Origin of the sequence: Endozoicomonas numazuensis, assembly GCF_000722635.1 — a bacterium.
Taxonomy (GTDB): Bacteria; Pseudomonadota; Gammaproteobacteria; order Pseudomonadales; family Endozoicomonadaceae; genus Endozoicomonas_A; species Endozoicomonas_A numazuensis.
In genome coordinates this window covers 719,441-760,679 of record NZ_JOKH01000003.1, presented here as the reverse complement: position 1 = coordinate 760,679, position 41,239 = coordinate 719,441, and the positions used below count along the sequence as shown (strand labels likewise).

The window sequence follows — 41,239 nt, the reverse complement described above, 5'->3', positions numbered from 1 at the left end:
CCTGAATCCGTGACTTCATCAGCAATAAAAAAGCCTTAAAGCCATCCACCGAAAGGGGTGTAGGCTAAAATACGACCTACTCGTTTTTTCACTGAATAGGTGAATTTTTGTGGAACTCCATTTTGAGCAGTCTGATACGGAATTCTATACACCATTTGCTGGCCTTGCCTTTATTGGTCACGCCCTCAATAAAAAAACATCCCTCAAAAAATCACTCCGTAAGATTAAGAAGCGACATGGAATCGCCAATATTGATTTAGTGCGTGCTTATGTTGGCTTGCTGGCCCTCGGCAAAAATGACTTTGACGCCATTGACACCCTTCGCCATGACGATTGGTTCCAGCAATGCATGGGAATAAAACAGATGCCATCTGCCAGTCGATTGCGCCAGCGCTTTAATGAAGATGCTACCCAGCTTATTCCGCTGATTGAGGAAAGTCTTGCTGAGTTGCTTATAGAACTTGATGCTCCGCTTACACCACTTCCAAAAGAACTTGATCGCCAACAGCATATACCATTAGATATGGATGTCACGCCTCAAGACAATAGCAACTCCAAGAAAGAAGGAGTGAGTTGGACATATAAACACTTTTTCGGCTACTCCCCCATTATGGCTTACCTTGGGCAAGAAGGCTGGTGCATGGGGTGTGAGTTGCGACCAGGTTCGCAACACTCGCAAAATGATTTCATCCCATTCCTGGGTGCCGTTTTACAGAGAGTACGTCGTATAACGCAACAGCCGATATTGCTTCGGCTCGATAGTGCTCACGATGCTGAAGATACCCGCATGGCCGTTGCTCAACATGCTAACGTTGACCACATAATTAAATTGAATCCTCGCCAACAGTACACCTCCAAGGCCTGGCTACCTAAGTTTGAAGCAGCGAAGGTAGAGTGGCATGAGCTACGAGCAGGTAAGCACTATGCGACTTTGACTATTAACCATGAAGCTCACTATGGTCATCAGCGACTGATTATCAAAATGGTCAGACGAACGTCAGATGCCGTTGGTCAGATGTTTCTAACTCCAGACTACGAGCTGGAAGGTTGGTGGACAACATTGAATGAAGAAGAATACAGCGATAACGACGTTATTCTGCTGTATGAGAATCACGCCACCAGTGAGCAATTTCACAGTGAATTAAAAACCGATATGGATCTGGAAAGGCTTCCTTCTGGAAAGTTCGATACTAATGATTTAGTAATGTGTCTGGGCGCATTAACTTATAATATGCTGCGTTACATGGGGCAATCTTGTTTGCTGGGGCCGCAGTCACCTGTTCGTCATCAGGCAGCAAGGAGAAGAATAAAAACCGTCATGCAGGAGTTGATTTATCAGGCTGCCCGCTTTTTGGAGGCAGGCCGTCGCAAAATACTACGATTTGGCCGATATAGCCCGGCACTCCAAGTGTTTATGGGGCTTTATCCAGAAAAAATGCTTTGTTAGCCATCAATATTATTCTGTCTTTCTGAAATGAATGCCAGGTCTTGGTAGGTGATGCATCGCCTGAATTTCAAAATAATGACAAAAACAGCTGGGTTCTTTGCTGGATTGTTCTGTTATTTCCTGATCAAAGTAGTAATAAAGTGATTTGCGGTAAGGTTGGAGCTTAAATTACACGATTTTCTCGAGATTAATTAAGAACTCACTGATTCAGGCTTGAGTCAATATCAAAGGTAAATTTTCAGAAAAGTACTTTCTTCCAGTTTGCTCCAAAGCTGCTTTTTGTAAGGAAAAAACAGATTGCTCACTTGACAAACTGCTAATTATTCTTGTTTTTGGCTCAGAGGCAACCGAAAAACCAGCTTCTTTTTGTATAAAGGGTTTTACTGCTGAGGCTTTATGTTTTTCACTTTCATCACCCTCTAGTCTTAGTCCCTGAGAAGTTGACACACTTTTTGGTAGTGGATTCATAATACATATCACCCTTAATAGTTAAGATTCCTGAATTCAGGATTATCAATATTAGAGTAGAAATGAATTATTTTTCTCCGTACAGTACTAACAACTATGTAAGCGCACATAACAAAAAATTCCAGCGGACTGCCTTCGGCGGCGGCTGATTTGGGCGTTAGGCGTCCCCATATTCAAAGAATGTATCATTCATCAAACGTGAGCTTTAAATCGGTATTTTTACTAACAAATGATCCAACTTCTGAATCTTTAATTTGTAGGCTAAAGTCACTTAAAACTCGTCGTATAAATTTACCGATAGGCGTTTTAAGAAAAAAATCATTTGTAGCTCCTTTATCTAATAAATGCTTCTTAGATGCATCTTCGCAAATGTTATTTATTATGATTGTTCTTGGACTTGAAATCTGAAAGCTAGAATATACTAATGCTTTTGAGTATAAAAACTTTATTGCTTCATTAGAATAAAAATCCGTATCTTTATCCAATCTATATACAAGATTAATAACCCACTCATTAGGCTTAAATGTAACATCAAAACAAGTTACCCAACCAACCCACTGGCAATATTCTTCAGATACTCTTAGTTGTAAAGATGGTGGATTTGCTGTACTTGTAATAACTTTGAAATTTAAAAGCTCAAGTGATGTTATTGCCTTTTCGGATAATATATTGCTTTCCAATGATGATATCTGGCGAAGATTGATAGATGTTTCTTTAGCTCCCCCCCCCCCTCATCATAAAGATTTATTTTTTCTGACAACTAAAATTAGTTTTACAAGGCGTGGCTCCTTGCACTTGGAACTCATCTGCACTTAAAACCTCCGAATCGCTTGGGCGCTTCCTATTCAATAAATTAACATCCATAATATAACCCTAATTTATATAATAAGCTCCATAATAGATTGAGATAGAGCAGAAATTACTAACATATTAGAAAGTACGCCTAACAAGTAAATCTAGGTGACGCCTACGGCGCACCTGATTTAGGCGTTATGTTGCTAATTCAACAGTCGAGATAAAGCTACTTGATAGACTTCATTTCTATTTCGTTTTCCAATTGCAATAACAGAAACGGTGATCGTTTTATCTGAAACAGAGTAAACAAGTCTAAAACCAAGTTGTCTTAGTTTGATTTTGTAGAGGTTTGGAGCGCCAGAAACTTTTGCAGAAGGGACATGTGGATCGCTCAACCTGCGTTCAAGAACCTTCTTAAATTGATCTTTCACCGCAGGATTGAGCTTATTCCATTCTTTCAGTGCAGATTTTTTGAACTCAAGCTCATAGATCATCAAGTGAAACCTTTACAGATTCTTCGTCAGCTCTTTCTTTAACGAGATCTAAAAGTTCCATATCTTCGATGAGTTCCATCATTGCTTCATAAGCCTTGGCTGGAACACAGTAGAATGCAGGCTCATTCCTGTTAAGCACGGCAATGGGCAAGCCTTCTCCACTGGCTACAACCTTCATGGGGTTGGCTTTAAGTTCTGAAATACTTGCAGCTATATCTGTCAAAATATGTGAGGCCATAGGTTTTCTCCTTTTCTATATGACCAGATAGTAGACCTATTAAAGAGTCTCGTAAAGAGAAGAAGTTCCAGACATCAAGTGTGTAAGTAGGAAAACGAATTCTGTAATATGGAATAACATCATAAAATTCAGTGCATTAGCATGAGTGGAGCCGCAAGCAACGAGCAACCGCAACATAACAAATGCTTCCAGTTCGTGGCTTCGCCACCCGACGCCGCCTGCGGCGGCGCGGCTGAAACAGGCGTTATGCTCTTTATCTGGTTTAGCTATTTCATTGGGCTGGTCGTAAGTGCCGAAGTATTAATGCCCCTGGAATTATTACAAGAACAAAAGTCCCGCTAATTACGTATTTAGTTATATTATTGTCATCTAAATATGCCCATATTCCCAAGGTTACACCAGTTCCTATGCACCCGACTAAAAGGCCAGTAAATGCTAGATCGTGTTTGCGCCTCTCTGTGCAGCATTCCTGTGCATGAAGTGTTTGACACTGAAATAATATTAAAAGTGAAGCTATTGCTATCTTTATGCGCACCCTCATCATACTTGCTCCGCTTATAAGTGACGTGCAAAAGCATAACAAAGTTTTCCAGCGGACAGCTTCGCTGCCGCTGAAAACAGGGTTATGTTGCTATTGATCGTCGTTTATTCTTAATTATCTTGGTAATGTTTTCGTCATCAAAGCCAAACATGTCATTGAAAATCAAAAGGCAAATCATAGGTATGTGCGGGTGCTTATGCCTAATACGAATATGGCACTCCCAATACAATCTGGCTTTACTCCAACATTCTACAATCACGAGAATAAAGATGATGTGGAAGATTTGTTTTTCTTTAAAATTAACGATAGTTTGTTTTGTGCAGAGTCTGGCGTAGATTTATACTCTTGGGATTTTATTAATCGCTCATACCCTACATCGAAACTGAGTTTTGGTGATGAGCTGATGGTTGCTGGATTTCCAGATACAAATGAAAGATATGATTATGATGGCCAAAAGATAAATGACTTACTATTGGTCAGAACTGCTAACTTGGCAGAGTCTGAGCTTGGAAAAGATATTTATACAATGAGTGGCTTGCCCTCTGAGTATAACTTTAATGGCATGAGTGGAGCCCCAGTTTTCTGCAGAAGAGATGGATGGGTTCTATTCTGTGGTTTAGTTATCCGTGGGAGTGCTCACAGCGGTAAAATGCATTTCATTAGCTCTGAAATTATCATGAGTGCCCTTAATAATGCAGGCGTCAAAAAGGCTTAACAATTGCGTGGTGTCGGCAGCAAGCAGCCTGGGACGCATGCGGCGCCCCACACGCAGGCGTTAGGCTTTTATACGCCGCACAGAGGACAATTTCTAGGATGTTCTAATCGAGCTCTCTCGTAACTAAAAACGCAAAACCAGTGATGGGCACAAGCCTGAACTCCAGGGTATTGAACTTGATTGAAACAAATGGCACAACTTCCTATTAAGAGATAGAAACTTGCGTAGTCTACAAGATATGAAGCGATGTAATTGATCACTCCTGAACCCAAAGTAAGGGCCATAATATAAATCGTACTCGTCCACTTCTTGCTGGCATGAGTCTCTTGAAGATGTAAATTTACGATATAATCTTGCAATGCTGATTCAATAGAAATTTCATGACTATTAAAAAGTTCAAAGTATCCATCCTGTTTATTACAGATATTGAGCTGATGAGCTCTTGAGTGATTCTTATCCATATTGATGGCCAAAAACTTGCCAACACTTTCTCCCGTAAGTGTACTTAAGTGATATTCTGATATATTTTTAGGTTGCGGCAACTCATCTAAATCACTTAATTCCATACAAACATTAGTTAAAACAGTTCTGTTAAAAACACTAACAACTTTTTTTTCTTTTCCTAATTCTTTAGTTTCAGTATGATATACATAAAGTTTCAAACCATGAATCATCTTCCATGCCATACACTGATTCTAAATGCGTAAGATCATACGTTGAATTTTTACGTTTTAATCCTATGCTTAACTTTAAATTTCCACCAATAGAAACAGGGTAAATAATTGAATCACTCAATAACAGAGTACAGTTTAGATCTTCTATATCTTGTAATAAAATTCTATTCAGCAACATACTTTCTAAAATAATGCCGTAGGCAGAGCTGCTTTTAAGGACTTGAGGTCTCAATGATCGAGATTTATAATCTCTAGATTGATTTTCATTTTCTTTCATAAGCATGCATAATTCAGATGCAATTGCTGAAATTGCCGCAAACCCCAAAAAATAAAATTCCTTAGCAGAACCATTATATTGTAGGTTATAGTTCATTTTAAGCTGAATAAAATTAATTACTGGTACGATCGAAATTATGGCAGCATTAATGAAAGCAATTTCATCAATATAACTCTCTTCTGAATAAGCAAGAAGAGTACTTGAGTACAATAAAAGAGAAAAAATAAAAGAACGCATTTCCATTTCTTTTTATTAAAGTAAAAGTGTTCAAATCTTATAGCAAAGCCTAACAAAAAATTCCAGCGGACTGCCTTCGGCAGCCGCTGAATTTGGCGTTAAGTGGCAGGGTGCATAGATTGGTTAGTAATATGAAAGTGCCGTACAAGTAGAAAGAAGAAGGTGTGTACCATCTGGCGATCAAGATCAGGTGTATTATCCTTCTTGCAATGCCAGCGCAAGCAGTATGCTGTTTCTCAATTTTGGGCGGAGCTGGNCATTTACAAGTGCTTTGCTTTTTTTTCTCCTCAGTGACTCTGAATCAGTGCTCAGCAAAAAACAGAAAATAGATTAATCTGCTGGCGGTGAGGTCAGGTGCCAAAAATATCAATGGAGTCTCGCCAGCCCAACCATCGTAGCGGCCAGGGCCACTTAACAAGTGCAGGCAAAAGGGACGCCTCACTGTGTTCGCCGCCCCTGCTGCAAGCGTTAGGTGCTAAGAGTAAATATGCACATTCCATCAAAATTCAAAGAAGTAAACTTGGATAGATTGCATGAATTTATTCAAGAATATCCGCTTGGTACGCTGATAGTATCAACGGAAAATATTTTAGGTGCAGATCATGTCCCGTTTTATCTTCAAAAACGAGAGAATAATCAGGTAGCACTGCAAAGTCACATTGCTAGAGCAAATCCGCTATGGGAAAAGTGTTCTGAGGGGCAGGAAGTCTTGCTTATATTTCATGGACCAAATGCTTATATCAGTCCGAACTTTTATCCATCAAAGAAGGATACAGGGAAAGCGGTTCCTACATGGAATTACTCTGTTGTTCATGTAAGAGGGCGCATATATTTCAAACATGAAAGTGCTTGGATATTGAAGCAGCTTAATGACCTTTCTGATTTCCATGAACGCAACCAAAATATCCCTTGGTCAGTTTCCGATGCACCGGAAGGTTTTACAGAAAAACTGGTCAAAGCTGTTGTTGGTCTTGAGGTTGTCGTAGAAGACATAGTAGGCAACTTTAAGTTAAGCCAAAATAAAACAGCTGCTGACTACTCAGGTGTTGTACGTGGTTTAGCAAACTCAGAGAACAGTGCAGATGTTTCAGTAGCTAAACAAATGCAAAACAACTGACACGCAGCTAACAAAAAAATCCAGGTGACGCCTACGGCGCACCTGATTTAGGCGTTAGGCTCTTAGCGAGTTCATCATTATGAAAGAAATAGAAAAATTTTGTGATGATTTAAATTCCTTTTTGGTGGGAAGATTCAACTATAAAGAGTCTTTAGCTCATGCTGATCTTTCAAATAATATTTCAGCAAAAAGAAAAGCTTATGATTTGTATTTAAGGTATAAGCCAAAACCAATCTACTGGAAAGAAGATACAATAGTAATTGCAAGAATATTCTTTCATAAAACCAAGGTAGGAAGTGGTAAATCATTTCTAAAGTTCTTAGTTGAGCATTCTAACAAATATTGCTATAAGTACATTGCTATTGAAAGTATGAATGAAAACTCAAAACAGTTTTCTGATAAATTTGGTTTCAAAGAATATAAGGAGCCAAAAAATGCGATCATCTCAATCAAAAAATTAAGAAATATACTAGAAAATTATGAATAGAAATTCGTACAAAGTAATCATTGCTGGAATATGGCTACTCATAGTATTTGGTTATCTTCATGGTCTTCAAATTGTTTATGAAGCCGAAAAGAGCTTTCATCTATTCGTTGTTTTGTCTATTTTCATAAATCTTGCTTATGATGGATTGAAAAAAATAATAAGCTATAAACCCATGTACACAGCCGACATTAGAAAATTATTTAAATATTCTGTCTCAATAGTTGTATCCCTTGCTTGTTCATTAAGTTCTTTTGTAGCTGGGGCCTTTTTGAAAATATATTTAGATTTTCCAGAATTCGTTGCTCAAGGAGTTGCATTTACAGGGTTTATAGTTTTTATCATAATCTCAATGATTTTGCTAAATAAAGCAGAAAAACTATTCAAGCTTTCAAACATAGCCTAACAAATGATTCCAGTTCGTTCCGGGGCTGCGCCCCTCCACCCGACGACGACGCCGTCGGAGGCGCGGCTGAACCAGGCGTTATGTGCAAGAGTAAATATCAAGTAATCTATGACATTGAAGCGAGTAAAAATAAGCGAAGATAGCGAAGCTGATCTGTTAATAAAATCGAGGCGTAGGTGTGCCCTATGTTTTGGATTGGAAAATGACTTTCGAGAAAAGAAAGGTCAGATCGCTCATATTGACAAAAATAGAAGTAATTCTGATATAAATAATTTGGTTTTCTTATGCCTTGATCATCACGATAGGTATGATTCATCTACTAGTCAGTCAAAAGGTATTAAAAAGAAAGAGCTTATAAAGTACAGAGATGATTTATATTCTTACATTAAAAAATGGGGGAAGGTAAATTCTTTTAATGATGGCCTTGATTATCTGGACGAGTTGATTGATAAGTTCTCTTTATATGCAATATCTGATGAAAACTCAACACTAGATTTTCCTTTTGTAGCCAAAAATGCAGCATGTAATCACGCAATTTTTATAGCAGATAATATATTTGCAATTGATCGTTGTGGCTCTTCTATTTCAGAAAGCATTAAAAGTAGTTATCAAAATACGGGGATAAGCTTTTTCGTCCCAATTGGCTCTATCAAAAGCACTCTGAAGCAGCGGCTAAAAGTGAAAGATTTCTATATTAATTTTGATATATCTAATGAAGAAATTCATCAAATAGAGTTTGGCTTAAATGACGAAGAGGGTGATGGAAGGTTTTATTTCATTGATCGTGGTGTTAATTTAATACCTGAAAAAAGTGATAGCATAGAGCTTTATATTTCAGACAAAAAAATAGTTGACTATGTATTAGAAACTTTAGGATCGCTACCATTGAATTTCTCTAACCATATAAAACAGCTCAACCAATAATGGTAATGCACATAACAAAAAATTCTAGGGGACAGCGCTGGCGTGCTGCCCCTGAATTTGGCGTTATGCCTTTATCTGGTAACAAGAAACATTTTATGGAAAAAGCTCTTTTAATTATTGATATGCAAAATGAGTTTTGCTTAAAGAATGAAAAAGATATTGGTTATAATTACAGCTCAATTGTAGCGCCAATTAATGCAATAAGTTCTCATTTCAGAGGTAATGAATGGAAAGTTTTTTGGGTAAATTGGGGAGTAGATCCTAGCTTAGAGAGTGTCAGTGAATTTCAGAAAGAAAAATTCAACAATTATGAATATCCTCCTGAAATGAATTGGAAGAGAAAGCTAAATGGATCGAAGAAAGTTTTAGAGAAATCTAGCTGGTCTGCAAGTATTCTTTCATCATTAAAGAAAGATAAATCTGATATCTACGTAAGCAAGCAGACAATTAGTGGTTTCCATACCTCAAATTTAGATAAAAAACTAAAAGAATATAGCCTCAAGGAACTCTATTTTGCAGGAATAAATCTAGATCAGTGCGTACTTGCAACTCTTCTAGATGCTCATTGTTTAGGGTACGATTGCATTTTACTTGAGGATTGTACGTCTACCTCTTCTCCCGATTACTGTAGACAAGCTGTATTGTATAATGTCGATAAACTTTTTGGTAACCGGGGAACAAGATTGACACCTGATAGCCTGTCCTTAAGATAGCGGGCAAAAGATAACCCATGCTGCTTGCAGGTCTTTTTCAAACTGGCAAAAGTATCACGACAATCCCTCCCGTCGTCACTTCGGGTGCCTCCACTGACCTTACGCCTTTTCACATATTCCCGAATTTGCCTTTCGCTCAGGTTGTTGTGTAGCGGCAGTCATGGATACTCCAGAACCAGCAATAGCTCCTCCCTGACGACCATCAATTGGCTAAGCACTTTTCGTAAGGCAGGATAGTCAACTTGCGTTTGTACCCAGTGATCAAAGTCTTGGTAAAGCCTTTGTTTTTCTGCCTTCGTGGGGCTTTTCTGATAGGCCTCTATGTCATCATAAAGTCGCCAGTATTGATCCTGCATCCAGTCTCTGGCAGCCCTTTCCAGATCATTTGCCGGTATCAGCTTGTCCAGAGGTCTGCCTGCGTGGTACCAACACAGAGCGTGCTCAAAGACGGTATCAAACTGGCGGGCTCCGTCACTATGGATAATCATATTTTCGAGGCTATTATTTTTCTTCAGTGCTGCCTTTAAAACGCCTTCGGTGGCCAGTCGTCTTTGCTCAGGGGATGCACATTCCAATTCAGTGAGGAAGGATTCCCACTCTTCTTTTGAAGAAAAGGCCTTCTCACCACAGGCGGAAAAACCAGCGATCCACTTTTCTGACATCTTGACCTGCTTCATGGAGTCAATGGCGACTTCGTTTAGCAGATAGAACGACTGCTGCCCTTGCAGGCAGCTCAGAAAGTTGATTCTGCTTTTGCTACCACTGCTCAGAAAATAACTGAAGTAGGGGTTACCCACAAACAGACAGTAGCCGTTTTTCCCCTGATGCCTGGCTCCCGTATCATCCACCTGAAGGTAGTCTGAACAGGCGTGTCCTGCCTCCAGAATTTCTTCTTTTTCCTGATGGAATGTACCATGCCCCTTCGTCAAAATGTTGTTTAGTGAACCTTCTGATATCGGGCAGCCATGATCATGAAGCCAGTCCAGAAGCAATGGCTGGGTTGTACTGCATGAATGGTAGAAATTCAGTAGATGGCTTTTCAGGTTGTCGCCAAACGCCCTTTAATATGCTCCGGCAAAGCCGCTGTGACAGTACCTTCCGGTGTCTGGTAGTACTCACGCCGGTACAGGGTGGTAATAAACTGCAAGTCGAGTTCAGTATGGTAGAAGTCCGCATAGCCTTTGAAGCGCCAACCTCTTGAGGGTCAGAAACTTTGAGAATCTCAGAGGTGTCAGCAACAAGAGGTGGTGCAGCCGTCTCTCCGGGCTGTTGTGATCTCGGTCGTTTGTTTTTCGGGGGGATGCTGTTGTCCTTGCCGTTGCTACTGGAGTTCTGATCAGTGCCCTCCTCAGAAGCGCTACTATCCTGTTCATCCTTGTCATCAGGTACATTAGGCCTGATTTTGGGTTTGCCTTTATGCTTTTTCAGATGTCGGATTTCTGCACGAAGCTGTTCATTTTCTTCAAGTAGTTGTTCGATCTGTGCCTGTTGTTTTTCAATCTGCACAGATTGTCTCTCAACAGTGTCGAGCAGGTTTTGGACGAATGAACGAAACTGCTCATTCTCCTTATTCGAGATGAAAGAATCTGGCATGTGCATGAAGTTGGAGTATAAGGATGAGCAGGGTCAAATTCATTGACCTGAAAGGGTTGTTTTGCCAGTCAAATATGAGCAGTTACTCAACGAGAACCCGCAGGCTACGACGATTGTGATGGAATACGTTGAGGGTTCCGTCGATGACGAAGCTAACCTTGAAGCAGCCAGGCTGGTAAGGTTGAATAAGTTGAATACTCTGGTTCCCGGGGATGGGCTGATTGCTTCTGGTGGCACTGATTTCTTTCTTGCCGGTTTGAAAAGAACCATTAAGGAAGGCGCTCAGATAGGGGTTCATTCATGGGCCGGGTTTGGAATTGACGATGCCTCTAAATTGCCCAGAACCGATCCGGAGCATCAGGAGCATCTTCAGTATTACAAAGAGATGGGCATACCGGCTGATTTCTATTGGTATACGCTCGAGGCAGCCCCCAGTGATGATATTCATTGGATGACTCAAGAGGAGATAAAACGCTATAAAGTGGCGACTCCGTGACGCATCGGAATACATCAGCGACACAGAGAATACGGTACTCAAGAGGTCGAAATGGGTCTATCCGAAAATTTCAGAATGTTAGCGTTGTACAATCAGCGAATGAATCGACAGTTGATCAGTGTTTGTGAAGAGCTGAGCCATGAGCAACTGCATCAGGAAACGCATTCTTTCTTTCCAAGCATTATGGCTTACTGGAACCATATTCTATTCGGTGATCTGATTATGCTTCAGCGCTTGGTCGCTAATGGTTTGGTGGATGTTGAACTCGCTATATTGATCAAGCTGCCTAAAGCAACGTCTGTAAACGATACATTTGTTACTACTATGGACGAGCTCAGGACTGTTCGAACGATTGTTGATTCGATTTACCTGCAAGTCACCGAGTCTTTATCCTCTGATGATTATTCGAAAATCGTTTCCTATAGGACAACCGAAGGTCAGGAGATCAGGCGAAGTATGGGGGCATTTTGCCAGCATATATTTAATCATCAAACCCATCACAGAGGGCAGCTTACCTGTGTTCTGAGTCAGATGGGGCTGAATTTTGGGTGTACTGATCTGCCTGTGATAGTTCCAGAAGAAATATAAATTTATATGAGTTTCTGGTTGTTGTGATGTTGTGTAGATACAGGCAGCTATCAGGGAACTGAAGGAAGAAGCTGGCCTCTCAGGAAAGAATTGGCAACAGCTGGATGCCATGTGCATGTTGCCCAGAATTTATTACAAAGGCCATGAGCTGTGGACAGAAACACCCTATGTTATTCCGGAATACTCTTTTTCTGTGCGGGTAGAATCTGAACCTGTGCTTTCATATGAGCACAGTGAGTTCAAGTGGTGTTCAGAAACAGAGGCCAGGACTCTGCTTGAATACGACTCTAACAAGATAGCGGCCTGGGAGTTGTTTCAAAGGCTTAGGGTATAAAAGGATTCATTATCATGAAAGCCAATGGATTTCTAAAAAAGCTGTTTCGCTGGGAGAAGGGTCGTCAGAATACCGGGTACGATAAAATGCTTCTGGGTGGTGGTTTGTGGCCCGTTCCCTTTGATCTTTATCTTCTGAGGTTTCTTGAGGGGCATGAGATTCCACCTCACGTGGATCAAGTCAAGAGTGGGGAGCATTACCGGCTGAATATTATTTTAAAATCGCCTGAAACCGGAGGAGAGTTTGTTTGCCGTGACCCTATCTACGAAAGCCGCATGATCAAATATTTCCGGTCAGACCTTTCAGAGCACTCGGTGACTAAAGTATTAAAGGGTCGTCGTTATGTACTGAGTATGGGTTGGGTTAAGAGTGATTCATTCAAGAAAGAGTAGATCTCGCCAGGTACGCCTGTAACTCAGGCGAGGTATTCGACATAGTTCGTTTAAATAATTGATATTCAGTTCGCAATACAGCATCCTTTCTCAAGGTTTTTTGTGAACCGGTATAAAAAAAACAGGTTTGGATACCTGATAAAAATAATTTTATCTGATAAAGGACGATTATACGGATGAAGTTGATCAAGATGGGTGCTTTTCTGGCGCTCTGCTCTGCTGCCTCTTTCTCTCAAGCCGAGCGCGTTGGCACTCAGTATTTCTACGGTTACCAGGATCAATTCCCTAATGGAAAGTGGGGTATTGTTGATGATCTCGATTATCGTCAGCTGAAGGACAATATGCCGGCTCGTGAAGCCAAAGCCTTATATGTCGATGACAATGGACGTATTCAGTTTGATGTTCAATGGACCCGTCAGACTCTGAAGCGTATGTATCCCCAGATGTGGGAAGAAGCCATGCTGCTTGAAGGCAAGGCACGCCGTGAGCGTATTCAGGACATTCGCGATATAGCCTGTGATGCCAAGCTGGAGATCGGCTATGCCAAAACCTATGGCATTAACGGGGATGGTTTTGCCACGGAAATGGATACCGACCTTAATGCTCGCAATATGGAAGGTTGTGCAAAAACCGTAGATGGCGAAGCCGCTGCGGTTCGTTTAAGAACCTTTATTCCAACTGTTCCGGGAGCCAGCTATAAGCTGCATGTTAAATATCAAAAGCGTGGTTACAACTATGCTGCCAAGGGACTCAGTGAGAAAAAGGCGTATAAGGATCTTCTGGTGAAAGTAGGGGCAGATCGTCATTCTTTGAATCTTGAAGAAGAGTTGCCGGTCAAACTGAATCACCTGACTATGGATCTTCTTCCTATTGAGTTAGATGACAGCACACTGTTATTTGATGGGCAGATTCTGGATGAAGACGGAGAAGCCTGGGTCAGATACAACAATCACACCAGTCATACCGAGAGCTTGTATTTCGAATCAGGCTCTGGTGAGCGACTGACAAAAGTCTTTACCATAGCCGGTGAAACATCGACTTATATTAATCTGGGTAAGCTGGATGAGTCGGATGCAGTTTATGCAGTGCGGAATGACCTGGATCAGACACTGATCGACTTTAATGTTGACGCACTCAGACAAGCGAACCGTTTTGACGCCCCCTACACCGTAAAGTTGGAAGAAGGTTTTAAAAAGTCGGTGATTCCATTTGTGGCCGATAAATTCTTTACCCGGGTTGCTTTTAATGACAAATCTTATGCCGACACTTTTGGAGTCCTGATTAGAGGCGTCCATGTCGACAGGGTTGAGGCTAACCCTCTGGAAGAAGGCTGTCGTGCTGTTTTCCCAGCCAATAGCAACAAACTCAGAAAGTGCCTGTTGGGTGACTCCAGCGATCCGGTGGCAGAAGCCTGTGATTTAAGCTCTGGCAAAGTCTTTTGGACTCAGGGTGAAAACACCCGTAATGACTCATACCGTTCTGATATTGCCAGTCTGTTTTACGGTGCTGACCACCGTGAATTCCTGTCACTGGGTCAGGGTGGACGTGTCATGATCAAGCCAGCGTTGGCTGGTAAGGCAGCCAGTTGCCCGATTCAGCATCAAACCCTGTCATTCAAGGAAGTGACCTGGGGGAACCAAACCTACGAAACCTATGCAGAAAAAGGTTTGGTCAAGGTGAAGCTCAAAGGGTGTCAGGATTCTTCCCTGAATGGCAGCAAGCTGCTCTCTAATGATGTCTCAATGAGAAGCTCTCTGCAGACTAACGACGGCTTCAGCTTTTACTTTGGAGAGGATTATGAAGGGTGTCGCATGCACAGTCTGAGCATTATTGACCGGACCCAGAAGATCAAATCTTCACAAGCCGGTTATGTGGCGAACTCTGACGGCATTGACATCAATAGCCTGAGCCTTGGCAGTAATTAAGTATTTTGTTTTCACGTTGCGATCACCGGTTGGTCGCAACGTCTTTCTTCTTTCTGGCCTTGGCATTCATCATGAACCCTGAATCGGTAGACGGGTCAAGCCGCGAATCAGTGGTAAAATGGAATTCAGGTTTTCTGCCTCGGGTGCAGGTATGTCTGAAGAAAATATTATTCTGCCTTACTGGCACTTATGGGCGGATGAAGAGGGTCTTTCCCATACCTCTCAACGCTACTTGAGCCACTTTGATTTAATTCAATACTCCAATCCAACACCTGAGTATCATTGCTGCGATCTTCCTAAACCTCTGAGTACACGGTTTGTAGTCTTACCTCCGGGTTATGAGGCACCCATGCATTCAACGCCCAAACCGCAATGGGTCATCATTTTACAGGGTGGCTGGTATACCCGGACTCTCGATGGCAATGAGGTGTTTTACCGCGCAGGTGATATTCATTTTGGAGGTGATCTGCCTGTTGAAGACAAGTCAGAGAATCAGCAGGGACACAGTTGTCGAAATACCAGTCAGACCGAGCCATTAGCGGCCATGATTATTCAGGTGGACAATGTGCTCCCCAAACCGAAGGATTGAGCGATGAACCGTGTTGCTTCTGGTAATTGAACACCCCGGATACGATGTGAGAGTAGCGTATGAATAAAATCAGTAAATTGTCCGCTCTTCTGCTGATGATGTTTCTGGCAGGTTGTACAGAGCATCAAACAAGAGAGTATTCCGAAAGAGTACAGGCTCCCTCTGTTGAGGACGCTGGTGGTGAAGAGTTGGCTATTGTCTCGGGAGTCATCACTGAAAAGATGCAGAAGGGCAAGGACGGGTCCGTCTGGCAGTTTATAGCCAATGACGGAAAAGAGTACGCTGTCGTTATCAGCATTCCCAATCTGGGGCCGAAGCATAGCGAAAATATAGATGTCATAAAGCCTGGGGCCAAGGTCCGCATCATAGGCGACAGCTTTATGATGGGTGACGAACGCAGACTGATAGCGACAGAAATCGTAGTGATTCATTAAACAGGAGAGCAGGGATGTTCAAGGCCAGCTGTCATTGTGGCGGGATTGTTCTGAATGCTGATGAAGCACCAGAAACAATCACGAGCTGTAACTGTTCCATCTGTCATCGGATAGGTGCTTTGTGGGGTTACTATCTGGATGAGCAGGTTGAGACTCAGCAAACGGTAGCGATTCAGGATTATCGCTGGGGTGACAAGACCATCACTTTTCACACCTGTTCAGGCTGCGGCTGTACCACTCACTACACTGCGGTTCGTGAGGATGGAAAAACGAAAATAGGTCTCAATACCAGAATGGTGTCGAGAGAAGACACAAAAGATATTCGTGTTCGGTATTTTGACGGCGCCGATACCTGGGGTTTTTTAAAGGAAGAATCATAGGGATGAAAGCCGTTTTTATTTTCCTTGTCTCAATGTTTGCCTCTGTCGTCAGTGCCAGTGTCGATCTCGTGAAAGTGGATAAGTCTGAAAGACTGATGTTTTTGCTGGATGATGGAAAAGTAGTAAAAACCTACTCAGTATCTCTTGGTGGCAGCCCTGAAGGGCATAAACAGCAGGAAGGTGATGAGCGAACTCCGGAGGGAGTCTATACGCTGGATTACAAAAAGGAAGATTCATCCTATTACCGTTCTATGCACATCAGCTACCCGAATCAGATAGATATCCAGAACGCTGAAAAGTTTGGAGTCAGTCCAGGTGGTTTTATCATGATCCATGGCCAACGAAACGGGCTGGGAGCACTCGACTTTTTAATGCAGCATTTTGATTGGACCGACGGGTGTATTGCCATAACAAATCAGGAGATGGATGAGTTTATGGACCTGGTTTCGGTGGGAACTAAAATCCAGATAGAGTGGTAGGAGCCTTCTATCTGTTTCTGCTGAGGGTTACTGGTTTTCTGTTAGGTGTTTATGGAAGAATTACTGGTCATAACAGTTATCGGAATTTACGCTCTGATCGTGATTTACTCCAGCCATCTTGAGAGAAACAAGGAGTTTTATTACCTGAAGAACTTCAAGTTTCAGCTGGACAACCCTGAAGTGAGAATCTGTTCAAAGCATCATCGTGGTGACTACTTTATTGCCTATGAAAAAGATGGTGTAACAACATATCAGTTTTTTATGGTAAAACGTGCAAGGCGCGAGCAGCACATCAAACACCTTGAAAATAATCTGGAGTGTACACTTGGAACAAGACCCAGTGAATTACCTGAGAAAAAAGGCTGGTAGTGCATATTAAGACCAGCAATCCTCTATCAAAGGATTACTGGTATTTAATGGAAATAGAGAGACCGATTTAAACCTCAGTTACCCCATTGCCATTGTTGATTGCTGCCACCGTGGTACTGCCACTGGCCAACCTGTGCACCTTTCCAGTCGCCATAGGCATCCACAGCAATAGAGCCATTGTGTCGGCTTCTCAGGGAGTTGCCCACCCAGTCAAAGCGCATATTATTGTTATCCAGACATTCCCAGATAACGATTTCGCCGTTGCTGAATGTTTGGCCACGGTTATCCAGGCATTTGCCCAGTTTGCTTCTTAAAAAGCCATTGGCTGAATCATAAGTCCATTTCTGGGCATCGGAGCCATTACACTCCCAGAGTCTTACATTGGTTCCGTTGTCACGGTTTCCGCCTTCAACGTCCAGGCAAAGGTTGCTGCGTTGATCCCTCAGTTCACGAAAGCCTGCCAGAAGAGGATAGGCTTTCTGACCGGGAATCTGCCAGGCACCTTCCTGACCTTGATCGTGATAGTTCAGCCAGACGTTGAACATGCTGCCTTTGATGGCCTTCAGTTTTTCGTTTTCCTGACTGTTGGTCGGGACTGAGAAACGATAGTTACCCAGCTCACCACAAGCCTGGCTGCCCTGATTCCAGGCACCGGTTCTGAAGCTCAGGGCCCACTCACCGGTATCATTGCTTTGGCAGGCAAAATAATAGTTCGCTGAACAACTCTGGTCGTCCCAACGACCAGACATAGTACTTACAGCACAGTGCTGATTGCCATTATGATTATTCGGTTCATTTTTGGCCCAGCTCCATACGGCAGCGTCCACCCTGTCGCCCGGTGTCATATCATCCAGATTGACAATATTCACACCCTTGGCAAAGGACTCGGCCACTTCATGAGCTTCGATACGGTCTACACCGCCTCCGTTTGTGAAGAGATCAACAATTTTGGCGACGGTGGTGCCGTCTTCCCAGATTCGGGAGACTTTGCCAAGACCGTTGAATGCCATATTCGCCAGCTCTCCATCATTGGCACAACCTTTGTCTTTCCAGAGAATGATCTGCTTGCCCGCTTCCAGAACCTGAGACTTGGTCAGAGTATCTCCAATAGCCTTGCAGCCACCACTCTGGAATATCTTGCCGCCCAGCTTACTGTTGAGCTGTTGTCTGAGAACAGAATGCTTTCCGTTTGTGTGATCTTCGATATAGAGGATAATGACTTCGTTAGGATTACTATCCAGCCATTGACGTGCTTCTTGAAGGCCATCGGTTAAACGTCGGTCTTTAAGGCTGCAGCCAATATCCAGGTCGCCAAGTTCCTTGCCGATGCCGGAGTGACAGAGCAGCAGCTCCGTACCCCACTTCCAGGGAGCTCCATGAGTGTGAGCTGTCCAGTGGGCGTCCAGTTCGATAAACCGGGCCCCCATTCTCAACTGGTCATAGATGGAGAACTTCTGCTGTGGATCGTGATACCGCAAGGCATTGCGATAGACTTCTGAATTGTAAGTGTTATGAGTGCCCAGAATGTTGTTATTGATGATGGGGGAATGATTATCCAGCTGTCGCTGCATAGCCAGCGCCTGGCTGGTCCAGCTTTTTTCAAAGTCGCTGATGGTATCTGCCTGTGCAGAAACAGCGAGCCCCCCGATTACCGCAGACTGCAGCAGTCTGCTCAGGTGTTTTTTTATTGTCATAATAATTATTGTTCTTTTTTACATCATCACTGATGTCAGGTTTTATTTTTATATTCGCTGTTCAATCACTCGCCTAAGGTGCCATTGAATGAGTGGGTGATTATTCAGCTATGTCGCAATAATGCAGAGAGTTGTTCAAAAAGTAAACGGTCGTTTGAAATCATTATGAGTGAATATAAAATCTTATACAGCCATAGCAGTGTATTTACACAATCAGGTCTATACGAGGCGCAACTGAATGCTCTTCCAGATGATATTGAAGAAGTTTGTCGTTTTACACATAACCTTCTGATTCATGCCTATTGGCTGGATAAGTACGGCTGCAATGTTGGTGAATTCACAAAGCTGGAGGAGATGCAGATACGGTGTGCCGAAGACATTTTGGCTTTAGCATCGTCAAAAGCAACGGGTTCACTATCAGATCAACGTGCGCCAGAAGAAAGAGTGGTTAGTATCTGCCGGGATTTCTCATTGATCGTCTGCTCTGTCCTCAGAGCCAAGGGTATTCCTTCCCGACTAAGGTGTGGATTTGCAACTTATCTGACACCTGGTTGCTTTGAAGATCACTGGGTATGTGAATATTGGAGTACGGATGAAAGCCGATGGGTCAAAGTTGATGCACAGCTTGACCCATTTCATTGTGACGTTCTGAAGATTGATTTTGATACTGTCGATGTGCCTGATTCAAGATTCCTCTGCGCAGGAGTTGCCTGGGAACTGTGTCGGTCTGGAAAAGAAAATCCTGAAAAATTTGGAATACATGACTTTAATGGTTTGCCCTTTATTAAAGGTAATCTGATTCGTGATCTTTTTGCATTGTCCAGAATCGAAATGCTGGCCTGGGATACCGGGTGGGGGATTTTAAATGAATACCTTTCTCCTGCAGCCAATGACGATGAATTTGAGTTGCTGGATCAATTAGCGGTTTACAGCAGAGATTCTGACCAGGAGAATGCAGAACACGTTGTCACTCAAAACCAATCTATTGCACTGCCTGAAAACTGGACATGGAATCAATCTCCCACCCTCCGTGAGCTATATAGCCAACAAAGTTAAGGCTAGAGTCGAATTGTTAGTTTCAATAACCCGATTCAATTTACAGATATGAACAAAGCCTGAAAAAGAAATCGTATTTCGTCCTGTGCGTATATTGAGAATAACAGCAGATTTCTAAACTGATGCCTCCCTATTAAAGGCAGTCACTTTTTATTAATAAAACTGCTAACGCACACTGAGGATGTTGTACATGATTAAGAACATGCTGTTATTAGCTTCAACTTCTTTATTGATGGCCTGTGCCTATAATTCTGCTCCTATAGTGGGGCCGCATGATAAAACAGAAGCCGAATATCAGCAGGATGTCGCTGCATGTCATGAATATGCTGCCAAGGTGGATAAAGGTGAAGCCGCTAAAACGGGAGCAATTAATGCTGGTATTTTAGGTGCGGTTACTGGCGCTGCGATTGGCCTGGTTGAAGGCGATGGTATTGACGGGGCTGTGGTCGGCGGAGCGGTTGTTGGTGGTGTAGCAGGAGCCAGTGCTGGTGCTGCTGGTGGCGCCATGAAGTCCACTGAGGATCAGGCCTATGTTTTGCGCCGTTGTCTGGCAGGTAAGGGCTACGATGTGCTTGACCTTCGTCCTTAAACCGCAAGTTTCGGGTCGCGGCTGGTAATGCTCTCATTCATACTTTTTACTATGAAAATGCAGCTCTATCAGTCTCTGTAGCCATTTTCATGCTACGGGGTGAGCTGCATTTCCCGCTCATGGCTGTTTATTTCGAGATAGAAAGCCCTAATAGAAAGCCCTAATGGTGTCAGGAGTGTGTGAGTGAGCAAAGAGTATTCAGAAGAGCACCGGCAGTACCAGCAAGTCAGCAAGGCTATCGCCTATCTTTCCGGGCATTGGAACGAGCAGCCCGGACTGGCTGATGTGGCCAGTCATGTTGGGTTGAGCGAGTTTCACCTGCAGCGTGTTTTTTCTGAATGGGCGGGCATCAGTCCCAAACAATTCTTGCAGTTTCTGACCCGGGAGTATGCCAGGCAACAGCTAAGGAACAACAGTGTTCTGGATACGGCGCTATCCTCGGGCTTGAGTGGTAGCAGCAGGTTACATGATTTGATGCTGAGCTGGGAAAGTATGAGTCCGGGAGCATTCAAAGCTAAGGGAAAAGGCATTGAAATAGCTTACGGGATTCATGAATCTCCATTTGGTTACTGTCTTATTGCTCAGACGGCCAGAGGTATTTGCAAACTGTCGTTCTTCGATCATGAAGAAGATCAGGAAGGGCATGAGCAGGAGCTGCGTAAAGAATGGCCGGATGCACTTATCCACAGGAGTGACTGCAATACAGCCTCTGTAGCCCGACAAATATTTGATAGAGACTTCAATCAACAACCCCTTCATTTGATCCTGAAAGGAACGCCTTTTCAGCTAAAGGTCTGGGAGGCGCTGTTAGCCATACCTCAAGGGCAGCTATATTCCTATCAGCAACTGGCAGAAAAAACTGGGAAGCCTTCAGCCGTAAGAGCAGTCGCTTCGGCTGTTGCCCGAAACAATATTGGCTTTTTAATCCCATGTCACAGAGTGATAAGAGGAACGGGCGAGATCAATCAGTATCGGTGGGGGGCGGAGCGCAAGCAGGTTTTAATTGTTCATGAAGCCGTAGGAATAGAGAGTAATCAGGCTACTCGAAAGTAGCCTGAAAGTACTTAACGATTAAGAAACGTCTCGGCAATACTCTCACCCAGCTCGCTGAGCAGTTGAGCTGATCCTCCCAGTGTCAGTTCAACCTGTTTACTCCAAAGAGAGTAACGGAATAAAGGATAGTCCCGGTCAACACCAATCCCACCATGAAGATGCTGGCTGGCCTGACTGGTTCTGTGAGTCACATCACCGCACCAGATTTTGGCTATTTTTACCGAGTCGTCTGCTGGTTTTTCCTGATCCAACAGTGAAACTGCTTCAGAGGTTGCCAGCCTTAAACACTCAACATCAATATAAGCATCGGCCGCTCGGTGTGCGACGGCCTGAAAAGTGGCAATCTTGACATCGAATTGCTCTCTCTCAGCGGTGTATCCAGCGGTCAGCCTGACCATTTTGTCGGTCATGCCTACACTGAAAGCACACAATGCGGCCTGCGTTCTCTGCAGAGCATAAGTCATGGCGGTTTCTGCATCAGAGCCAATGGCCATGATATCTGCATCATTGACCAGAACATTGGTCAGAGTCATATGACTTTGAGCCTCGCCGCTGGTACTTTGCTGATCTGTCAGTTCTATTCCTTCGTTGTCAGGCGATAGCCACAAGGCGACCAGGCCTTCACTGGATTGTGCACTGACAAGAATCTTTTCAGCTTGAGCACCATAAGGTACACAGTGCTTTAAACCACTGAGCTGCCAGCCGCCAGCTACTCTTTCTGCTGTGGTAGACGGTGTCAGCGGGTCGTCATTCAGTGGTTCTGCGAAAGCCGTGGAAATCAGACAGTCTCCGGTTGCTACACGACCAAGAATTGATTGTTGCTGTTCAGTTCCGAATTTCTGTAAGGGTAAAGCGGCACTGACAAGCACCGGAATCAGTGGGGCAGGAGCCATAGACCGGCCCGCTTCTTCTATCACCAGGCAGAGCGTTTCAAAACCAAAACCCATTCCGCCCTGGACTGGATCGATGGATATGCCCAGAATGCCGGTCTCTCCCAAGTCTGACCAGAGTTTGGTGTCGTAACGGCTGTTATTATCAAACTGTCGTAAGTGTTCGTTATCGGTCTGGTCAGCAAAGATCTGAATGGCCAGCTTCTGAACATCTTGCTGCTCAGCGGATAATTTAAAGTCCATACTGTTTCTCCTTTTGAGCTCGTGGCCGTTATCGAGCCCTGGGCATCCACAAACCGGCAGCCGAAATAATATCCCGCTGAACTTCATTACAACCGCCGCCAAAGGTCAAAATACTGCCGACCCGGTAACGGTGTTCCAGCCTTCCCTGTAACAGGGCTCCCGGACTGTCTCCGCCAATCGTGGCATCCTGCCCAAGAACTTCCATCAGTAGTCGATAGACTTCAACGAAGTATTCGGTGCCATAAACTTTGGCAACGGAAGCCTGTTCCATACCCAGTCGATTCTCTTCAATAGCCCAGGCCTGTTTCCAGTTCATCACCCTCAGTACTTCCAGACCGGTTTTCACTTTAGCCAGATTGGTTTGCACCCAGGGTTTGCTGATGATGGGCTGACCGTCCTTACCTTGGGTTTCAGCGGCCCAGGTGGCGACGTCTTCATACAGGATCTGAATGGGGCCGTGATTCACCAGACTGAGACGTTCACGATTCAGCTGTCCGGTAATCAGTCTCCAGCCTTTATTGACTTCACCTATCTGGTATTTGTCGTCCAGTTGAAGGTCTTCAAAGTAGGTCGCGTTGGTACGAACACCCAGAGTCCAGATAGGCGTGTGGGAAAAGCCGGGGTTATCTTTGGGCACCAGAAACATGGATAGCCCTTTGTGCTTCTTAACAGCATCAGAATCAGTTCGGGCTGCCAGCCAGATGTAATCAGAAAAGTTGGCCAGACTGGTCCATATTTTCTGACCATTGATCAACCATCCGTTGTCGTTTTTTTCGGCTTTGGTTTTCAAGGCTGCCAGATCGGTACCGGCTCCGGGTTCAGAATAACCAATGGCAATGACGACTTCGCCCTGCAGAATACCCTTCACCACGGTTTCCCTGATTTCATCGCTGCCGTACTCTGCGAGAATAGGGCCAATGGCTTCTGTGGTAAGAAACGGGTAGGGGAAGCCTGAACGCATGACTTCTTCGGTGAAGATGTATTGTTCGATAGCGGTGGCTTCACGGCCCCCGTATTCTTTTGGCCATGACAGGGCAATCCAGCCATCCTGGCCCATTTTTCTGAGGCCTTTCCGGTACTCGGGACCGCCGCCTTCATAGTATTCCGGGTCTTTCATTTCCTCGATCATGGCGGAGCTCATGATCGATTTCATATACTCTCTGATCTCTAGCTGCAGAGCCTGCTGCTCAGGAGTCAGGGTAATATCCATAGCACTGCTCTCTTTCTTATTCTTTTTAATGGTCCGAAGCACTCCTTATCGGACAAGCGCTATCAATATCGGGCCTGAAGCGCCCGAGGTCAAGAAGAATTAAGGCAAGTGACTTTGTATGATCTCGAGCTGTTCAATCAGTGAACAGAGTGGTAGGCGATCTCTCCTGTTTCTGGAATAGCAGGACACTACTATGGGTAAGAGTTCCGTTGTGGCTATATGGTTTATCAGGTCCGTTTCTGATTCAAGTTGCGGATACAGGTAGTCGCACAGTTCAAAATCTTGATCGTCTTTTTTGCGCTCTTCCTCCCACTGATCAAAGTGGGTTGTTGTTTCTCCCGTGATGGTCTGCATCGCCAGTAGCCCCCAGGAGTAGACTTCGGTCAACTCATCAAAAGGCTGGGTTTGAACTTCAGGAGCAAAGTATTTCGGCTTTCTATTCCAGGCTTTGCTTTTGTCTCGTTGGATAGCAAATCCACCGTCAATCAGTTTGATAGTGAGCAGGTGGGTCATCATGAGGTTATCCGCTTTTAAATCTCTGAACAGAAAATTCTGCAAGTAGATAAAATGGAGGGCTCTGGCGGCATCCAGTAAAGCCAGAAGGCGCTGGGCAAAGTTCAGGTGCGCTTTGGTGGGAAATGTCGATATAAAGTGTGGGTAGGAATGGGGAAGTAGCTCGATCACGATGTACCGGGTCTCTTTGCAAATGCTACCTACAAGCTGAACAATGTATTTAGATTGGCAGTGGGTCAGAAAAGACAGTTCTTCTCTGAGCTGATCTTCTGAAGTTGTTTTGCGTATATTAAATTTGATGCGGCTTTCGGTTGGGCGTTTGACTACTTCTGCCTTTTTGGCTGCGACTCTATATTTCTTTTCAGGTTCACCTTCACCTTCAGCATGGTTTACGGTGAGTATTGCACTGTAGACAGTTCCATAGTTTCCTGAGCCGATTTTTTTAAGTCTGGTCAGTTCGGCATCGTCCAAAACTAAACGTATGAAAGGAGGTAAAGTCTCGCTGAATGGAATCAATGGCTGAGACGCTTCTTCCTCTTCAGCCGCGTGCTCTTTATTTCCTTTATTTCCTTTATTTCCTTTATTTCCTTTATTATCTGTTAGCGGGTCTGATGGTAACTGGCTCGTAGAGTCAGGGTAGAAAATAGTCATGTAGAACGCTTTGACCTGACTCAGGCCAAAATCTTCTGAACCAGAGATATTCGGGTCGAAAGGGTCTTGAGAATCTTGATTTTTCTCATTAGAGAGAAGATCGAAATGTGAAGGGTAAACAAGGCCGGAAGTGTTGTCTTCAAGTTCATTACTGAAAAAATCCATGCCGGTCAGGTTGGCTTCAGAGGCAATGATACATTGGTCATACCAGTATTGGATCGCGACTTTTATCCATCTTAAGTGCTGAATATATTCTCCAAGCCAGCGGTTATTCTGCCATTGACTGAGGCTATGCTCCTTTTGACCTGAAGGATCAGTAAGAATGCCCGGGACAGAATGAACAAATACTTCATGATCGATGTCTGCTGTGGATTTCCATTCAGAATGACGGCTCACCAGAATTGTAGACATTACAGCGGCAGGGACAGTTATAGAATCAAGACTGGCTGAAAGTTGAGGACAGGCAAAGAGAAGGAAGACCAGTAGAGCTGGATTAAAACTTGAGTAAGATTTACTTTTTATTTTGAAGCCAAGCCTGCCATGAGTCAAACAGTCCATCAAAGCCTTCCCTGATGATTACAAGATTATTCATTATTGGCGCATTGAAGATAGCTCATGAGAGCCTATCTGTAATACACAGGGTGGAGCTGGGAAGGTTCCAACCTGTTTCATTATCCAATGGGTTGAGCGACAAAGACTTCTTGTGGTTTAACCAGTTGATCCTGAGACTCTATAAGCATTAGCTCTGAGCCTTGATGCTGATGGGTTAGTTTGAATGCCGCGTACATGGCACCCGCAACATGTTCCAGGCTGCTCTTTAACTGCTCGGTCATCAGGTACTTGGCAAGGAACAGGGCTGAAGTCGCATCACCACAGCCACTCATGGTGTTTTTAAAATGCAGCAGTGGCGCTTTGACTGTCCAGGCTTCGGTTTCTGTGACCGCCATCATTTCAATGATGTCGTTATCTGAATCCTGATAAATAAGACTGGTGACCAATATCACCCTGGGGCCTTTGCCCAGTAATGAGCGAGCTGCAGAAAGAGCCTGTTCAGGGCTGTGAATAGTTTGTCCGCTTAATATTTCCAGCTCAAAATGATTGGGGGTCAGAATATCCGCTTTCGTCAGGAGTTGATCCCGGAAAAACGCTGGAATCTGATGATTCACATACAGGCCTGTGTCTCTGTCGCCCATCACAGGATCGCAGCAGTAAAGTGCCTGAGGGTTTGCTTTTTTTACTTTATCCACAGCATGCAAAATAACATCAGCAACCGCCGGATCTCCCATGTAGCCTGAAAGCACGGCATTGCATCGAGACATCACATTCAATTGCTCAATACCTTCAATCACGTCCAACAGAGTTTGTGGCTGAAATACCGGGCCTTTCCAGGTGTCATAACCCGTATGGTTGGAAAACATGACGGTGTTGACGGGCCAGACATTGAATCCCATACGCTGAAGGGGAAAGACAGCCGAAGAGTTTCCAGCATGTCCGTAAGCGACATGGGATTGAATGGAGAGTATGTTCATAGGGTGGAGGTATTGCTCAAACCAGATCCGAAAAGTTTAATCGTACTTCTTAATCGTACTTCTTAATCGTACTTCTTAATCGACTTTGAGCGAAGTAATCATTTTACGGAAGGCTTGGAACACCGATACAGCAAAGAGTCATGCCTCATATCGTTGGCACGGAGCCTGTCGAAGTGCATGACCTGCATTCTTCGACAGGCTGGATTACTTGTGTGTATTAACTCCGTTCCCTATAAACTCAGAGCTGGAAGAAAGGTTGCAAAAGCCTGGGCACAAGTCCGTTAAATCTTAAAGGAGCGTCGGTGGCAATCAGGCATATGCAGCCTTCGTGGGTATCGGCAACCGGTTGATGTTGAATATCAGGGTCAAGGTCGGCCACGTCACCTGCACAGAATCGACCCAACTCATCTGAATAAGACCCCCTCAGAACCAGAGTGAGCTCAGAACCAGTATGTCCATGAGAGGGCATGCAGGTACCCGGAGCAATTTTCAGTAGCCTGAGGTTACTCTCTGCCGCAGGCAGAATGAACTGTTTGAGTCCGGGTGCCATGGTTTTCCAATGCAGGTCGTCCAGGTAGTGTCCCAGTAAGTGTCTCAATGGAGAAGGAACGTCTGCGTCGTCAGGTACATGCGGTTCAGGCTTGGCCGGTTCGGCAGCTTGAGTCGTTTCACCCAGCATCGACAATATGTCGTCTTTTGCACCTGCCGACATAGGCGTAGGCTCAAGCTGTTCGAGTAAACTGATGCCAATCTGCTCAGCCTCCTGAACGTGACAGCTGCAGTGGTCACACAGGCTCAAATGTGCGGCCACAACGGTTGCGATGGCGTCAGGCAGGCTGCCTGCGGAGTAGCTCATCAGGGTACTGAGGTCAGGATGATGTGTTGTCATTATACCTCTCCCATCTGATTACGAAGTTTGGTGAATGCCAGTCTCAAGCCTGATTTCACGCTGCCCAGTGGCATGTCCATGTCTTCAGAAATCTCGCGGTGACTTTTTCCTTCGTAATACACCTTGTAAACCAGTTGGGCTTGTTGTTGAGGAAGGCTTTTCAGGGCTGATTTGATCTTGGCAGAGTCAAACTCTTTCATGGCTGGTACAAAGCTGCTCTCGGGATAATTATCCAATGGTGACAAGAGGTTCGATTTTTCTTTTCTCAAACGGTCAATCCACAGGTTTCTGGCAATGCGGAAAATCCAGGTGGAGGCTGCGGATTTATCCGGGTCATAGCTTTTACAGTTCTTCCAGACGGACAACATCGTTTCCTGGACCAGTTCTTCGGCCATTTCTCCATGAGCGCCTTTAGACATCAGGTGACTCTTGAGTCTCGGGGCAAAAAAGTCGTATAGCAGAGCAAAGGTCTGCTTGTCTCGGTACCTGCCCAGATCGGCCAGTGACTGTTTTAACTTGTCGGGCGTTTTTGTGATGCTGTTATTTGGAGCCATTTTGCTTTTACTGGCGAAATGGTCGGAACGTGGCGTTTCAGTATGGCCATTTCTATTGTCATGATCCGTCATTTCTAGCTCATAGCTGTTTATCTGAATTGGACATATCATCAGAGTATCGCGTGTTCAGCCCATTTGTCTCTCTTTACGTGGTTAAGGCGCGATTGGATCACTGGGTTTTAAATCAGGAAATCAAGTCAGTGGCCTTGTATGTGATCCAATTGAGGGAGTAACGCGTAGAGGTTTCTGAAGCTTACGTTTACAGGTCGCTCTATGACAGTTAAAGGACTCAACATTGCTGTAATTGGATCAGGCATAGGCGGGCTATCCAGTGCCTGGTTACTGTCTAAACAGCACAACGTGACTCTATTTGAGAAAGATGATCGTTTTGGCGGCCATAGTAATACAGTGATGGTTAATGACGGCGATCTGACCGTGCCTGTGGATACCGGCTTTATTGTCTTCAATAAAAAGACTTATCCTAACCTGACCGCTTTTTTTGATCATCTGAATGTGCCGGTAATAAACACCGACATGTCCTTTGCGGTCTCTATGAATGAAGGTCGTACCGAGTATTCAGGAACTGACCTGAACGGCCTTTTTGCCCAACGTCTCAACTTGCTGAAGCCTCGATTCCTGAGAATGTTACTGGATATCTTCAGGTTTTATCAGGCCAGTAATGAGCTGATGCAACAGCTCAACCCATCTGTCACTCTTCGGGAATTACTCTCCGGACGAGGCTATAGCCAACAGTTTATTGATGACCATCTGGTGCCTATGGGAGCTGCCATATGGTCAACTCCTTCTGATCGTATGCTGGACTATCCGGCGCTGGCCTTTATGAGGTTCTGCCAGAATCATGGGTTGCTGCAGCTGACAGATCGTCCTCAGTGGCAAACGGTGGAGGGGGGCAGCAAAGAGTACGTCCAACGCATTCTGGCCGATATGGATGGTCTGGCGGTCAAAAACCGGTGTGTCCGAAAAGTGAAGCGATACGCAGATCGGGTCGTTATTACGGATCTTCAGGGGGGCACCCATGAGTTTGATCATGTGGTTATGGCCTGCCATGCCGATACTTCTCTGGCCATGCTGGGTGAGCCGGATGAGCTTGAACAATTGTTACTGGGAGCGTTCAGTTTTCAGCGCAATCGGGCCGTTCTGCACAGCGATGAACGACTTATGCCTTCCAGGAAAAGAGCCTGGGCCAGTTGGAATTATTTTGGCACGCAGTCAGGAGAAAGGCATAAGGCAGGAGAAAGGCATAAGGGGCCTTCTCTCACTTACTGGATGAATCGTCTTCAGCATCTTGAAGGTCAGCCGCTGTTTGTCACCCTTAATCCTTCTATAGAACCTGAAAAGATTCATGGTTGCTATCTCTATGATCATCCGGTGTTCGATCGCAATGCGCTTGAGGCGCAGTCACGATTGTGGGAGCTGCAGGGGCGTAATCGTACCTGGTTCTGTGGCGCCTGGTTTGGCTATGGATTCCATGAAGACGGTTTGCAGTCGGGTCTCGCGGTTGCCGAAGCTCTGGGTGGTAAAAGAAGGCCCTGGTCTGTTGAAAATCAGAATGACCGCCTGGTCTGGCCTGAGCATGGCATCGGAAAAAGACCGGTGACTTCTGGCTTGGAACGTGTTCATGACATTTACTGATCTGAAGCGAAATAATCCTCATCCTGATGATCAGGAGGCCGTTATGAATTCGGCAGTTTACTGGGGGCATTTGATGCATAACCGCATTCGCCCCCGCAAGCACAGGTTTGCATACCGTGTAGCTTCCTGGCTGGTGGATCTGGATGAACTGGATACTCTTCATCAACGTTTCAGGTTTTTTTCTGTTGATCGTTTTAACCTGCTCTCATTTTTCCGGAAAGATTTTGGTGATGGGTCAGGGCGTGATCTTAAAGTTCAGGTAGAAGGGCTGCTTGCCGAGAATGAGGTGCCTGCTCCTGCGCGTATTTTGATGTTTTGTTATCCAAGGGTTTTGGGGTACGCCTTCAATCCTCTCACGGTGTATTACTGCTTTTCATCGGAACAAAAGCTTTTAGCGCTGATCTACGAAGTGACCAATACCTTTGGAGAGCGGCACAGTTATGTGATCCCGGCCGAAAAAGCAAAAGACGGGCAGGTATTTTTTCACCAGGCCGTTGAAAAACAGCTGCACGTGTCACCTTTTTTCAACACTGATTGCCAGTATGGATTCAGGGTTCAATTACCCGGTAAGACAATCAAGTTATCCATCAACCTTAACAATGACGAAGGAAAGCTGTTTGCCGCTGTTTTTAAAGGGACTCGTCAGACATTAAGTGACTTTAATATTCTCAAACAGTTATTGGTTCTGCCTTTGCAGGCGATCAAAGTCATCCTGGCTATTCATTGGGAAGCACTGCGTTTGTTTTTCAAAGGGATCAAGGTTGTTCGCCATGTTCCAAAAGCAAGGTTCTTCAGTTGGAGCCGAGGCTGGTCAGGTCACCCTGATCGTCAGGAACAGAAAAACCAATCCGGTTAGCGCGATTGAGCGAATAAAGAACCATGAGTTAAGAGTAACGGTTACAAGGTATTTTTACGGTAGACAGGAGGCATCAATGCTGGAAAGTTCAGGTAAAAGTCTGACGCAAAACAGTTTTATCGCAGCGCAGAATAAAACCGCTGTGAGTGAAGAGCGTCCGTTGCCCAGATCATTGAAATGGCTGGTGGGTAAACTGGATCAGGCGTCATTCAGCCGTATTGAGCTTCAGTATGATGATTGTCTGGTAAAAACCGGTCAGCATCGGCGGGATGTGCCCATCCCCAGAGTACAGATTAATCATCCCATGAAAGTGTTGAGGTCTTCTAACCGAGGGGTAATGGGTCTGGCCGAATCCTACATGAAAGGTGATTGGGATACTCCGGATCTGCAGGCGGTGCTGGACTGGGGTATGAGCAATGAGCAGGCACTGGATCAGCAGTTTTCTTCTCACTGGTTTTTCAGAAAACTGAATCGTATCAGTCATCTATTAAACAACAATAGTCGTAAAGGGAGCCGGCGTAACATTACCGCTCATTATGATCTGGGTAATGATTTTTACAAGCTCTGGCTTGATCAGACTATGACCTATTCCAGTGCAGTGTTCACAAACGATCGGGAATCACTGGAGCAGGCGCAGGGCAATAAATATCAGTTGGTTTCAGAATGGTTGGGTGTCCAGCCTGAGCATTCAGTCCTGGAGATAGGCTGTGGTTGGGGGGGCTTTGCCAGAACATTAAAGCAACAAGGTGGGCAACACTATTCTGGTGTCACACTCTCTTCAGAGCAGTTGCAGTATGCTCAGAATTCTCTGGAAAACGAACAGGGCTTTGACTTTATCCTCAAGGATTATCGGGATATTCAGGGACAGTATGATCGGGTTGTCTCCATTGAAATGCTGGAGGCTGTAGGTGAAAGCCACTGGCCAACCTATTTTCAGAAAGTGTTTGACGTTCTAAAGCCTGGTGGCACGGCAGTGATTCAGGCGATTACCATTGATGAGGAAAGGTTCAGCCTGTATCGCAAGGAAGCTGACTTTATTCAGAGTTATATCTTTCCGGGTGGGATGCTACCCACCGATCACATCATTCATGAGCAATGTCAGACAGCGGGTCTGAATGTTGAAGATACCTTTTCTTTCGGACGTGATTACGCAAAAACACTTTCTATCTGGGCAGATGTATTCAAACAGCGCTGGTCAGAAATAGTGAAGCTGGGCTTTGACGAACATTTCAAACGTATGTGGTTATTTTACCTGGCTTATTGTGAAGCTGGTTTTAAGCAGGACAGCATTGACGTACGACTTTACAGGATCAGGAAACCGCAATCATGAACTGGGCAGGGAGGCTCTTTGATGATGAGAAAACACTGGCTTTTGGTTTTGTTGTTCACTCTTTCACTGCAGGGATGTGCCGCTATGAAACTGCAAGATAAATACTCAGAAGATCAGCCGCTTTTAACCATTGAGCATTATTTTCAGGGCACTACCTACGCCAGAGGAGAGTTTGTCGATCGTTTCGGAAAGCTTCGCAACCGGTTCGAAGTCATTATGAGGGGTCGGGTAGAAGGCAATGTTTTGATACTCGATGAAGACTTCATCTATGAAGATGGCTCAACCTCGAATCGACTCTGGAAAATAGAAATACTGGCTGATGGTCAGTATGAAGGTGTAGCCGTTGATGTGATTGGCGTTGCCACCGGCAGAAGTGAAGGTAATACCTTTAACTGGACCTATGAAATGGATCTGCCTATTAAAGGAAGAAGCTGGCGCGTGAAGTTTGATGACTGGCTGTTCCTGCAGAAAAATGGACAGATTCTTAATATTGCTGATGTCAGCAAGTGGGGATTTACTTTGGGTACACTTACGTTCTATTTCAGTAAGGATCGTTCGCTGATTAGTGATGAAGCCCTGAAGAAGTTCAGTCTTGATGATGAAGCCGGGTCTGGAATCTCAGGAAATGAACACAATGAAAAACCCTGAGACCCTGAAGGGTAAAGTGATTTGGATTACCGGGGCCAGCCAGGGCATTGGCCGGCAGCTGGCACTGGCTGCGGCAAAGCGAGGAGGTACAGTCGTTGCCACTGCCCGAAGTTACGGCAATCTGGACAGATTACAGCATGAAACGCAGGGCCTGGAAGGCATTGTTATTCCAATGCCTGCCGATGTGACAGATCAGGACGCCATTATCCGTGCAGCCGATGAGATCATGACTCGTTTTGGCAGGGTAGACATTGCCGTATTGAATGCGGGCACTTTTATAAAAACCGATGGTGTAGATTTCAGATCCACCGATATGCGCAAACACCTCGAGCTGAATGTCATGGGGGTGTGCCATTGTCTGGACGCTTTGATCCCGATGATGGTGGGTCAGCAGTCAGGCACCATAGCCATTAATGCGTCATTGGCGGGATATAGAGGTTTGCCAGGGGCTGCGGCCTATGGAGCCAGTAAGGCGGCTCTGATTAATATGGCCGAATCATTATACTCTGACCTTAAACCTCATGGTGTCGAGGTTAAGGTGATTTCCCCCGGTTTTGTTAAAACGCCCCTGACGGATAAAAATACCTTTAAAATGCCTTTTCTTATGGAGGTAGAGTCTGCGGCAGATGCGATCCTGTCTGGATTAGACAGTCAGCATTTTGAAATCCGGTTTCCCAAAACTTTTGGCATGATTATGGGTTTTCTCAGAATTCTGCCGTACAAAGCGTATTTCAGTGTGACCCGTCGTCTGAATCAATGATGGTCTTTTCAGGTTGTGCCAGAATGGACTGATCGGCACTCGATTCGGAGACTCATAATGGGCGATTGTTTTTCCCTGGCAAAAATCCGGACCCTGACTCTCAATGATGGACGACAGCTTGAATACTACAGCAGCAGGTCGCAAGGTCCTGCTGTTTTCTTCCATCATGGTGTTGCCAGTGACTTAAGTACCGTCAAAATATTTGAGTCTGCTGTTCATAATCTGGGAGGCCGAGTCATAGCCTACAGTCGTCCGGGTTATGCAGGCAGTGATCGTCAGTCAGGGCGCTCCATCCAATCTTCTGTGGCCGACATCACAGCCATTCTTGAAGATCTTGATCTGGACTCTTTTCTCTCCGTGGGCTGGTCTGCAGGAGGGCCTCATGCATTGGCAATGGCAGCGGCTTTTCCGGGGCGCTGTCATGGGGTTTCAACAGTAGCCAGTGTAGGGATGCCCGACGAACATTTCCGACATGGTATGAGTGAACTCACCATGATGGTTCTGACCCTTGCTGAGCAGGGAGAATCCGTTCTGGAACAGTGGATAGTAGAAAACAGGGAAATGCTGCTTTGTGAATCCAGTCAGGCATTGATTGCTTCTCTGGAAATGTTGTTGGGTGACTCAGATCGTTCAGCCATGCAGGACGGACTGGCAGACATCATGTTTCACTCATTTCAAAGAGCAATGGCCACGGAAAGTGGATGGGTCGATGATCATCTTGCCCTGGTAAAGAACTGGGGATTTTCTCCTCAATCCATAGGTTGTTCAGTCACTGTCTGGTGTGGGGATGAGGACAAGGTTATGCCACCCTCTCACAGTCGGAATCTGGCAAAAGCGATGACGGCAGCGGAAGTGAGAATGATGAAAGGTGAAGGCCATTATTCCATTCTCTGGAATAACCGTTCTGCCATTGCCTGTGATCTGATGAATAAATTTTAAACCGGAGGCTGAGCCTCCGGTTCTACCGTTTAATAATGAGCGACAACCTGGCTCTGTTGTTTGGCAATGGTGCTCGCTACATGCATGATATTGGCCGGAGCGCGGTTATTCTCCAGCTCTTTAGCCATGTATTTCATGTAAGGGTCCATGTGTCCGAAGATCTTCTTGTAACCTGGGCACAAGTGGTTCTGTAATGTGCCGTCGTCGTTTTGGTGGATACGTTGTTTCGGACAACCGCCGTTACAAGCATGGCGGAATTCACAGCTTTCACATTTTGCACCGACATTGGCCTTGTCCTGGCCAAACTTCTTCTGGAATTTTTGAGTCACGGTCTTATGGATTTTGCCATCCATAACATTACCCAGACGGTATTCAGGGTAAACATAGTGGTCACAGCTGAAGATGTCGCCATTTCGCTCAATGATCATGGCGTCGCCACATTCTTTGCGATAAACACAAACGTTGGGTTCTTCACCGTGCCAGGCAGCCAGGGCATTATCAAACAGTTGAACGAATATTTTGCCTACGTCTTTGCGAACCCATTCGTTGAACACTGCGACCATGAAGTCACCGTATTTGCTGCCATCGACAGAGAAAGGGGTCAGCTGCTTCTCGGTCTTTGACTTGGGGAAGATCAGCTGTGGTTGTGCTTTTTCAACTTCCATCTGTTCAACCACAGGGATGAACTGCATAAATTCTGAACCAATGCTTTTCAGAAAGTTGTAAACCTTAACCGGGTGTTCAACATTGACGTTGTTGATGACTGTTAACGTGTTGAATTTGACCCCATGTTTTTTCATGGTCTCAATGGCACGCATCACTTTCTTGAAAGAGGGCTTGTCGCCTTTCAAGGGGCGGTATATGTCGTGCAGTTCTTCGGGGCCATCTATAGATAGACCGACCAGGAAGTTGTGTTTTTTCAGGAATGTACACCAGTTGTCGTCCAGAAGAACGCCGTTGGTTTGCAGACAGTTAACGATCTCTTTTTTGCCAGCGAACTCATTCTGATATTTAATAGCCCGCTCAAAAAAATCCAGCCCAGCCAGAGTTGGCTCGCCACCCTGCCAGGCAAATTCAACAATAGGTGAATCCTGACCGGCAATGTAATGCTTAACGTAGCTTTTAAGCACTTCGTCACTCATGTGAGTGATTTTTTCCTTACCCCGATCTTCCGCCTTCTTGTTGAAGAAACGCTCTTTCTCCAGATAAAAACAGTAATCGCAATCCAGATTACATTGATAACTGGTCGGTTTGGCCATCAGGTGGAAAGGCTTTTTCATACTACAGCTGCCTTGGGTGAAAGGTTGTTCTTGTTTTGGGTTCTGGACATGTCTTAAGGACTTGTGATCTACAGGCCTATTGTCAGAAGACATAACGCTCATGACCGATGGGCATGAGTCAGGTGTTGTAAGTCAAGCAGCTTAAAGTGTTTGCGGTAAATATCAATAGGGAGGTATTTTTATACCACTCTTTTAGGTGGAAATACTTAATCTAGAGCATGTTTAGTTTCTTTAGATATGCCTGTGCCTGATGAGTGGTTGCAGCTTGATCCTCGGCTGATTGTTTATCCCAGTTCTTATATATCATGCCTATTCTGGGGTTGTTACTGAGCTGTTCTCTGTTCTCTGTGCTCGCCAGTAAAGACTGTTAAACGGACAAGCGTGTTCACCGGTTTTTCGCTTTACATCGTAATGGCAGCTTTTGCAGTAATCGCTCATCTTGTTGATATAGTTGCCACTGGCGGCATAGGGTTTTGAGGCCAGCAATCCACCATCGGAAAACTGGCTCATACCTCGAGTATTGGGAAGCTCTACCCATTCAATAGCATCCACATAGATGCCCAGATACCATTCATCAACCTGATTAGGATCGATTCCAGCCAATAAACAGAAGGTGCCCGTGATCATCAGTCTCTGGATATGATGAGCGTAGGAGTACTCCAGAGATAGACCAATCGTTTCCTGTAAACAGGTCATTTGGGTTTTTCCTGTCCAGAAATAGTCAGGCAGAGCTCGTTCAGCCTTGAGGTGGTTGAGGGATGAATACTCAGGCATATTTACCCAGTAGATGCCCCGGACATACTCACGCCAGCCAAGAATCTGCCGGATAAAGCCTTCCACCTGGGCAATAGAGATCGATTGTGGTTCCGCCTGCCAGGCTTTAATGGCGGCCTGAATAACTTGCAAAGGTGTCAACATTTTACTGTTCAGGGCAAAGGAAGGGCTGGATAGCGTATATCCAGATACTCCCGTACTTTTTTTTCGCTCTGCTGCCAAGCTTTTCGAACCGGGCGCTGAGGTGTTAATCCCATCTTCTTAAGCATCTTGCTCACGGCTGCAGGATGCATGGTGACGTTGAACTCAGTCTTAATCACTGAGGCAATAATATCCCGTGACCAGAGTGTTTTATAAAACCCATAATCCGTGGGATCTTTGGTAAGAATAATCTGGGCCAGTGCGTCTCTCTGCTCAGGTGAGAGTTTGGCATTTTTACTATGGGCTATTGGCCGTGTTTTGAGTGCTTCCATACCTCCTTCACGGTATCTGCCAATCCAGCGATAGATACAGGACTCATCAGTCCCATATTCTTCGGACAAGCTCTTTACGGTAGCGCCATCAAGCCACTTCTGAATCGCTTCAATACGAATGGCTTCTCTTACTTCATGGGAAACTTTGCGACCGTCGACCTTACTCATAAACACCTCAAAAACAGAGAGGTCAGAATAAGGTATCTCGGGCTGCAAAGTGTTGGCTCAGATCAATAAGTACTATCCATATCCGTTTTTAATTTAAGTTTTTAAGCAGGAAAGCCTTTTCAGGTGTGGGTGAGTTTCTAAGACAATATAAACTGATACCAGCTACAATCAGGACAACAGCCGATACTGCTACTATGGAACAACTAAGGGTAGATATAGTAATAATGAAATCTTTGTCAGTTGTATCTGGTATATCAAAGTCAGGGTTGGGAATATTTAGTTGTATAGGGTTTTGAGAGTCTTCCCCGTCGCTTGTAGAGAGCATTATCATGTTGTAATTTCCGTTGTACACCTCAGTAGAGTTCTGCAGGGTACTGCTCTGAAACATAAAGGAGATATTTTCATCATAGAGTGTGTTAAGAATGTCAAATTTATCTTTTATGTCTGACATCTGGCCGTTGGATAAGTATAAGGTTATCGGGGTGTCTTTTTCGTCAAATATGTTGAGTATTAACTCTTCACTTTGTAGCAGTGTTTCAGCGCTGGATATAGTCCAATTGTGTTCAGTGTTATTAAATAATTTTAAATTGCATTTTTTTTCATAAGGAATATCTGAGTATTTAAATTTGTCTGGTGAAGAAGCGTAATCCAAATATTGATAGCAGTATTCGTCATCAACTTTATCAATGATAGAAAAACTGCTGAGTGCTACGCTGGATATTTGTGTTGCAGAAGTTAATGTGAAAGCAACGTAAGGTATTAGAAGAAAATTGTAATTAATGGTATTAAAAGTGTTAGCAGGGTCTGTGGTGTTTTGATTGAAAACATTCCCGCGAATGGTCATGGTTGAATAGTAATCTGAATTTATCCTTAAATTAATTTCATACAATGAATCCGATAGGTTCAATTTTGGGTTAGGCTCTCCCGAAAAACTCTGATCTTGTACTCTTATGGCCATAGGTGCTTTTCTGTATTTTGGATTGAATTGAAGGAATTGGCCATTCCCTTCAATAGTCTGCTGAAGAATCATATAGGTATTTAAATAGTCTTGGTAGTAAAAAGGGTTTACGTAAAACGTGCCAATTATGCGTCGATCTGTCACGTGTTCAAGACATTTAATACCATACTCAACTTGACAATCAGGCACTCTGATTGCCCTTGGGTCAGTCTCAGTCAAGTCTATAAAACCCGCATCAGTATGACATTTATCGCCTTCCTGTTTAAAAAAAACAACAGGAACAAAATCCATGCTGAGCACTGGCCTTTCAGCTAACATCTGATAACCAGTTAAATCATCTGGAAGAGCCACTTCCTGAAAATACTGGATTCCATCAGGAGCGACTTTAGAATAGATAACTCTTGAGCTTCTCATCTTATCAATCTTGTTAAATATTGCACTGTGTCTACTGATTGGGTAGCCCGTATTAATACTCCTTAAACGTAATTTTTTTTCGCAAGGAGGGGGGAGGTGTGAATATATATCAGGTTGTATTTTTAAATCCCATTTAACAAAGTCTTTTTTATATTGTGACTCTACATCACTAGGAAGGGAAAATGCTTGATTGATAGGCAGAAGGAAAGCGCTAAAAAAAAACAATAATGCTTTGACGTTTGTTTTAGACATGGATCTTTTTCTATGAATTAAAATATGGTGTGTGAGTATAGTTCAATATGGAAAATGTGAATGTGATTTAATGTTTTAAGTGCTGGTCTTCGATTAAAAATATTTTTAAATCAATCCGTTATGATTGTTTTTTTAAGCTGTTTTTTAATTGATTGACGATTCACAGATTAGTGCGGTGATGGGGGCATAGTTTCAACTGGCTAAGTTACCTTTAATGGTGGGTTGACCCAATGATCAACAATAACCTCTGTCAATTTCTCCACAGTCAGCTTCCGAGCCTCTGTCAGCCGTCGCCTCCAGCCCAGGTAATGATGAAGGTACTTAGTGGCAACCCCATGAAAGACTCCCGATATCCAGTTCTTGAGGTGACTGTGATAAGCATTCACATGCTGTATATGAAAAATGTCATCCAGCACCCTTTGTCCTTCTGAACTGATTAACTCTTTGAAAGTGAACCCCAGTTTTCTGGCCAGTTTCTCATGAGCAAGATGTGCATCAGCACACACTACAGCTTCTATAGAGATGCGACCGTTGAGATGTTGGCAGAGTTGATCTCCACTGGTTGCTTCCAGTATGCCATCGACTGTTTGAGACTGGCGATCGCGAGCCACCATCACAGGAAATTTGCGACAAGGGGTCTTTTTATCGTTACCACGTTTGCGGGACGCTCTGGGCATACCGGATCGCTGGCCTTTGAATGATTCACGAAACAGAGTTTCATCTAACTCGACAATACCAGAAAGCTCTTCTGCTTGATCTTGCTCGATCACCTGAAGAAAACGATGCCTCCAACGAAAAGACGTCTTTAACGTGATATCGCAATGCCTGGCTGCTGGCCTCAGAGTCATGGAGTGGGTCATACCGTCCAGATAACCAGCCCATTTCTCAGGGTGTCTGAGTCGGGTCAGAGGAGTGCCGCTGAAGGCATTAAAAGTCTTCTCGCAATGCTTACAGCGATAGCGCTGTCGGCCATTGCGAATGCCCCAACGCCTAATCTCAAGACTTTGACAGTGTGGACAATGGGGTTTCTCTGCGAATCGGGCTTCTATGGTTTGTTCAAGCTCACGGGAACTGCCGTACTCGCCGTCCTCAAACAGAAGGCGGTGCAAGGTGTTTTTCTGTTGACGGGTTAATGAAGAAGAGGCATCAAGAAACTGTTTGAAGAGTGGATATTGCATAACCAGCTCCTCTGGAAGTAAAAGACTATGAGATTATAGTTCATGCAACCATTAAAGGTAACTTAGCCGTTTCAACTATTCAGAAAATTGAAAGTTTATTCGGGGTGGCATTGCTTTAACTCATTACACGGTGAACTGAAAATAAGTTGAATACTACTCTGGTTTTGATGGTTATGTTGAAAGGCTTTTTTAGTATTTCTGAAGCAGATAGTGAGCCTGGCTCCTACCTGCTTCAGAGGCTATGAAAACACCTTTATTGAGACGTGATGTTTCAGTATTGGCGTACAATCTGGCTTTGCTGTCTGGCAATACTGCTGGCCACATGCATTACATTAGCGGGAGCTCGATTTCTGGACAGCTCGTTAGCGATGTATTTCATATAAGGGTCTATGTGACCAAAAATCTTCTTGTAACCCGGGCAGAGGTGGTTTTGTAGAGTACCGTCGTCGTTTTGGTGAATACGCTGCTTTGGACAGCCGCCATTGCAGGCTCTGCGGAACTCACAACTTTCGCACTTGGAGCCGACATTGGCCTTGTCCTGATCAAACTTTTTTTTGCAGTTTCTGGGTTACGGTCTTATGGATTTTTCCATCCATGACATTGCCCAGTCGATATTCCGGATACACATAATGGTCACAGCTATAAATGTCGCCATTACGCTCAATGATCATGGTATCGCCGCATTCCTTGCGATAAACACAAACATTGGGTTCTTCTCCGTGCCAGGCCGCCAGGGCATTATCAAATAGCTGAACAATGACTTTACCTACGTCCTTTCTAACCCATTCGTTGAATACCGCCACCATAAAGTCACCGTATTTACTGCCATCCACCGAGAAAGGCGTGAGTTGTTTTTCTGTGGTGGACTTAGGGAAAATCAGCTGTGGCTGGGCGGTTTCCACTTCCATCTGCTCAACCACCGGGATGAACTGCATAAACTCGGAGCTGATGCTTTTCAGGAAGTTGTAAACAGTTAGCGGATGCTCAACGTTAACGTTGTTGATGACGGTGAGTGTATTGAATTTAACGCCATGCTTTTTCATGGTTTCAATACCGCGCATCACCTTTTTGAAAGAAGGCTTGTCTCCTTTCAGAGGGCGGTAATGATCGTGCAGTTCTTCAGGGCCATCAATGGACAGGCCCACCAGGAAGTCGTGCTTTTTTAAGAATGCACACCAGTTGTCGTCCAACAGGACGCCGTTGGTTTGCAGACAGTTCACAATTTCCTTGCCGTGGGCATATTGTTGCTGGTACTTAATAGCTCGCTCAAAAAAGTCCAGTCCAGCCAGGCAAATTCAACAATAGGTGAGTCCTGACCGGCAATGTAATGCTTAACGTAGCTTTTAAGCACTTCGTCACTCATGTGAGTGATTTTTTCCTTACCCCGGCCTTCCGCCTTCTTGTTGAAGAAACGCTCTTTCTCCAGGTAAAAACAGTAATCGCAATCCAGATTACATTGATAACTGGTGGGTTTGGCCATCAGGTGGAAAGGCTTTTTCATACTACAGCTGCCTTGGGTGAAAGGTTGTTCTTGTTTTGGGTTCTGGACATGTCTTAAGGACTTGTGATCTACAGG

At 44.5% G+C, this 41,239-nt stretch carries 49 protein-coding genes; 27 read left to right on the top strand and 22 right to left on the bottom strand.

Features of this window, described 5'->3' with window-relative positions:
• Nucleotides 1–109: 109 nt before the first annotated feature.
• A complete protein-coding gene (locus GZ78_RS16100) occupies nt 110–1,447 on the top strand; it encodes an IS1380 family transposase (RefSeq protein ID WP_034831824.1) in 1,338 nt (445 codons plus the stop codon).
• Between the two features lie 207 nt (nt 1,448–1,654).
• On the opposite strand, the gene GZ78_RS16095 is transcribed toward GZ78_RS16100, so the two are convergent.
• From GZ78_RS16095 to GZ78_RS16080, 4 genes are all read right to left on the bottom strand, one after another.
• Nucleotides 1,655–1,915 (bottom strand): hypothetical protein, encoded by a 261-nt coding sequence (locus GZ78_RS16095; protein ID WP_034837940.1) that lies wholly within the window; start codon nt 1,913–1,915, stop codon nt 1,655–1,657.
• Between the two features lie 185 nt (nt 1,916–2,100).
• Complete coding sequence (locus tag GZ78_RS16090; RefSeq protein WP_034837937.1) at nt 2,101–2,595, bottom strand: hypothetical protein; 495 nt, start codon at nt 2,593–2,595, stop codon at nt 2,101–2,103.
• 318 nt (nt 2,596–2,913) lie between these two features.
• On the bottom strand, nt 2,914–3,204 hold the full coding sequence (locus GZ78_RS16085; protein ID WP_034837935.1) for a type II toxin-antitoxin system RelE family toxin: 291 nt from the start codon (nt 3,202–3,204) through the stop codon (nt 2,914–2,916).
• Nucleotides 3,194–3,442 carry a type II toxin-antitoxin system Phd/YefM family antitoxin gene (locus GZ78_RS16080; protein ID WP_034837933.1) on the bottom strand — a complete coding sequence of 83 codons (249 nt, stop codon included), beginning with the start codon at nt 3,440–3,442 and terminating at the stop codon, nt 3,194–3,196. The genes GZ78_RS16085 and GZ78_RS16080 overlap by 11 nt, the downstream gene beginning before the upstream one ends.
• A 141-nt stretch (nt 3,443–3,583) precedes the next feature.
• Between GZ78_RS16080 and GZ78_RS16075 the strand changes: the two genes are divergently transcribed.
• Nucleotides 3,584–3,784, top strand: coding sequence for a hypothetical protein (locus GZ78_RS16075; RefSeq protein ID WP_034837932.1), 201 nt, complete (start codon nt 3,584–3,586; stop codon nt 3,782–3,784).
• A gap of 395 nt (nt 3,785–4,179) precedes the next feature.
• Nucleotides 4,180–4,698, top strand: coding sequence for a hypothetical protein (locus tag GZ78_RS16070; RefSeq protein ID WP_034837930.1), 519 nt, complete (start codon nt 4,180–4,182; stop codon nt 4,696–4,698).
• A gap of 68 nt (nt 4,699–4,766) precedes the next feature.
• Here GZ78_RS16070 and GZ78_RS16065 read toward each other — a convergent pair whose 3' ends face one another.
• Together GZ78_RS16065 and GZ78_RS16060 are read right to left on the bottom strand one after the other, a co-directional pair.
• Nucleotides 4,767–5,384 carry an RING finger protein gene (locus GZ78_RS16065; protein WP_152558775.1) on the bottom strand — a complete coding sequence of 206 codons (618 nt, stop codon included), beginning with the start codon at nt 5,382–5,384 and terminating at the stop codon, nt 4,767–4,769.
• Nucleotides 5,335–5,886, bottom strand: a complete 552-nt coding sequence (locus tag GZ78_RS16060) for a hypothetical protein (protein WP_152558774.1) — start codon at nt 5,884–5,886, stop codon at nt 5,335–5,337. The genes GZ78_RS16065 and GZ78_RS16060 overlap by 50 nt, the downstream gene beginning before the upstream one ends.
• Before the next feature lie 487 nt (nt 5,887–6,373).
• Between GZ78_RS16060 and GZ78_RS16055 the strand changes: the two genes are divergently transcribed.
• From GZ78_RS16055 to GZ78_RS16035, 5 genes are all read left to right on the top strand, one after another.
• Nucleotides 6,374–7,003 carry an FMN-binding negative transcriptional regulator gene (locus tag GZ78_RS16055; protein WP_034837925.1) on the top strand — a complete coding sequence of 210 codons (630 nt, stop codon included), beginning with the start codon at nt 6,374–6,376 and terminating at the stop codon, nt 7,001–7,003.
• Between the two features lie 79 nt (nt 7,004–7,082).
• Nucleotides 7,083–7,490 carry a hypothetical protein gene (locus GZ78_RS16050; protein ID WP_034837923.1) on the top strand — a complete coding sequence of 136 codons (408 nt, stop codon included), beginning with the start codon at nt 7,083–7,085 and terminating at the stop codon, nt 7,488–7,490.
• The gene (locus tag GZ78_RS16045) at nt 7,483–7,893 is read left to right on the top strand and encodes a hypothetical protein (protein WP_034837920.1); all 411 of its coding nucleotides are present in this window, start codon (nt 7,483–7,485) and stop codon (nt 7,891–7,893) included. Before GZ78_RS16050 ends, GZ78_RS16045 begins: the two co-directional genes overlap by 8 nt.
• Before the next feature lie 108 nt (nt 7,894–8,001).
• Nucleotides 8,002–8,817: a hypothetical protein gene (locus GZ78_RS27605; RefSeq protein ID WP_051786246.1), complete on the top strand. Its 816-nt coding sequence runs from the start codon at nt 8,002–8,004 to the stop codon at nt 8,815–8,817.
• A 5-nt stretch (nt 8,818–8,822) separates the two neighbouring features.
• Nucleotides 8,823–9,530 carry a cysteine hydrolase family protein gene (locus tag GZ78_RS16035; protein ID WP_161787411.1) on the top strand — a complete coding sequence of 236 codons (708 nt, stop codon included), beginning with the start codon at nt 8,823–8,825 and terminating at the stop codon, nt 9,528–9,530.
• 158 nt (nt 9,531–9,688) lie between these two features.
• On the opposite strand, the gene GZ78_RS16030 is transcribed toward GZ78_RS16035, so the two are convergent.
• Both GZ78_RS16030 and GZ78_RS16025 read right to left on the bottom strand, forming a co-directional pair.
• Nucleotides 9,689–10,459, bottom strand: coding sequence for a transposase (locus GZ78_RS16030; RefSeq protein ID WP_152558773.1), 771 nt, complete (start codon nt 10,457–10,459; stop codon nt 9,689–9,691).
• A gap of 40 nt (nt 10,460–10,499) precedes the next feature.
• Nucleotides 10,500–11,036: an FtsB family cell division protein gene (locus tag GZ78_RS16025; protein WP_161787410.1), complete on the bottom strand. Its 537-nt coding sequence runs from the start codon at nt 11,034–11,036 to the stop codon at nt 10,500–10,502.
• Between the two features lie 148 nt (nt 11,037–11,184).
• On the opposite strand from GZ78_RS16025, the gene GZ78_RS16020 reads away from it, so the two are divergent.
• The 10 genes from GZ78_RS16020 (at nt 11,185) to GZ78_RS15975 (ending at nt 17,109) form a co-directional block, all read left to right on the top strand.
• Nucleotides 11,185–11,619, top strand: a complete 435-nt coding sequence (locus GZ78_RS16020; RefSeq protein ID WP_152558771.1) for a COG3904 family protein — start codon at nt 11,185–11,187, stop codon at nt 11,617–11,619.
• Between the two features lie 51 nt (nt 11,620–11,670).
• Entirely contained in the window at nt 11,671–12,207 is a 537-nt protein-coding gene (locus GZ78_RS16015; protein ID WP_034837912.1) for a DinB family protein, read from the top strand.
• Between the two features lie 37 nt (nt 12,208–12,244).
• Complete coding sequence (locus GZ78_RS16010) at nt 12,245–12,541, top strand: NUDIX domain-containing protein (RefSeq protein ID WP_081869890.1); 297 nt, start codon at nt 12,245–12,247, stop codon at nt 12,539–12,541.
• Between the two features lie 14 nt (nt 12,542–12,555).
• Nucleotides 12,556–12,933 carry a 2OG-Fe(II) oxygenase gene (locus GZ78_RS16005; protein ID WP_034837911.1) on the top strand — a complete coding sequence of 126 codons (378 nt, stop codon included), beginning with the start codon at nt 12,556–12,558 and terminating at the stop codon, nt 12,931–12,933.
• Nucleotides 12,934–13,109: 176 nt separating this feature from the next.
• Nucleotides 13,110–14,858 carry a hypothetical protein gene (locus GZ78_RS16000; RefSeq protein ID WP_034837908.1) on the top strand — a complete coding sequence of 583 codons (1,749 nt, stop codon included), beginning with the start codon at nt 13,110–13,112 and terminating at the stop codon, nt 14,856–14,858.
• A gap of 151 nt (nt 14,859–15,009) precedes the next feature.
• Nucleotides 15,010–15,447, top strand: a complete 438-nt coding sequence (locus tag GZ78_RS27600) for a cupin domain-containing protein (protein WP_152558770.1) — start codon at nt 15,010–15,012, stop codon at nt 15,445–15,447.
• A gap of 59 nt (nt 15,448–15,506) precedes the next feature.
• A complete protein-coding gene (locus GZ78_RS15990) occupies nt 15,507–15,881 on the top strand; it encodes a hypothetical protein (protein WP_034837905.1) in 375 nt (124 codons plus the stop codon).
• Nucleotides 15,882–15,895: 14 nt separating this feature from the next.
• A complete protein-coding gene (locus GZ78_RS15985) occupies nt 15,896–16,261 on the top strand; it encodes a GFA family protein (protein ID WP_034837904.1) in 366 nt (121 codons plus the stop codon).
• Nucleotides 16,262–16,263: 2 nt separating this feature from the next.
• Nucleotides 16,264–16,740, top strand: coding sequence for a L,D-transpeptidase family protein (locus GZ78_RS15980; protein WP_034837901.1), 477 nt, complete (start codon nt 16,264–16,266; stop codon nt 16,738–16,740).
• A gap of 51 nt (nt 16,741–16,791) precedes the next feature.
• A complete protein-coding gene (locus GZ78_RS15975; protein ID WP_034837899.1) occupies nt 16,792–17,109 on the top strand; it encodes a hypothetical protein in 318 nt (105 codons plus the stop codon).
• A gap of 74 nt (nt 17,110–17,183) precedes the next feature.
• Here the strand turns inward: GZ78_RS15975 and GZ78_RS15970 are convergent, their stop codons facing one another.
• Nucleotides 17,184–18,803, bottom strand: a complete 1,620-nt coding sequence (locus tag GZ78_RS15970; RefSeq protein WP_161787409.1) for a ricin-type beta-trefoil lectin domain protein — start codon at nt 18,801–18,803, stop codon at nt 17,184–17,186.
• Between the two features lie 165 nt (nt 18,804–18,968).
• Here GZ78_RS15970 and GZ78_RS15965 point away from each other — a divergent pair, with 165 nt between their 5' ends.
• The 3 genes from GZ78_RS15965 to GZ78_RS15955 all read left to right on the top strand — a co-directional run bounded on the left by GZ78_RS15965 (nt 18,969) and on the right by GZ78_RS15955 (nt 21,501).
• The gene (locus tag GZ78_RS15965; RefSeq protein WP_034837896.1) at nt 18,969–19,859 is read left to right on the top strand and encodes a transglutaminase-like domain-containing protein; all 891 of its coding nucleotides are present in this window, start codon (nt 18,969–18,971) and stop codon (nt 19,857–19,859) included.
• Nucleotides 19,860–20,049: 190 nt separating this feature from the next.
• Entirely contained in the window at nt 20,050–20,448 is a 399-nt protein-coding gene (locus GZ78_RS15960) for a glycine zipper family protein (RefSeq protein ID WP_034837893.1), read from the top strand.
• Between the two features lie 183 nt (nt 20,449–20,631).
• Nucleotides 20,632–21,501, top strand: a complete 870-nt coding sequence (locus tag GZ78_RS15955; protein ID WP_034837891.1) for a methylated-DNA--[protein]-cysteine S-methyltransferase — start codon at nt 20,632–20,634, stop codon at nt 21,499–21,501.
• 11 nt (nt 21,502–21,512) lie between these two features.
• On the opposite strand, the gene GZ78_RS15950 is transcribed toward GZ78_RS15955, so the two are convergent.
• The 6 genes from GZ78_RS15950 to GZ78_RS15925 form a co-directional block, all read right to left on the bottom strand.
• A complete protein-coding gene (locus GZ78_RS15950) occupies nt 21,513–22,634 on the bottom strand; it encodes an acyl-CoA dehydrogenase family protein (RefSeq protein WP_034837889.1) in 1,122 nt (373 codons plus the stop codon).
• A gap of 28 nt (nt 22,635–22,662) precedes the next feature.
• A complete protein-coding gene (locus GZ78_RS15945) occupies nt 22,663–23,844 on the bottom strand; it encodes an acyl-CoA dehydrogenase family protein (protein WP_034838500.1) in 1,182 nt (393 codons plus the stop codon).
• 99 nt (nt 23,845–23,943) lie between these two features.
• Nucleotides 23,944–25,419, bottom strand: a complete 1,476-nt coding sequence (locus tag GZ78_RS15940; protein ID WP_161787408.1) for a protein kinase domain-containing protein — start codon at nt 25,417–25,419, stop codon at nt 23,944–23,946.
• Nucleotides 25,420–25,679: 260 nt separating this feature from the next.
• Nucleotides 25,680–26,537, bottom strand: coding sequence for a pyridoxal kinase PdxY (pdxY, locus tag GZ78_RS15935; RefSeq protein WP_034837885.1), 858 nt, complete (start codon nt 26,535–26,537; stop codon nt 25,680–25,682).
• A gap of 238 nt (nt 26,538–26,775) precedes the next feature.
• Nucleotides 26,776–27,426, bottom strand: a complete 651-nt coding sequence (locus tag GZ78_RS15930) for a ChrR family anti-sigma-E factor (protein WP_034837883.1) — start codon at nt 27,424–27,426, stop codon at nt 26,776–26,778.
• Nucleotides 27,426–27,980 carry a sigma-70 family RNA polymerase sigma factor gene (locus GZ78_RS15925; RefSeq protein ID WP_034838497.1) on the bottom strand — a complete coding sequence of 185 codons (555 nt, stop codon included), beginning with the start codon at nt 27,978–27,980 and terminating at the stop codon, nt 27,426–27,428. The genes GZ78_RS15930 and GZ78_RS15925 overlap by 1 nt, the downstream gene beginning before the upstream one ends.
• Before the next feature lie 273 nt (nt 27,981–28,253).
• On the opposite strand from GZ78_RS15925, the gene GZ78_RS15920 reads away from it, so the two are divergent.
• The 6 genes from GZ78_RS15920 (at nt 28,254) to GZ78_RS15895 (ending at nt 34,166) form a co-directional block, all read left to right on the top strand.
• A complete protein-coding gene (locus tag GZ78_RS15920) occupies nt 28,254–29,633 on the top strand; it encodes an NAD(P)/FAD-dependent oxidoreductase (protein ID WP_051786239.1) in 1,380 nt (459 codons plus the stop codon).
• Entirely contained in the window at nt 29,620–30,489 is an 870-nt protein-coding gene (locus tag GZ78_RS15915) for a DUF1365 domain-containing protein (protein ID WP_051786238.1), read from the top strand. The genes GZ78_RS15920 and GZ78_RS15915 overlap by 14 nt, the downstream gene beginning before the upstream one ends.
• 76 nt (nt 30,490–30,565) lie before the next feature.
• Nucleotides 30,566–31,819: an SAM-dependent methyltransferase gene (locus tag GZ78_RS15910; RefSeq protein WP_051786237.1), complete on the top strand. Its 1,254-nt coding sequence runs from the start codon at nt 30,566–30,568 to the stop codon at nt 31,817–31,819.
• A 21-nt stretch (nt 31,820–31,840) separates the two neighbouring features.
• Complete coding sequence (locus GZ78_RS15905) at nt 31,841–32,467, top strand: DUF3833 domain-containing protein (protein WP_081869887.1); 627 nt, start codon at nt 31,841–31,843, stop codon at nt 32,465–32,467.
• The gene (locus GZ78_RS15900) at nt 32,454–33,227 is read left to right on the top strand and encodes an SDR family NAD(P)-dependent oxidoreductase (protein WP_034837880.1); all 774 of its coding nucleotides are present in this window, start codon (nt 32,454–32,456) and stop codon (nt 33,225–33,227) included. Before GZ78_RS15905 ends, GZ78_RS15900 begins: the two co-directional genes overlap by 14 nt.
• A 57-nt stretch (nt 33,228–33,284) precedes the next feature.
• Nucleotides 33,285–34,166, top strand: coding sequence for an alpha/beta fold hydrolase (locus GZ78_RS15895; protein ID WP_034837877.1), 882 nt, complete (start codon nt 33,285–33,287; stop codon nt 34,164–34,166).
• Nucleotides 34,167–34,195: 29 nt separating this feature from the next.
• Here GZ78_RS15895 and GZ78_RS15890 read toward each other — a convergent pair whose 3' ends face one another.
• The 7 genes from GZ78_RS15890 to GZ78_RS29995 form a co-directional block, all read right to left on the bottom strand.
• Nucleotides 34,196–35,446, bottom strand: coding sequence for an anaerobic sulfatase maturase (locus GZ78_RS15890; RefSeq protein ID WP_034838484.1), 1,251 nt, complete (start codon nt 35,444–35,446; stop codon nt 34,196–34,198).
• Between the two features lie 309 nt (nt 35,447–35,755).
• Nucleotides 35,756–36,364 carry a cryptochrome/photolyase family protein gene (locus GZ78_RS15885; RefSeq protein ID WP_051786236.1) on the bottom strand — a complete coding sequence of 203 codons (609 nt, stop codon included), beginning with the start codon at nt 36,362–36,364 and terminating at the stop codon, nt 35,756–35,758.
• An 8-nt stretch (nt 36,365–36,372) separates the two neighbouring features.
• Nucleotides 36,373–36,861, bottom strand: a complete 489-nt coding sequence (locus GZ78_RS15880; RefSeq protein ID WP_152558768.1) for a helix-turn-helix domain-containing protein — start codon at nt 36,859–36,861, stop codon at nt 36,373–36,375.
• 88 nt (nt 36,862–36,949) lie between these two features.
• Nucleotides 36,950–38,485 (bottom strand): hypothetical protein, encoded by a 1,536-nt coding sequence (locus tag GZ78_RS15875; RefSeq protein ID WP_034837873.1) that lies wholly within the window; start codon nt 38,483–38,485, stop codon nt 36,950–36,952.
• A 200-nt stretch (nt 38,486–38,685) separates the two neighbouring features.
• Nucleotides 38,686–39,663 (bottom strand): IS1595 family transposase, encoded by a 978-nt coding sequence (locus tag GZ78_RS15870; RefSeq protein WP_051786235.1) that lies wholly within the window; start codon nt 39,661–39,663, stop codon nt 38,686–38,688.
• Nucleotides 39,664–40,205: 542 nt separating this feature from the next.
• Nucleotides 40,206–40,883: a radical SAM protein gene (locus GZ78_RS30000; protein ID WP_051786234.1), complete on the bottom strand. Its 678-nt coding sequence runs from the start codon at nt 40,881–40,883 to the stop codon at nt 40,206–40,208.
• Nucleotides 40,880–41,239 (bottom strand): hypothetical protein (locus tag GZ78_RS29995; RefSeq protein ID WP_456236232.1); only part of this gene is annotated, 360 nt, incomplete at its 5' end. The genes GZ78_RS29995 and GZ78_RS30000, both read right to left, overlap by 4 nt.

What these genes read in the sequence shown, in the direction of transcription:
- GZ78_RS16095 (WP_034837940.1), bottom strand. Translation starts at nt 1,915, where the DNA reads ATGAATCCACTACCAAAAAGTGTGTCAACTTCTCAGGGACTAAGACTA.
- GZ78_RS16085 (WP_034837935.1), bottom strand. Translation starts at nt 3,204, where the DNA reads ATGATCTATGAGCTTGAGTTCAAAAAATCTGCACTGAAAGAATGGAAT.
- GZ78_RS16080 (WP_034837933.1), bottom strand. Translation starts at nt 3,442, where the DNA reads ATGGCCTCACATATTTTGACAGATATAGCTGCAAGTATTTCAGAACTT.
- GZ78_RS16075 (WP_034837932.1), top strand. Translation starts at nt 3,584, where the DNA reads ATGAGTGGAGCCGCAAGCAACGAGCAACCGCAACATAACAAATGCTTC.
- GZ78_RS16070 (WP_034837930.1), top strand. Translation starts at nt 4,180, where the DNA reads ATGCCTAATACGAATATGGCACTCCCAATACAATCTGGCTTTACTCCA.
- GZ78_RS16065 (WP_152558775.1), bottom strand. Translation starts at nt 5,384, where the DNA reads ATGGCATGGAAGATGATTCATGGTTTGAAACTTTATGTATATCATACT.
- GZ78_RS16060 (WP_152558774.1), bottom strand. Translation starts at nt 5,886, where the DNA reads ATGCGTTCTTTTATTTTTTCTCTTTTATTGTACTCAAGTACTCTTCTT.
- GZ78_RS16055 (WP_034837925.1), top strand. Translation starts at nt 6,374, where the DNA reads ATGCACATTCCATCAAAATTCAAAGAAGTAAACTTGGATAGATTGCAT.
- GZ78_RS16050 (WP_034837923.1), top strand. Translation starts at nt 7,083, where the DNA reads ATGAAAGAAATAGAAAAATTTTGTGATGATTTAAATTCCTTTTTGGTG.
- GZ78_RS16045 (WP_034837920.1), top strand. Translation starts at nt 7,483, where the DNA reads ATGAATAGAAATTCGTACAAAGTAATCATTGCTGGAATATGGCTACTC.
- GZ78_RS27605 (WP_051786246.1), top strand. Translation starts at nt 8,002, where the DNA reads ATGACATTGAAGCGAGTAAAAATAAGCGAAGATAGCGAAGCTGATCTG.
- GZ78_RS16035 (WP_161787411.1), top strand. Translation starts at nt 8,823, where the DNA reads ATGCACATAACAAAAAATTCTAGGGGACAGCGCTGGCGTGCTGCCCCT.
- GZ78_RS16015 (WP_034837912.1), top strand. Translation starts at nt 11,671, where the DNA reads ATGGGTCTATCCGAAAATTTCAGAATGTTAGCGTTGTACAATCAGCGA.
- GZ78_RS16005 (WP_034837911.1), top strand. Translation starts at nt 12,556, where the DNA reads ATGAAAGCCAATGGATTTCTAAAAAAGCTGTTTCGCTGGGAGAAGGGT.
- GZ78_RS16000 (WP_034837908.1), top strand. Translation starts at nt 13,110, where the DNA reads ATGAAGTTGATCAAGATGGGTGCTTTTCTGGCGCTCTGCTCTGCTGCC.
- GZ78_RS27600 (WP_152558770.1), top strand. Translation starts at nt 15,010, where the DNA reads ATGTCTGAAGAAAATATTATTCTGCCTTACTGGCACTTATGGGCGGAT.
- GZ78_RS15990 (WP_034837905.1), top strand. Translation starts at nt 15,507, where the DNA reads ATGAATAAAATCAGTAAATTGTCCGCTCTTCTGCTGATGATGTTTCTG.
- GZ78_RS15985 (WP_034837904.1), top strand. Translation starts at nt 15,896, where the DNA reads ATGTTCAAGGCCAGCTGTCATTGTGGCGGGATTGTTCTGAATGCTGAT.
- GZ78_RS15980 (WP_034837901.1), top strand. Translation starts at nt 16,264, where the DNA reads ATGAAAGCCGTTTTTATTTTCCTTGTCTCAATGTTTGCCTCTGTCGTC.
- GZ78_RS15975 (WP_034837899.1), top strand. Translation starts at nt 16,792, where the DNA reads ATGGAAGAATTACTGGTCATAACAGTTATCGGAATTTACGCTCTGATC.
- GZ78_RS15970 (WP_161787409.1), bottom strand. Translation starts at nt 18,803, where the DNA reads ATGACAATAAAAAAACACCTGAGCAGACTGCTGCAGTCTGCGGTAATC.
- GZ78_RS15965 (WP_034837896.1), top strand. Translation starts at nt 18,969, where the DNA reads ATGAGTGAATATAAAATCTTATACAGCCATAGCAGTGTATTTACACAA.
- GZ78_RS15960 (WP_034837893.1), top strand. Translation starts at nt 20,050, where the DNA reads ATGATTAAGAACATGCTGTTATTAGCTTCAACTTCTTTATTGATGGCC.
- GZ78_RS15950 (WP_034837889.1), bottom strand. Translation starts at nt 22,634, where the DNA reads ATGGACTTTAAATTATCCGCTGAGCAGCAAGATGTTCAGAAGCTGGCC.
- GZ78_RS15945 (WP_034838500.1), bottom strand. Translation starts at nt 23,844, where the DNA reads ATGGATATTACCCTGACTCCTGAGCAGCAGGCTCTGCAGCTAGAGATC.
- GZ78_RS15940 (WP_161787408.1), bottom strand. Translation starts at nt 25,419, where the DNA reads ATGTCTACAATTCTGGTGAGCCGTCATTCTGAATGGAAATCCACAGCA.
- pdxY (WP_034837885.1), bottom strand. Translation starts at nt 26,537, where the DNA reads ATGAACATACTCTCCATTCAATCCCATGTCGCTTACGGACATGCTGGA.
- GZ78_RS15930 (WP_034837883.1), bottom strand. Translation starts at nt 27,426, where the DNA reads ATGACAACACATCATCCTGACCTCAGTACCCTGATGAGCTACTCCGCA.
- GZ78_RS15925 (WP_034838497.1), bottom strand. Translation starts at nt 27,980, where the DNA reads ATGGCTCCAAATAACAGCATCACAAAAACGCCCGACAAGTTAAAACAG.
- GZ78_RS15920 (WP_051786239.1), top strand. Translation starts at nt 28,254, where the DNA reads ATGACAGTTAAAGGACTCAACATTGCTGTAATTGGATCAGGCATAGGC.
- GZ78_RS15915 (WP_051786238.1), top strand. Translation starts at nt 29,620, where the DNA reads ATGACATTTACTGATCTGAAGCGAAATAATCCTCATCCTGATGATCAG.
- GZ78_RS15910 (WP_051786237.1), top strand. Translation starts at nt 30,566, where the DNA reads ATGCTGGAAAGTTCAGGTAAAAGTCTGACGCAAAACAGTTTTATCGCA.
- GZ78_RS15905 (WP_081869887.1), top strand. Translation starts at nt 31,841, where the DNA reads ATGATGAGAAAACACTGGCTTTTGGTTTTGTTGTTCACTCTTTCACTG.
- GZ78_RS15900 (WP_034837880.1), top strand. Translation starts at nt 32,454, where the DNA reads ATGAAAAACCCTGAGACCCTGAAGGGTAAAGTGATTTGGATTACCGGG.
- GZ78_RS15895 (WP_034837877.1), top strand. Translation starts at nt 33,285, where the DNA reads ATGGGCGATTGTTTTTCCCTGGCAAAAATCCGGACCCTGACTCTCAAT.
- GZ78_RS15890 (WP_034838484.1), bottom strand. Translation starts at nt 35,446, where the DNA reads ATGAAAAAGCCTTTCCACCTGATGGCCAAACCGACCAGTTATCAATGT.
- GZ78_RS15885 (WP_051786236.1), bottom strand. Translation starts at nt 36,364, where the DNA reads ATGTTGACACCTTTGCAAGTTATTCAGGCCGCCATTAAAGCCTGGCAG.
- GZ78_RS15880 (WP_152558768.1), bottom strand. Translation starts at nt 36,861, where the DNA reads ATGAGTAAGGTCGACGGTCGCAAAGTTTCCCATGAAGTAAGAGAAGCC.
- GZ78_RS15875 (WP_034837873.1), bottom strand. Translation starts at nt 38,485, where the DNA reads ATGTCTAAAACAAACGTCAAAGCATTATTGTTTTTTTTTAGCGCTTTC.
- GZ78_RS15870 (WP_051786235.1), bottom strand. Translation starts at nt 39,663, where the DNA reads ATGCAATATCCACTCTTCAAACAGTTTCTTGATGCCTCTTCTTCATTA.